The following is a 57671-nucleotide window of genomic DNA, read 5'->3' on the forward strand; positions in this document are numbered from 1 at the left end:
GTTATTCCTAAGAATCCGCAGTGTGATCTCCACTCTACAAAAACAAGCTCGCCCAATTTTCGACTCTCTTTTCCGTGCATTTCGGGGGCAATTTATTTTCAACTAACTGATACCTAAGTAGTTACCACAAAAAACGTCAAAATTCCCATATAACAGCAAAATAACGTACTGTAGTTCCCTCAACCTCCCGAAAATGACACTTTTGCCTAGAATAGCGCACCGTAGTTCCCCGCGCGAGGCAGCTGGAGTAACAGCGGAGCGTTATTGTACCTGTTGAGCATTCAAAATCCTAATCATACTAACCGCCGCTTCTGCGCGGGTGCTGAATGCCTTCGGTTTCAGGGTACCGTCCTCGTAGCCGTTCAGCACACCCTTGACGGTCAAAGCCGTAAGTGGTCCTTGGGACCACGTGGAGACGTCACTCCTGTCCTTATAATCCAGACTGCCGCTGGCCGCAGCCAGGTGTGCGGCACGTGCAAGGATTACGGCCATTTGTTCCCTGGTGATGTTGTCATCCGGGCCGAAGGTTCCGTCCTCATAGCCGACTACAATACCCAGTGCGGATGCTATTGCAATTGCCTCCTTTGCCCAGTGGCTACCGGTATCGGAGAACCCAGCTCCGCCTGTTGCCGTCAGGTGAAAAGCTTTGACGATCATGGATACGAACTCGGATCTTGTTAGGGTTGAATCAGGATGGAATGTGCCGTCCGGGTAGCCGTCGATCACTCCTGCTTTTACAAGTTCTTGTATCCCATCTTCAGCCCAGTGTCCTTGAATATCCGTTAAAGCCGGAACCCGATTAATGGTCGCTCCGTTCTGTTCCACTTTGCCGCCCTTTTGGTCGTCAACTTTAATGGACACCTCCGGTGTAGAGGTCGGAGTAGTGTCGTTCTGAGGCGGTGCAGGCTTTGGCTGAAGCGTCAGAACACCGAATCTCGAAGTGTTCTGATAGGATTGACCTGTCGGGTCATTCCATGAAAAAACGCTGTCCCGGCTTCCACTGTCCTGAGCATTGTTGACTTGGAGGTCGAATCCGATCATGGTTCCTGCAGTTGGAGTGATCGAATCCAGCGATATTGCTGCTTCTACGACGTAGCCTCCGTCCATTCTTTTGGTGGCTGTTGTATAGTTGTTTTGTGTTGCATGGCCGCCGACTGTCTTTACGTTCTTGAAGTTAACTCGGTATTGGCCGTCGTCATCTTGGTAATTCTCCGTTTTTCCGTTGTTCTGGTCAACGAAAATTTCCACTGAATCCTGCTCCCATGTATTGACGTTGGCATCATTCAATACGCTGTCCTTCACAACGGCATAGAAATAAAGGTTATGCTCATCCCACATCGTACGGAATTGCGCTTTAGCGATTGCGTTGTTATGTTGCTCTACCCTTACATCGGTCGTATTAACCGGAGCGTCAGCCCACATGCTGTCCATTTCGCCATCGATAGCGGGGGTTCCATAAAGGGATTTTGCCGCTTTGGTAGCATCGATATAAGTCAAGGCCCCGTAACCGAGGCTGTCGTTGCCCTGGACGTTCCGAGGATCGCTCCAGGAAACGATAACACCGTTGCTGCCATGCTCCGTACCGTCATTAATCCCCATGTCGGTCACTCTTACATCAAACTTCACTTGCTTGCCTAAGGTACCTGCCAACGGGATAGATGCTTGCAGCACATAACCATCAGAACCTTCCGTAATTTGAGAATTATTTCGTGCGAACGTATATTTCTTGATTCCATTGTCATCCACGAAGAGCTCGATTTGATCCGTTGCGGTTTTGGTAATGTCTTTGACCGCTACGCGGGCATAGAGATTATGTTCATCCCACAAGGTTTTCACCTGAGCCTGCAGTGTACCTGACTGCTGAGTCTTTATGGTCTGAATTGTATCCCAAACCGAATCCGAAGCATTCACAGGTGTGCCTTGAGCTGTAAATGCTGTTTGAGCAGTTATAGGAAGATGGGTAGGCGTCAGCGTCTTTACAGCCTCAATCATTCCCCAATAAGCATATTTGGCTTGAAACTGCACATCGAACGGAAGAGGAGCATCTTTACGGGTTATATTATTAATGTTGTCGAGCCAAGTATGATCGTCTGCAATTCCCCATATCGTAACATTGCTGATCCATCCGTCAGGATGATAAGCTGGAGTGTTCGTATTAGCTCTTTTCCCCTCATTGTCCAGCCTAACCAGTTCATGGAACAATTGCTTGTAACGGTAGCCTTGTTTCACAAGCATGGAGTCATCAAAGCTGGTGGCATTGTCCGTATACACTGAAACGTCAAGCTCCGTTATCTGATTGTCAAATCCGGCTTCGCCGAATTTCCGGATGGAATCGGAAATTTGATCGATAGAGGGACCGCCGATGCTAATGTGCGTTTGGTGGCCCACGCCGTCAATCGGAACGCCTTCGCCTTTCAGCTTCGTCACCAGATTAAACAAAAAATCGCGTTTGACCGGATCCTGCGTACTGTAATCGTTGATATACAGTTTTGCGTTCGGCAGCTCTTGACGAGCAACTCTGAAGGCTGTACGGATGAAGTCCAAACCAGTCAAAGTATACCACTCGCTCTTGCGCATGCCGTCTGGCTGACCGGGATCAATGACTTCGTTTACGACGTCGATGGCATCGATCGGCACGTCTATAGCACTGAAGTGACGCGCCACGGTTTGGATATAAGTCGTCAGACGGTCAAGCACCAACTGTTTATTCTCCGGTGTAGCTGCAAGCGGCTGACCCTGGGCATCCTTAAACATCCATTCTGCAGCCTGCGAATGCCAAGCAAGGGTATGCAACCGGAAATTCATATTGTGAGCCTTGGCATATTGTGCGATTTTGTCTGCTTCCGCCCAGTTCCATTGCCCTTCTGTCGGTTCCAGAGAGCCCGGCTTTGTGGCATTCTCAGCTACGAGAGAGCTGTAGTGATAATCCAGAAGGTTGTGAACATCGGAAGTCAGCTGATCTCCCGTTATGGCAGCACCAATTTTGAAGTTGTCCGCATAGATGTCCTTCAAAGGATCAATGTCCGTTTGAATCGGCTTCGGCCCGGATACTTGACCCGAATAGGACAATTCGAAATCGTCCATATAGAAAGATCTTGCATCGCTATACGGGTTGGCTACTTCCACGTATGCATTCAAAACAGTCGGAGTGCTTGTTAATGTAAATGTGCCGGTCAACTTTACCCAAGCGTCGGATGTTACCGTCACGTTAGATGAAACATTGGCATAAGAACTGTCACCGCTCTGTACAGAGAGTCGCAATATAGTGGGAGACTGCCCCGAAGCCAATTTTACCCATGCGGACAAATCGTACTTGTAACCCTTGGACATCTTACCAAGGACGTTCAACAAGGGTCCGTCATATTGCTCTGATACCGTGGTCAGCAAGCTCTTGGAGCCGCCTGTGGTGTGATTGTCAGCCGTCGATATATCGATATTGCCGGACCCGTTTCTGCGTACCCAATTCCCTTGCCCGTCCTCAAAGGAGGATTGAATGCCCGTTTGGTCAACAACTCCCGAATCCGATGGTGCAGCCGGCGTGACGTCCGTTACTTTCACTTCATCGATATAGAGGTCCTCCGTAGTGGTGGAAGCTGGATCCGATTCCACCCATATCTTGAACGCCTTCGTATCGCCCGGAAGCTCGTATCCCTTCAGTTCAAAGGTGGTCCAATCCGTGGAGCTAACCGATTTATTCCCCACCAGCCAAGGATACTTGTTGGTTAGCGAGTCGGCATCGACATTGGAAGCAATATGGAAACTATCGGTTCCTGCTCCGACTTTAAGCTTCAGTGACAAATCGTACGTATGACCGGCTTGCGTATACGAAGTCAAATCCAGGAACGGGCTGCTGTTCCTCGCAGCACGGTTCGTCATTGCCAAGGATTTGGAGCCTTCGGAGGCTGTTGCCGATGTTACGGCAATCGTTCCGTCTCCCATCCAGGATACCTTAACCCAACCGCCAGTTTGGTCGTCTTCAAAGCTTTGGGACAAAACAATCGTATGACTGGCAGCAGATGCCATCAAAGGCACTAGCAGATGGGGAGCGATCATCCCGAACAGCAGAACGATGACCATCCATACATTAAAATTTTTTCTCACAAGCATCCTCCTCTTTCTGCAATCGCTTACAATTTTATTCCAATTTCATTCTACAACTTAGGTCATTGGCATCACATACTCAAACTAAAGAATAACCCCCCCTCAATTATGGCGTATTTACTAATCCGATTACGCGCCAGAATGCTTTTTTAGGCTGAAATTCCCCATCGAATAGGAACGGCCAGTTCTTTCTGCCGCGAACTGGGAAGTTGTCCAACCACGTATAGTTGTCAGCCGCTCCCCAGAAAGTTACCGACGTAATGACTTCTCGATATGCCTTAAATAGCCTGAAGATATCCTCATACCGCTGCTCCTGCAGCTCCACCATCTGCTCAGTGGGTACCAACAGATCGGTCCGCCGGTCCTCAAATTGAAACAGGGATAGATCTAACTCGGTGATGTGAAGCTCCAGATCGAGGGATGCGTAAAGCTCGATCGCTTGCCGTATTTCATCCAAGGAAGGACCATAGATATTCCAATGTCCCTGCATGCCGATTCCGTGGATAGGAACCCCCTTCTGCTTCAATGAACGGACCAGATTATAAATCTTATCCCGTTTGACCGGCTCTGTCTCGTTGTAGTCGTTATAGAATAGAAGCGCATTCGGATCGGCTTCATGTGCTGCCTCGAAGGCATGGGAGATATAATCCTCCCCGAGAATATCCAGCCATTTGGTACTTCGCATCACCAGGTCCGCCTTGTCTTCGATTGCTTCATTAACCACGTCCCACGCATAAACCTTGCCCTTATAACGACTGGCAACCGTACGGATATGCTCCTTCATCCGCAAGAGAACCAGTTCTTTGTCGGCAGGACCGCCAGAGGGGCCTTCAAACACCCAATCGGAGGTTTGATTATGCCAGACCATCGTATGCCCCCGAACGGAAATCCCGTTCTGCAAGGCGAAATCCATTATTTCATCCACTGCCTCAAATGTATATCGATCTTCCTCTGGATGGATCTCCTCGAACTTCATCTGGTTCTCCGCGGTAATGCTGTTGTAATGCCGGGCGATGAAGTCCCCTTCGGAACGGATGGTCTTCGTGCTAACAGCAGCCCCGATTCTGAATATGCCATTATAAGCCTCATGCAAGTTCGGTACCTTGTTGTTCATAGATTGGCAAACCTCCTCATCATCCCCTGTTTAAACAGGCCTTCTATCTTATATCATATAGAATCTGAATACACTTACCATTCACAGATTAAAGATCTCTCCCCCCTATTCCTAAAATCTTTCAAGGTTGTGTGCGATGTTTTCAGTCGCACTCATAGCAAATAGACGTGTATCTCTTAGAAAAGAAATACACGTCCTTCGCAGAAGCAATGCAGACCGTGGGATTCTCTCCCTATTCTGTTAGGTTTTGCTTAATTGTCTATACACGGCTGGCTTGTCAGATACACGTTTCTCAAACTCTTTGAGGAAATGATGATAGTTAGCATATCCAATCTGCTCCGAGATCACGCGAATCGTTTCATCCGATTCACACAGCATTCGCTTCGCCTCATGAATGCGCAGGTCATGAATATACTCAATCATGCCTACGCCGCACCGCTTCATGAACGCTTGGCCTAAGTAAACTGGGTTCATGAAGAACCTTTCTCCGATATCTTTAATTGTTAACGTTTCCCGATAATGTTCTTGAATATAACGCTCAATGACCCGAAGAGGATGGCCTGAGAATTTGTCTTTATGCTGCTTCAACTGGCTCAAGTAATGCTGCATATAAACCTGCAGGGATTCTTCTACTTCTTTTAAGCACCGATGCTCCTTTCTCAAAAAATCGCGAATACGAGGCAGCTCCTCTGAATCGATGCCCATCTCCCGCATGACCGCTGCGCTCTTCAGAATAATGCGGATGACCAACAAATGGACGACCTCCCGAGCCGTTTTATGATCAGATATCATCACAAACATTTGTTTAATCAGCTCCCCAACTCGTTTCTCCTGAAGCGCCTCAATCGCAATGTGAATGTCGTCTACGATAGAAACCGCATGGAAATCGTAGTTGATGCGCTTGTGATGGATCGTTTCGTAATCGAGTGGACCCCCGGATACATGAAAGAAATGATGCACCGAAGTCTCTAAAGAACCTGCATACGAGTCTGCAATATGACGAAGGGCGTCCACCCGCGGACCTATCGACAAGCAGCATTCGATACCTTGCTCGCGCAGGTCTTCGTATACCTGTTGAGCCCATTCCTCGATCCCGGAGAAAGACTCCATGACAAGGCCGTCCTGACTCCCAAACAAGTCAATTGCATAAGCTTTGCGCGAAAGGAAGTAACGGGCATCCAGCTCCTGTGCTGGGCTACCAAGCCATTCGACATGAATATACCTCCAGCCCTGATCTCCTTGTGCCAAGGGATCTAGTATCTCGCCAACGTTCCCGTCTGCTGCCGAAATTTCTCCCCGAAGCATCTGAGCAAGCAGAGTCGGTACTAGACGGTCGGAAACGAGGTCATGGCGTACCCTTTGCTGTTCTCGGTGCTGCAGCTCCCCAATAACTAATTCAATGACAGCCTCCCACTCCCTATCCAAAGCCGGCTTAAGCAAATAATGCTTAACCCCATACCTCAGGGCGGAGCGCGCGTATTCGAAATCATTGTAGCCGCTTAAGATGATGAATACCGGATCGCTGCCAGCCTTTTGCACCCGATCGATCAATTCTAACCCGTCAATTACCGGCATCCGAATATCGGTCACCACGAGATCAGGCTTATAGGCTTCAATGCAGGCTAATGCTTCTTCGCCGTTCTCGCACATTTCCACGATTTCAAAGCCAAGCTCTTCCCATTCAACCATGAGCCTTATTCCTTCCAAGGCGAAAGGCTCGTCATCAGCAAAAATAACCTTATACATGTCCACGGGCCTCCTCCTGATTCTTGATTAAACTCAGAGGAATTTGTATGGTAACACTTGTCTTTTCGAAGGGAACACTTTCAATATGGAAAAGAGAACGTTCCGCGTAAAACAGATTTAAGCGGCGGTACACATTGCGAAGTCCGATGTTCTTGCCGTTATCTTCTCCCTTAAACAGACTCTGAACAATCTCATCCAGCTTCTCACTGTTCATTCCGATTCCGTTATCTTCGACCTTCATGAGCATGTTCAGCTCTGCTCTCTCTACAGATATCCGAATTCTGCGATTTCCTTTGACCGATTGAAGCCCATGCTTGCAAGAGTTCTCAACGAGCGATTGAATACTCATCTTCGGGATTCGATACGACAGAACAGATTCGTCAATGGACAATTCATAATGAAACCGATCCTGGAATCGGAACTTCTCGATTTGGAGGTACATGGCAGTAAAGTTTAACTCTTCTTCTACCGTCACCAAATCCTCTTTCCAGCTTAGCAGTCTTCTCAGAAGCTGAGACAAATTTTGAATAATTTCCGTCACATGCTCATAGCGATGTTTCTTACAGACAACGAGAATGGCGTTTAACGTATTAAACAGGAAGTGAGGATCTACCTGACTTTGCAAATATTTCAGCTCTGCCTGCACCCGTTCGAGCTCCAAATCTTTTTTTTGTATTTCGAGCTTGTAAACGTCATTGATTAAGTTGCGAATTTTCCCTGTCATTAGATTAAAGCTGCGAAGCAGATTGCCAATCTCATCTTTCCCTTCATACATCGTGATGGGTTCAAACCTTTCATTTTTCAACAAATTCATATGCTTGGAGAGCTTTCTTACCCGGAAATTAAAGGAATGCATAATGATATAAATCAATATCGTCGGAATGATCGTAGAGATGAGCGTCAGCCAGGTAAAAAAGTGGATAACCCCCTTCCTCTCCTCCGCGATTCGACTCCCCTCTGGTACCCCGACTAGTCGCCAATTAAACACGTAACTGGCCGTACCAAGTGGAATGATGAAGCTCTTCTCAGGTAAGCCTGTCAACTGAAATTCCTTTGAGACAGGCAGGGTCGGCAGCAGAGGGTCAGCACTTTTAAACTTACCTGCCGATTCCAGAACAAGCCGATTTTCCTCATCCACTAGCTTGATTAGCAAGTAATTGTGTTCTTTATCAAATAGCTCCATCAGCTTATCCATCCGAATATCGATACGCAGATATTTGGAGAATTTCATGAGGTCAGGGAAATTGTCCAGCTTTCGAATGATGCTGACATATACCATTTTCTCCTCGGGATTCATGGGATTCGTATCCAAATAAGAGGTCACTGTGACCTTATCTTTCTTTTCGTTCATCTTCTGATACCATTCACTCTTCAAATCATTGGGCTTAAACATAAAGTAGCTTCCACCATTGGATAGTGTTGGGTTTGAGGTGTATACGCCAATCCAAGAGATGTAGGGATAAATATTCGGATACTGTCCTAATTTGTCTCGGAGGTAACTATCATATTCTTCGTAATAGGCAACATTATCCGAGTACGTATATTCAAGCATTTCATTAAAGATACGGTCAGCGGATACAGCGTTGCCGATCACCACACCTTCGTTCACCATTTGCATAATTTCATTTCCGACACGATCCAAGGAAATTCGTAAGTTGTCCATCACTCTACGTTCCGTATTCCTGCTATCCTGCAGGTAAAATAAACTGTTTATACACAAAATGGGAAGCAGCACACACATCAAGTAAATGATCAAAAACTTGAATTTCAGCGGAATATCATTGACTATACGCAACAGATTCCATCTCCGGCTCATATTCGTTCTCCTTGTCAGTCGTATATTAGCCCTTTTTGTATGATGAGGGTAACAGGCCGGTATGTGCCTTGAATTTGGTTACGAACTGTTCGGAATCTGAGTAACCGACACGATCAGCGACATCGGCTATTTTCAGTTCTTCACGACGAAGTAATTTTTTGGCTTCGTCAATTCGTACGACATGTAAATATTCATTAAAGGTGAGGCCGACTTGTTTCTTGAACCTCTGGCCAAAGTAGGCCGGATTCAGCCGAAAATGCTCTGCAACATGCTGGAGTTGCAGCTTTTCGCTGTAATGCGATTTGACGTAGTCTTCCGCTGCAGATATGACGGCATCTTGCCCTAAACCTTTCTTCAGGCCAATCCACTCTACAGCTTGCAGGAATTCCCGCATGACCTTGCGTTCCAAGAGGCCAATATCCATTGGAACGGTGGGAGCAAACCAAGTGGGAGCCCACACTGGCTCACCGCTGGATTGGGTAATAGCCTTAAGAATTTCAAGCTTAATATTGCCTAAATAAGCTCTCACCCAAGATTCAGAGACAGACTGCCTCGAAAGCGCGACGAATAAGTGGTGCACGTGGGCTCGCACCGTTTCTGAACACCCGCTCCCTACGGCATCTAAGATGGATTTCGTCATTCCAACAAATGCAGGCAGCGTCTCAATTGACTGCTCTCCTTGATAGATGTAAATCCCTTCAGTTCCAGAAGGGAACTTGCACATTTCGGCCATAAGTCCCTCACGAAATGCTTCTTTTAACGCAAGAGGTCCCTTGTGTTCGCCGCTTACTGAAAACGAGAGCGAACTGCCCCAGTTATTTCGGACACTAGCAACTAACTCTATAATGATTGCGGGAGAAAGATCAGGCTCCTCTGTTCCCGAGACTAGCAAGAATCCCTGACGTTCTTTGCCAACGCCAAATGGAAACAATGTCGCTTGAGGAAGCTTGAACATATCCTCAATAACCTGCTTCAGATTCAATTGGACCTGAGCCTGAACGTCAGGTTCAAGTAAGATGCAGCGAATGCTGGAACTTTCATGAAGATTCAACAAGGCGTTCGCCTGATCAATCCATTTCTGCCCGATTTCTCCCTGCATAAGTTTTGAAATCGTTTCCAATCGTAAGCGTTCCAAGGCAGCACTTTCGTATTGCTTGTGAGTTTCACGCGCCTGAATCGTATTTGCGACCGCTTCCACTGCAGCTACAAGCTCCCCTTCATTGAAAGGTTTCATCAAATAATTAGCCACACCATGTCGCATAGCTCTTTTGGCGTATTCGAAATCTGCGTATCCACTCAAGATAATAAACTCCGCCTCAGGGTGTAGATTGGCAGCTAGTTCAATCAGTTCCAATCCATCTATGACAGGCATACGAACATCCGTCAGCACCAAATGAGGCCGTGTCGACGCCATCATGGCTAATGCGTCTTCGCCATCCAACGCTTCCCCGCATACTTCAAAGCCTAACTTATGCCAATCAATCATTAACCGCAGTCCCTCTAGCATGTAGGGCTCGTCATCAGCAAACATGACCCTTAACATGGGAAACACCTCATTTCAGGGAGTCGATATGGCTATTATAAAGGATAGGTTGTGTTTAAATAAAGCAAAAACCGTCCCAGCTCCGAGCTGAAACGGAAAATGATTATCATCATGGTTTATACTACGGCTTACTCTTTGACACTTCCAAGATTCATTCCGACGATGAAATACTTCTGTAGGAAAGGATATACGAATAGAATCGGAACCGCAGCTACAATCGTGATCGCCGCACGTATGGAAGCAGGCGTAACCATGGCCTTTGTTTGATTCGTGTTGGCCCCAGCCATCAAACCGGGATCATTGTTGCTGTTCATCGTAGATCCAAGCAGCTTCATCATTTCGTACTGAAGTGTACTCAGCTTCAATTCGGACGAAGCATAGAGGAACGTATCGAACCACGAATTCCAAGAGCCAACTGCAATAAACAGGGCGATGGTCGCTAGAACAGGCGTGCACAGCGGGAGAACAATTCGTACAAATATGGTAAAATCACCCGCGCCGTCTATCTTCGCAGATTCAACCAATCCCGATGGGAGGGTCCGAATATACGTCCGAATCACAATTAGATTAAACGCACTTACCATCCCTGGGAACACATATACCCAAAAGTTGTTCAACAATCCCAAGCTTTTAATCAGAAAGTAATTAGGAATTAGCCCCGCATTAAAATACATCGTCAACACGAATATTAAACCTATTATTTTACGGAAAATATATTGGGGCTGCGCCAGTGTGTAGGCAAGCATGGAGGTGAGAAACACACCTATTACGGTTGCTGTAATTGTACGTGCTACAGAAATCCAAGCCGCATGATAGATCGTACCGGAAATGAAAATTGCCTTGTAGTTTTGCAATGACCAGGAACGCGGCCATAAATAAACGCCCCCACGAAGCGCATCATTGCCTTCATTGAATGAAATCGTCAAGGTGTGAAGGAAAGGATAAAGCGTAACTACAGCAAGAACGAGCATGAAGATGCCGTTAATTGTATGGAACAGAATCGGCTCGATCCGAGTTCTGCGAACAGTCGTTGTTCCCATCATCATCTCTCCTTTATATCAACCGCTCTTCACCAAGACGCTTGGCGGTAGAATTTGCAATCAGAATAAGGATTATACTAACAACTGTTTTGAAAATACCTGCCGCAGTTGCCAGTGAATAATTTCCTAGAGAAATTCCGTACTTTAGAACGAAAATATCAATCGTTTGTGACCAGTCGACGATCAACCCGTTGCCGAGCAGGTATTGAATCTCAAAGCCTGCATCTAGGATGTGCCCAACGTTCATAATTAATAGAATAATAAAAGTGGACTTGATCCCAGGCAGTGTGACATGCAGGATCTTCTGGTAACGGTTGGCACCGTCGATTCCGGCAGACTCATACAGTGATGGATCAATCGAGGTGATGGCTGCAAGGTAAATGATCGTATTCCACCCTACTTCTTTCCATACATTAGACAAGCCCACAATCCCCCAAAAATACTTCCCCTCGCTAAGCCACATGATAGGTTCTGTGATGATATGCATCTTCAACAGCAACTGATTAACGATTCCATCATCAACGGATAGTGAAGTCGCTACAATACCCGCAGCAATAATCCACGACAGAAAGTGAGGTAGATACGATATCGTTTGGATAGAACGCTTCCAAAAACGAACTTTGATCTCATTCAGCAAAAGAGCTAACAGTATGGCTGTTGCAAAGCCTAGAACCAAATTAATTACACTCATAGCAAGCGTGTTGCGAAGCACCGTCAAGAACGTGTCATCTTGAAATAGAAATTTAAAATGCTTCAGCCCCACCCACTGCTGTTTGGAAAATTTCAAAGCCGGGCGATAATTCTGGAACGCCATCAGCCATCCCCATATCGGCACATAATTGAAGATCAGAATATAAATCACGATGGGAAACGACATCAGAATCAACTGTTTCTGGTTTTTCATCGTTTTCCAACTGAAACCGACGCCGATTTCCGGATCAATTCTTTGCTTTTTCTTTGCTTTTTTAGACAGTATGGTCTCGGCCATCGACATTTCCTCCTTGGAAGTACAGCGGAGAAGACCTAAATCTTCCCCGCTCTACGACACATTCTATCCTTTTATTTACTGCTCCAGTTCTGAATACGCCAATTGATTTGATCATTGATACGATCTTCATAAACTTTGAAATTACTTTTAGAAATCTGATCCACATACTCTTTCCATACACCTTCAAAGTCGTCTTGTTTGGCCATAATGGCTTTCGGCAAATATTTGACGGCAAGGTCATTCAGCTTCGTATTGGCCACTTTGGCTGGTGATCCATCCATCAGGTCAATGCTCCACGCTGGATAATAGACAGGATTCTCTGCTGGTGTTTTGAAGAACTCTGCCCATGTCTTATGGTTGTAAGCTTTCAATACTTCTTGATCCTGCGGCTTCAAGCTATCGTAGAATTCCTGTGGCTGTGTTCCTGGATCGGTTGCATTCCCGTCACTATATGTCCCTTGCATCTTAGGTGAATTAGCGAAGAACGCTTCTGCTTTATTAGCAAGTTTCCAAGTATTATCATCCGCTTTGCTGCGCTGTTCAGGGGTGCGAGCGAACTTGCCATCCTTCACCAAATAGTCTTCGCCTTGAATACCCCATTGGAGTGTCTTCTGCCAATCTTCGGTCATTAGTGAGTCGAGGAATTTGATGATTTGAACCGGATCCTTGGCTTTCGTCGAAATCCCGTATCCACGGTTGATGTTCAAGACTGGACGGTCACGATAGTACTCTTTGGCGCCTGGGTATAAGAGCGGGAACCCCACGTAGGTACTGCCTATTTTGTTTTGTGAAATCAGCGAGCGTTCACCATCACCGAAATTCCAGTGTTGGTCAAACATCCCAATGACACGACCGCTAGCAATTTTCGCCAAGTATTGATCGTAGTTCTGCACGAGAGCTTCCCTATCCATCAGGCCTTGCGCATTGATCTCATTCAGCTTCTTGTAGTATGTCTTGGCGATGTCCTTATCCGCAAAGATTTGCGCTTTCCCGTTCTCGACGATAACTCCGCCGTCATTTGGGTGACCAGCTAAATGCTCAGGTGGATTAAGCAGCGGGAAGTTTCTCCAGTCGAAGTTTAACGTCTCGAACCCAATCATATCCGGATGTTTCGCTTTGTATTTAGCAATGATATCGAAATACTCATCCAACGTTTTAGGTGTTGGATACCCCATTTCCTTCAGGACATCCTTTTGGAGATAAAAGCCTGGGCCTTCATAAGCCGTTTCGTTGAATTGACCACTAAACACGTTGTAGTTTGGAAGCGCAAAAATGTGACCGCTAGCAGGATCCTTCATCTGATTCCACACACTTGCGTAGTGCTTCTTCAAATTCGGTGCGTACTTTTCAATTAAATCCTCGAGAGGTACAAAAGCACCGGCCGCAATTAGCTTATCGTTCCCTGTCATTATATCCGCATAATCGCCTCCGGCAATCATAACGCCCAGCTTCTGCTGCAGGTCACCGACCAAGAACTCCATTTTAAGGCTAACACCTGTCTTATCTTTAATCATCTTGTATATCTTGTTGTCAGGAGTCGGCTGTTGATACGGACTGTCAATGAATAAGGACAAAGTGACTGGTTTAACTGCATTGCTCTGCGTTGCCGCAGGCGTTGTCTGGCTACCGCTTGGCGAAGAGGTGCTGCTTGCCGCATCCTTCGAGTCGCTGCAGCCTGTCAGTGCTAATCCTAGAGCTAGAACAGGTACCATTGCTACTAAAACAGGTCGTTTTATTTTCTTAACCATTTTTCTAATCCTCCCTTATTGTCTCCATGATAATACATATTTGTATAGGTTAATCATTTGTTGCTTACACTATTTATTATACGCATCAAGAATGCGCTTACAATTCACAAAATATAGGTATTACCCCTACGAATTACAGTCACTTCCCCACTCCCCTCAGCAGTGTTCAGGTAATAGCATAAACGCCAATTAGTGCCTTAACTCCCTTCACTAGGCACAATTGCTGCACACATTTAAAAACGTTTGCAATTTTTTAACAATTGCATGCCAAACCCCTTCTATTTCATTGCTTAGTAGTTCCGGTGTCACTTAAAATATAGCAACCGATTAGCGTATGCATTGCGGTAATCGGTTGGTGTAAGGCCTGTGATTTTCTTAAAGCTATGCGTAAATTGTTGACTTTCCGAGTAACCCAAATGGTAAGATATTTCCTTTATACTTTGATTCGTATCCACCAATAGCGTTTTTGCGGCATCCATCTTCTCTTGCAACATAAATTGCTTAATGGAGATTCCCGCAATCTCTGAGAACAAAAAAGATAAATGCTTGGCATTATAGCCGAAATGCTCGGCTAGCTGGTTCACTTTCATATTCTCATTCCGGTTCCACTTTATATAATCCACGATGTCGTTATACAGCTGCTGCTTGCGATTCTTCCCAGATTGGTGGGCAAGAAACAACTGATTAACCAATTCACATAGAATACTTGTCGTCAAATAATTGTTCAGCGTTTGTTCCCTGTAGCTGCGGATGGAATCCTGAAGCTGCTTCATCATCACAATCAGCTTATCGGGATTTCGAAGTGTCCCCTTTTGAGGAATCGTTAATACGGAGGGCTCGTACACCGAGTCGCTATGTAACGTCTCATAGCCTTCTTGAACATTGAAATGAAGCCAGTAGAAGCTGCAGTCCGATTCTTGATAACCGTGTTGCACGGCTTGTGGCGGCATGAGCAGGAAGTCTCCTTCATTCAGGACATACCGTTCCTTGTCCATCTCTATATATAACGTGCCACTGGTTTGAATAAAAAGTTCGAATTCCGACAATACACGGTACATATGCTTCCACTCTGAAGAGGGAGCAACGAATTTGCCGGTCATAACGAGACATACGGGTGTATCAACACGGAAGCTGTAGCAGGTCATAAGCCTTCATCCTTTCTCACTAGTAATCTTAGAATAAAATAAGCAAAAGTTAAAGGATGGGTAAAAAACAACTTCCCTTTTGACACTTAATCAAACCTTATGCTATTTACGTCCATAGCGTACTAGTATTACGCTATTACTACAAGAGCGAGAGGATGATGGTTAATGAAAGCACTCACCAACCCTACCACTTTAAGGCATTTCGGGCTTAATCAAGTCCAATTATCGGATGATATTCTTACTCATGCATTTAAGCAAGAATGGAACTATTTGACCAGCTACGAAGCCGACCGCCTTCTTGCCAGCTTTCGTGAAACAAAGGGCTTGCAGCCGAAAGCAGAAAAATACCCGGGGTGGGAGAACACTGAAATCCGGGGCCATACATTAGGCCACTATTTGACTGCTATCTCACAAGCTTATTCGCAAAAGAAAGATAAGGATATGCTCGCAAGAATCGAATACCTTGTTGCAGAATTAGCCCAATGCCAACAGGAAAGCGGCTATCTATCCGCTTTCCCCGAAACGTTATTTGACAATGTAGAGAATCGCAAACCCGCTTGGGTGCCCTGGTATACCCTGCACAAAATTATTGCAGGCCTGATTGCCGTCTATCATGCTACAAAGCTGCAGCAAGCATTTCATGTCGTGAACCGTCTGGGCGATTGGGTGGCGAACCGGGCCCTCGCATGGACAGCCGAAGTTCAAACTACCGTGCTGGCTGTGGAATATGGCGGCATGAACGATTGCCTGTACGATCTTTACAATCTGACAGGAAACAACCGGCATCTTGAGGCCGCCCACCGGTTCGATGAGATCAGCCTGTTCGATGCGCTTCGGGAGGGAAGAGATGTACTGAAGGGCAAACATGCCAACACGATGATTCCGAAGTTTATCGGAGCATTGAACCGGTATTTGACACTTGGGGAAAGCGAACGCAGCTACTTTGAAGCGGCCGTTAACTTCTGGGATACCGTTGTGTACCACCACAGCTATATCACGGGCGGAAACAGTGAGTGCGAGCATTTCGGCGAACCTGATGAGCTGGACAGCAAACGTTCCGATGTTACCTGCGAGACATGCAATAGCTATAATATGTTGAAACTGACCAAAGAGCTGTTCAAACTTACGCAAGATATCAAATACGCTGATTTTTACGAGCGAACTTATCTGAACGCCATCTTATCATCCCAAAATCCGGACACTGGCATGACGATGTATTTTCAGCCCATGGCAACCGGATATTTCAAACTCTACAGCTCCCCGTTTGAACATTTCTGGTGCTGCACCGGTACCGGTATGGAAAGTTTCACCAAACTAAATGATAGTATTTATTTCTATGCCGATAACCAGCTATATGTTAATCAGTTCGTAAGCTCGAAACTGCTTTGGCAAGAGCAACATGTGACGATTACGCAGTCCACCTCACTCCCTCAAACCGATAGGGTTCATCTAACAGTCGAAACGATGGAGCCAAAGCAGCTTGCCTTGCACATTCGTATCCCTTATTGGGCGGCAGAAGCGATTGAAATGACAGTTAACGGAGAAGGTGTTTCACCTATTGTCGAGCGGGGTTATGCGATTATCAACCGGATTTGGCAGGATGGCGATACAATTGGGCTGCGAATTCCGATGAAGGTTGCCTATTCCCGCCTGCCTGATTCACCTCATGTCATTGGGCTCCAATATGGCCCGGTTGTTCTAAGCGCAGCACTTGGCACCGAAGATATGGTCGAATCGAAAACCGGTATTATCGTCAGCGTTGCGACCAGGCGAATGATCCTCAAAGATTATATCGTCCCGCAAGGCATGCGTGTCGAGGAATGGCTTGGCCGTTTCGATGAGCATGTGATTCGTCTAGGCGAAGATTTGGCGTTTGCTCTTAAGCATACAGACGAAGATGAGCGGCTTGTCTTTACACCTCACTACAAGCAGCATCGTGAAAGATACGGCATTTACTGGAGCCTACTGGACCTAGGGTCTGAAGAGCTCAAGAGGCATGTGGAGAAAGAGGAACGGGAACGGAACATGAGAGAGGCTACCCTTGATGCGATACAAATCGGAAATGACCAATACGAATTAGAGCATCAGGTAAAGGGAGAACGAACATACGGCGGTACGTGGGAAGGATTGAACGGAAGAATGGTTGCAGCCGGTGGATGGTTCAGCTATCAGATGAAGGTTCAGCCAGGAGCTGAGTTAGCCGTGACCTTTAACCAACTTCACACGAATAGAAGCTGTGACATCTTTATTGACGGAGAGCTATTAGCCACCGAGATGTTCACGAAAGAATGGAAGCGGATGTTCTACGAGCGAATCTTCGTCCTTCCTGATTCATTAACTGCAGGTAAGGAAGCCGTAACCATCAAGTTCATGCCGCGCGAAATGGAGAATGGCATCTATGGCGTTCTTCGTACGCTTAAACGTACGACTTAAGAAAACGCTGAAAAAGTCATCATTGCAGTTTTATTTGCAAAGATGACTTTTTTGTGAATAACTTCTCTCTTGATCGATCAAATCATTGCAGCAGTTTTTCTTATGATTTTCCTAAGCATCCTGTAACTGTGAGGCACAATTCGAGTCAGCACTATATCTGATCGGCCGCGATTACAAGGATATTCTCTTGCATACAAGCATACGCAGTAAAAGAGAGCCCGTTTTCCGAGGAAAGCTCGTTTTCACTTATCAGCTTTTCCTTCATCTTGAGAAGAAGCCCTTTCGCGTTACTATTATCAACTCTGACTGATACGGTATATTGATGCTTTTTTTTAATAGTATCCATTTCCAACATATATAAGTCCCTCCCATATTTGCCCTATCCCTTGCTCGGAAGCAATGTTTAAGGGATAGGGCGCAAGATTAGTTTATGTGATCATGATATTAAAGCAGATTTCCGTAACAACTGTTGTACCAACTTAGCAACCTCAGCTCTTGTAATATAAGCTTTCGGTGCAAGATTAGCTTCGTCTCTTCCACTTACAATGCCTGCTTGGATGCTATCAGCCATGCCACTCAGTGCCCAAGGTGCGCTTTCTGTTGCATCTGTGTAAGCACGTAATACATCAGCGGCATTGTGGTTAGTAAGTTTCGCTTGCAAACCGGTGATCGCCATCGCTTTAGCAATAATAACCATGGCCTGCTCCCTGGTAATCTTGTCTCCAGGACGGAAGGTGCCATCCTCGAAACCGTCAATAAGATGGCTGGATTGAGCCGTCATGATTGCACTACTATACCAATCCTCAGCCTTTATATCGGAGAAGTTCGGTGTTCTATTCTCCAACTTCAAGCCCAATCCTCGAACTATGATGGCAGCAAACTCGGCACGAGTAATATCTGCCTCGGGATTGAATAAGCTATTGCCAATCCCACCTATGATCATTCTTGAACCCAAGTCGTTCACAGCATCTTTCGCCCAGTGCGCCGAGACATCAGAGAATAATACTGGATGCCAAATCAGAGAGTACGTACTGTTCGTTAAGCTGCTAACCTCTGCATAATACTTGCCGTCTATAATGACAAGTTTAGTTGGTACATGACGAACAGTTCCATCTGGTTCTATAACAACTGCTGTTGTAATCTTATTCGGATCTACGCCATCCGGAATGCCAATCGTACGTTTCACATAGGCGTTGAATTTAGATAGATCGATGATCTTGTCTCCGTATGCAGCTCCAATTGTAAAGTCGATCGAAGGCACAACAAGCGTAAACTGATCTTTGTCTGCCGCATTCTCCACGACTTTCACCATATCATCTGTTGGCTTCGCGATTTTAATTTGGATCGTAATGTCTTGCAAAGCCACTGAATCGCCGACTTGACCAGAGATCGCGCGAATATCGATCAGCTGTGAAGGCAAGGTATACGTTGCACGATCTGTTTTAATCTCCAGATCAGCTTTATTTTCTTGCAAGCTTTTGACCATCTGAGCGTTCAGTTGCCCAATCACAATATCGGAATTGCCAGTAACTCGCACAGTAATGTTAGCCTTCTCCCCTGCCGCTGCGAGCAATTGAACCAATTTCAACTGGTCGATTGTAATCGTCGTGACCGTTTGGCCATTAACTTGGGTTTCAGCTGTACTTCCTACACTCTCTTCCTTACCATTTACTAGAATGTCTGCCTCTTTACGGCTAGAATCTGGTGTTGTTGTAGTACTGCTACCACCGTTGTTACCGCTGTGATTGTCATCACCACCACTACTTAGAGGACTCACCGTAATCATCGTTGCGGCTGTCTTCTTCGTGCTTCCGGCGCTGACTGTTAATTTAAGCGTTCCCGTACCGGCAGATACTCCTCTAATTGTAACTTTATCTTGGTTGCTTTCGCCTACAATGCTAATACTACCAGTTGCTTCCCATAGATACGTTGCACCCGTTACGCTAGGTGGATTGATCACTGAGTTAAAAGTCAATTGATCATTCACCGTAACCGATTGCGATCCGCCTGTGATAGTGACTGATTGTAAAGGATTGACAGGGTCGACGCTCGATGGAGACACCGTAATCGTCGTTTCAGCAGTCTTTTCTATGCCTCCGGCATTGACTGTTAATTTAAGCGTTCCCCTACCGGCAGAAACTCCTCTGATTGTAACCGTAACTTGGTTGCTTTCACCTACAATGTTAATACCACCACTTGCTTCCCATAGATACGTTGCACCCGTTACACTAGTTGGATTGATCATAGAGTTAAAGGTTAATTGATCATTCACTGTAACCGATTGCGATCCGCCTGTGATCGTGACTGATTGCAAATAATCTACAGGGTCGACGCTCGATGGAGACACCGTAATCGTCGTTTCGGATTTCTTCTCCGTCCCCCCCGCAAGAACTGTTAATTTAAGTGTACCTGTCCCCGCATTGGTTCCTTTGATTGTTACCGAATCCTTGCTGTTGTCTCCTATGATGCTAATACCGCCACTAACTTCCCATAGATAAGTTGCTCCCGTTACGCTAGATGGATTGATCATGGCGTTAAAAGTCAATTGATCATTCACCGTAACCGATTGGGCTCCCCCTGTGATATGGACTGATTCTAACGGAATGACCACAGGCCCTGGTGCCTTCACGTTGAATTTCCAATAGTCCATATTAAATAACTTACTTCCCGATCCAGAGAACATGAAGAAGATATTATGAATACCTTTAACATTCTCCACATCCGCTTTCAGCAGCTGCCACACTTGATCTCCACCTGTTGGAGCGACATCAAGGGTACCAATCACTTCACCAATCGGACTATCCAGACGTATTTCTACTTTGCCGCCTACGGTCGATGCCATGTTCGCTTCGAATGAAGCTGCTCCTTTGTCACCGAAGTCTGCGTTCGACACAGCAAGCCAGTCTCCATTATTGATATCTGTAACATCAAGGTTAAGGCTTGCTAGCGGGTTGCCTGGCGCTGTGCTCACCTCAGTAAGAATACCTGCGTTCCAAGCAATTGTTTCAGCTTCAACTCTAGTATAAGGATCAAGATTCGCTATCTGGGATACACCTTTCATATCCCCCTTAATATCTTTAATTAATCCGTTATCGTAATACTCGACCTTATTAATATGAGGAGAACGATATCCTTTGCCATCTCCTACGACAGCTTTACTGACCGTTTGAGCATGGTAAACCACATACCACTGATCATTAAATTCGAAAATCGCATGATGGTTATTACCGCCAACGCCAAAGAATACAGATGGGTTTTTCAAGATTGGTGAAACGTAAGTAAACGGACCCATCGGACTGTCACTTACCATGTAAGCAATTTCTCCAGGGGGAGGTGTTCCATCCGGGTGTGTACCAGAAAAATTAGAGCAATACGAGTAATAATATTTGCCATTGTATTTGTGAATACCTGAATCCTCAAACATATAAGGCGCATCAATTGTAACAGCTGCCCCTGCCATATGAATCATATCATCAGCTAACTTCACTACTCTAGCCGTTTTCGGATGTGCAATTTGCTCTGGGGTTGGATTCGGATCTCCAGGTATACCCCCACCAAAATAGAGATAACCAGTTCCATCATCATCAACCAATACGGCTGGGTCAAACAGCCATGCTACACCCGGAACTCCAGGGCTGCTGCTCGTGATCAAAGCTTGGCCCAGAGGATCAGTCCACGGACCAATCGGACTATCCGCAGTGAGCACACCAATTCCACTAGCACCATTTGCGAAATAAAGGAAGAATTTATCTACACCATTAATTTTCTTATGTGCGGCTGCTGGCGCCCAAGATAGATCTGCCCATTTGGCAACACCTGCGCCATTATTCACATTATTCTTTCCAGCTACCGGGATTGCACCATGATCTGTCCAGTTGACCATATCAGCAGATGATATCACAAATATTCGATTCAAATTGCTAAATGAATTATCTTTGATTTTTCCATTTGCATCATACTCATAATCGTCACTTGACATATAAATGTACACTCTGCCGTCATAAACCATCGCAAACGGATCTGCTCCTAATTTATGACTCATAAGCGGGTTCGCATACCCTGGAATCTTGGCATATGCTTTTGTAGGCAGTTGCTTTAATCCAATGTTTGATACGGCATTGTTAACATTGTATCGAACATTTCCACCATCAACTTTGATGTAATCCGTCTTCATTTGAACGGTTTGATCAGCAGGGACAAAACCATTCACCTTTAGCTTAATCGTAGCGAACACATCAGAAGATTGATTGTTGGCAAAGTTTACGGTATTTCCAGTCACATGTAAAAGCAACTGATTGTTGGCAAACGTATAGGAAGTATCTCCAACAATATTAGCCGCATTAAAGTCTACACCCGTTACTGTAAGCTCCTTCGGTATATTGAAGGAAGCTGAGATTGCTGAATAATTCCCATTCGGTAAGGCATTCATTTGGACCGGAACTTGCAGCTCGATATTCTGAACTCCGATCACATTCGGTACATTGGCTAAATTTGCTTGAAGTACTGTTGCAGGCGAATTCGCTCCTGTCAATTTATCATCTATTCTAAAATAGTCAAAATCAACAATACCGCCTGTTGTTTTCGTTGCATAGTTGAATAAACCGAAACGATAGCCCATAAAATGAGGCAATGTATAATGCATTTGCAGCGTATTCCCTATCGCAGTCCACGTAAAGCCGTTAAGGCTGTAATAGAAATAAGCCTTATCTGTCTGATTTTTATAATCAAAATCAATTTTGAAATATACGTTATCCTGAGTTACAGGAATACTAGCTTTTTCAACTGGCGTTCCAGTACTGCCATCCATCATAACAATGGACTTCGAAGTCCCGGACATTTTCACTCCAACGAATCCATACTCTTTTTGGAATGCAGCTAGTCCTGCATAATCGCCATCTTTCATCTTGCTGATATCCAGTGCAACATTTCCTGAGCTTTCTGGACCAAATGTTCTCTGAGTCAGTGTATTTCTGGCATTAAGAATACTTGTACTCTTTCTTCCGGTAGTAAGTCTTAGATAGCCAGGACGCTCCGTAAGGGACCAGTGGTTATTATCGGGATTATGATTCCATTGCCACGCGAATCCAAGATTTGATCCATTGTAATCGTATTCCCCGTTCTTCGCTTTATCCAAACCGCCAGCGGGCGTTGCGTCTATTAAGGAAATATCATCGACATAGAAATCCATTAAATCATTCGTCAGATCTTGCGCTGCTGTCCAGGAAGTTTCAATAAATATACGCGGTTGATTAAACACAGCATTGTCAGGAACTGTATAGGTTCCTTCAATTGTGCCCCACACACCCTTGGTCATAACGCCAGATCCAAGAACCTTAATCGTCTGCCAATCTCCATCTTGGATATCGAAATTAAATGTTCTCGCAGCAGGACCTGAGTTATATTTCACTTTGGCAGAAAACTTATATTTACTGCCAGCCGTTACTTTTCCGGTAACAAACTGCTGCACACCCGCTCCAGTTGCTGTCCTTCCACTAATAAATAAACTATTGGTTCCGCTAAAATGCTCATTCGTTGACACCGCAACCGTTGCCGTATCATGTTTTTCCCAAGGAGTTATCCCCTTTTCCATCTTACCATTTGTCAAAAGATTCCCGTCAGGTGTAACATCAACGAAAGAAATATCATCGACATAGAAATTCATTAAATCATTCGTGGGATCTTGCGCTGATGTCCAGACCGTTTCAATAAATATACGCGGTAGTGTGAAAGTTGCATCAGTCGGCACTGTATAGGTGCCTTCAATTGTGCCCCATACACCTTTGGTTATGACGCCAGATCCAAGATTCTTGATCGTCTGCCAATCTCCATCTTGGATATCGAAAATGAATTGCTTCGTAGCAGGACCTGAGTTATATTTCACTTTTGCGGAAAATTTATAGGTAGCCCCCGCTTTTATTTTTCCAGTAATAAATTGTTGCACACCAGCACCAGTAGCTCCCCTGCCGCTAATATATAAACTATTGGTTCCACTAAAATGCTCATCCGTTGTTACCGCAACCGTTGCAGTATCATGCTTCTCCCACGGTGTTAACCCGTTCTCCATCCCACCGTTTATCAAAAGTTCGGTTCCTTCATTTACAGGCAGTGGTGTCACAGGTGTTGGCACTGTCGGTGATGTGGTTGAAGGCGTAGAGGTATTGATAACGGTATGCGAAGCCCCGATTTTTTGGGAGCTTTGATAGAATTCATCAGAAGCTACCAAATTGTTCTTAGATGCTACACCACGAACGGGAATCGCCATACTTGGTGGAACCGTACCGTTAATGCCAAATACGGGCCAACTATCATTCCATGTAACTGGCACTAGGTAAGGTATCCGTCCGACTGAGCCACGGTCTCCAAACAACATGGCATACCATTTGCCATCAACGGTATCAATCAAACCGCCTTGTGCAATACCAGCATTGTTTAAGGCAACTTTACCTTCATATACACCATCAATACGGTCTGCTCGATGCATGATTTCAACACGACCAGAATTCTTAGGCCATGTTATATTGAATACGTAATATTTACCGTTAATTTTTTGAATATGCGTGCCTTCAGCTTGAAGACTGACATTCTCCGCTGTACTTGCAACTAGGCTTGCATTAGGAATAATGACTTTATTAAGGCCGCCTGCTTTGATGGCGGTTGCATCTGGAGTCAGTTCAATTGCTTTAATATCGCCGCCGCCATAAACCATATAGACTCGTCCATCATCATCAAACAGCAATGACAAGTCATGATAAACGCCATCAAGCTCTGAATGGGTCCATGGACCCTTTTCTATATCTGTTGTTTGATAGATATAGGTTTTGCCAGTATCATAAGAAGGAAATGCCACGTAATATTTGCCATTATGGTATCTTAAGCTGCTTGCCCATGAACCTTTCCCATAATTGTCTTTTCCATTTCTAAGTGCTTGTTCATCATTATCAGCAAGCATATCGTAAACATAATTGACGATTTCCCAATTTTTGAGATCATATGATTTCATAATAGGAACACCAGGGTTCATATGCATGGTTGTGCTACTCATATAATAAGCATCACCTACTCTGATGACATCGAGATCTGGAACGTCAGCCCATATAAATGGGTTCTCTAGGGTGTCTTCATTGGATTGTGCATATATCGAAGCACTTGGTACAATACTTAGTAATAATGTAAGCGCTAATAAAAATACGGTTAGCTTCTTGCTCATATGCATAAGACCCCTCTCATGTTTCATCTTTACTGCCATTTGTTACACTCCTTCTCAGTAATTTGTAGGCAACAAATTACTATGATGTGATATTTACTGTTTACAGTTTAACTTAAACGTAATCATTTCAGAATGTAATTTCTTATTCGAAAAGTGAAGATTTCTATGAATTGACTTCGTAAATTCCAATAAAAATCGACAAATACGAACAGGCCCTATCCCTATGAAGATTTCTATCGGGATAGGGCCTAACTAGCATTCAGTTTTTATTGGGGGATCTTGGATGCCACATACGCAAGATCACTAATATCGATCTTATTATCGTTGTTCATATCTGCAATCTTGGCTGCCGCCCAGTCTGTGTCGGTGGAATTCTTACCGTAATAGTAAGCAACCATCGCAAGGTCACCTACATTGATGCTTCCATCCTTGTTGAGATCTGCAGACTTCATAACTGCTGTTTTGAAGGCATCTACTGCACTGCCAAGTAGCGTTACGCTATTATCAACCTGGGACTGTGTTGCACTTTGGTTGTCTTTTACAGCATTCGCTGCATGGATAGCTGCACCGAATGCCTCCTTGGCTGCCTGCGGATATTGACCCTCCGCTGTACCAACGACCGCTGCGCCATAAAGGCTCTGTGCTTTCGTAATGGCTGATGTCAACGCAGTCTTATCTACAACCACCTCAATATTGCCGACTGAAATGCTCTTACTGCCAAGAGCCGCCTCAATCACGGTTCCTTCCGGAGCCACACCAAGCTTTGCCTGGGTAGCTGCAATGGTTCCGCTGGTATTCTGAACACCGGCTTTTACCTTGAAGGTTAGATTCAGCACTGGCGTACTGGCTCCAGATATCCCCACTCCGGTACTGGCGGTTATGAGTCTAACTTTCCCGGCAGTGGCTTTGTCCTCTGCCGCGATCTGGATGTTGTTATTGGCACCTGCCGCACTCACATAATCAAATAAGGTGGAATCATAAGACAGGGTGATATCCTGGGCATAAACACTTTGTGTCACATTGTTCAGGCTAACTGCCACTGTAAAGCTGCTTCCAGGTTTCACACTGCTGTCTGCTGAAATGGCAGCTGTAGGTACTAGTGGCTGCGGCCAAACAGGATCTGTGGTTGCATCGCTTGTGGTGACATATATCCGGTCTATGATTAAGCCAGATTCCCTTCCCCATAGGTTCAATTCATGCACACCAGCGGTAATATTCAATGGCGTGCCACCAGTTACAAGTGTACCCCCGTTGCTGAGATTGACCCATTTAAACTGACTGTTACTCACGTTCTGAATACCGTTAGAAGTGAATTTATATGTATTATCCAATCCAACGTGGACGGAGTCCGTTTGGAAACTATGACTCTTGGCAAGTATCCAGACATAGTAGGTTCCTGCAGTCGTAAAGTTGATCTTGTAATTCAGTCGGGAACCCGCAGCGAGGCTGGCAGCATCAGTACCTGATGTGACGGCAGTACCATCATCTGGACTAAATTGCATAGCTTTCGTGGACAATCCGTCAACAAGCGACCAAGTATGGCCATTTGCGGTGCCAAATACATAGGCATTAGCTGAGTTTGCTGCTGCAGTTTCTGCCTCAACGGCCACGATGGCTGGTGTATTAAAATTAATGGTATATACCGTAGCTTGTAAGCCTTCCCTGCTCACAGTCACCGTGGCCTTTCCAGGTACTGCCGATGCTTGTGTAAGCGTAACACTCGCGCCAGGATCATTTGAAGCCGCAGTAACTTGCGGCGGAACCGATCCTGCAGGAACATCTAGAGAATAGGTGTATGTACTTGGACTAAACCCATTCACTTGTATATCGTTTACCTGGAGTGACTTCAAATTCGTGTCAAAGTTTGAACCAACCAACTTGTCATCTAATTTGAAATCGTCGAAGTCAACGTAACCACCTGTTGTCTTTGTTGAATAATTGAATAAGGCAAAACGGTAGCCCATAAAATGCGGTAGTGTATATGACATTTGAAGTGTATTTCCTATGGATGCCCACCGCTCACCCTCAAGACTGTAATAGAACTTTGCTTTATCTGTCCTATTCTTAAAGTCCAACTCACTCCTTAAATAAACGGTGTTCTGAGTGAGAGGGACACTTGCTATTTCCACTGCTGATCCTGAACTTCCATTCACCATAACAACAGATTTGGTAGTACCGGACATTTTAACACCGACAAACCCGTAGTTCTGTTGGAATGCGGCAATTCCTGCATAATCCCCGTCTTTCATATGGCTAACATCGATAGCAATGGTTCCTGAACTTTCCGGTCCGAAGGTTCTTTGTGTAAGCGTATTTCTGGCATCAAGAATACTAGTGCTCGTTCTTCCGGTAGTGAGTCTTAGATACCCTGACCGATCGGTAAGAGACCAGAATCTATGATCAGGATTATGGTTCCATTGCCATACGAATGCCAGATTGGATCCATTGTAGTCATTTTCTCCACTAGCTACTTCTGTATGATAAGCGCCAACTTTCTGATTTCTCTGATCGAAGTTATCTGATGAAACCCAGGATTTTGAGAGTACGGCAGGAATTCCCGTATCATTGACATCCCCGAATACTGGCCATCCATCCTGACTCCATGTCATCGGCATAATGTAAGGTATACGTCCTACGGACCCATAATCCTGGAACAACATGCCGTACCATTTTCCGTCAGCCGCTTGAACAATTCCCCCCTGTGCTACACCAGCACTGTTGGAAGTACTACCCGATCTTAAAGCAATCTTCCCTTCATAAGTGCCATCTATTGTATCAGCCCTGTGTACTAGTTCTGTACGAATGCTCCCAGATGGCCATGATATATTGAAGATGTAATATTTGCCACTAATTTTATGAATGTGCGAGCCTTCAGCTCCAAGCCCACCGGAGCCTCCGGGAGCGCTTGCATTTTGAATGATTGTTTTATTCATTCCGCCTGCTTTGATCGCTGTGGCATCTGAAGTAAGTTCAATAATCTTAATGGCTCCGCCGCCATATACCAGATATACACGTCCGTCATCATCAAACAGCAATGACATATCATGATAAACACCACCGGCAAGCTCATACTTCTCCCATGTGCCCTTCTCTATGTCGGTGGTTTGAAAGATATACGTTTTACCCGTATCATTGGAAGCAAATACCACATAAAACTTGCCATTATTGTATCTTATGCTGCTTGCCCATGAGCCTTGCCCGTATATGTTCTGCCCATTCGAAAGCGTTTGTTTATCCGTAGACGCAAGAATATCATACACATAATTGACGATTTCCCAATTTACGAGATCCTTGGATTTCATAACAGGAACACCAGGATTCACGTGCATGGTAGTACTGGTCATATAATAAGTATCCTTTACTCTGATCACATCAACATCCGGTACATCCGCCCATATGATTGGGTTCTTGGCAATCGGTGTATCAACGTCTGCATAGAAAGTTGTAACACTTTTCCCCTTAAGCGTGGTTTGAAGTGAGCTTCCATTTACAGTGGTATCGCCTATATTTGCAATATTCTCACTAGACGAAGTTCTATAAGTAGTAAACGATTTTACAGCTTTACCATTTACGTTGAACGTTAATGCAGTGTCAGTGTCGTTGTCATTTATAGCTGTAATAACTAACTTTCCATTGGTAGGGTCTTTATACGCTGTTGTATATACACCCGTTGCTGGGCTTACATCCGAATTGACTCTTTTATAACCCGGCCTGATAAATCTGCTGTATTGACCAAGAGTAAACAATCTTTTATTCAAATCGTAACTTTTGACAGCACCATTATCATCCGTATGAAATGTAATCAGTGCGCCTTTATCCCCAACAGAATTTACACTGTCTTTTGTGTTATTCCAGAGCCACCAGTAGTTAAACGCATTGACTTCTGCTACCGTCATATCCTTATGGATCATTTTCGCCCAATAGATACCGTCATTTATGGTTGGATCATTGGGTTCACCAATAGATGCTTCTGTCACCCACAATTTTTTATTATAAAGCTTTGTTTGCGTCAGCCACTTCGCGCCAAGATTAGGGTCCTGCTGAGTTACGGCATATTGGTGTACACCAACAATGTCTACGCGATCCCTGCTATCGGCATCATTCAATGTTGGAACAGCCAGCTCTTCACTGAAATTCAACCCCTCTGGCATAATCAGCTTCGCAGTCACACCTTTTTGTGCAAAAGTAGGTTTGAGATAGCTCTTTACGAAATTATGGAAATCATCCGCTGTCCAACTGCTAGATTCATAATTCGGCGCCCAGTTTGGCTCATTTTGTATAGATACGGCTGAGATATCGATTCCCTTATTGGTCTTAAATCCAGTCACATAGTCAGCTAGGAAATCAGCATATGCCTGATATTTATCAGTTCTGAGCTTCCCACCGATTTCTCCGTATGTTCCTGTGCTGCCAGTCTTCATAAACGGCGGAGGCGTCCAGGGAGTAGTGAAAAATTTGGTTACGTTATAATCCGTTTTTATTTTATTAAACAGCCAGGTTGTACCAATAATATCCCAATTATTCCAATTCCATGTGCCTGATTCCGAAACGATGTCATAAGGAAGCCTATTTCTTACCATACTAAGTCCTGCGCCATTCGAAGTACTAAAAAGCGCATCCAGTATTTCCTTCTGTGGTGGGTTTGCGAGATTCTGTACAATCCCTGTCGACCAAGCGTTGGATGCACCAAAGCCGTCGATTTCCTGCTTTTCAATATTATAATCAATATTAACCGTTGGGATGGAGGCGGCATGAGTACTCTTATGAAAACTAAGCATGGTTGTTAAAATAAGACTAAGACAAAGTGAAATTTGTAAACCAGCTCTTGATCCAACTCTTTCTTTCTCCATTTTTCTCTTCCCTTCTTTAAAATGATTCTTGATAGAGTCTGTAGATGACTGCAGCTGCTTGTGCCCTCGTCGATTTCCCTTTTGGTTCAAAATAGCCCTCTGCCACTCCGTCCATTAAGCCTGCCTGTGTGGCAGCCCAAACAGCATCCTTGGCGTATGTAGAGATTTGATCCCCATCAAGGAAATTTGAAGTTGCACCATTTGCTTGTACAGTCATAGAACTCATAATCTTGGAAGCCCGATAAATAAGCACCGCCATATCTTCACGACTAATCTGGTCGTTCACACCGAAGCTGCCGTCATCTTTGCCTTGAACGAGGCCGATCTTCTGTGCTGAGGCTATGGAATTGTAGTACCATGCACCCGCGTCAACATCTGTGAAGGCTGCAGTTGCTGAAGAATCTGCTAGATCGAAGAGTTGAATCAACATCTTAACGAACTCTGCTCTTGTTACCTCCCCAGCCGGCATATAATGGCCCTTACTTCTACCGTTCACTACTTCACGAGCTGCCAAGCCAAGAACACCCTCGTTTGCCCATGTATACCCATTCATGTCACTAAAGGAAACCTGAACATGGTTAGCCGTGTACTTGCTGAAGTGCGTAGGTAGAAATTGTACGCTACCTGTATCGGTGTTGTATCTACCATTCCTCACTACTTCCAGTTTGCCATCTTCTGTAATATAGTAGATGACCACCTGATAAGGATTTTCATTAGGTCCCAATTTATAAGGTAATTCTACGATGACACTGTTCTTGATAAAGGTTGTGATTTTGCTGCCATCTAAACTCAGATTAAAATCGTACACAACAGAATTTCCGATTTGGTCTCTTATATCCTGCGAAAGGTTAGCAGGGTCTGCCTTTGCAATACTTAATTGCAAATTAGATGTATCCGACAGGGTCCTTGTATCAAGAACAGCTCGATGAATGGAAACTGTAGCAAGCGCTGTCTCAACCCTTAGCGTCTTGACGTCACCCGATTCTGAACGGAGCTGCTGAAAATGCATTGCCGGCAGATTCAATTGGAGTTCCTTAACGTCAGAACCTGAGTTGACTTTAATCGTTACCGATTCATCTTTGGAATTTTTGCCCGCTTCAAGAAGAGCTTTTGACCCTACATGAATAGAAGCAACACCATTGGTAGCATTCCATGCGTCAATTAACAAAATAGATGTACCTGAGGTACTCGGCGTTGACGAAATCCCCCCCTGTTGGGAACCGGAATTGGAGCCAGAGTTTGAATTATTACTGACCGATAACGTCATTCCGTTACCCATCTTCCCATTCGTTTTTTCCAACTGACTATTGATAGTTGTCAAAGAACTGAAGGAAACGGAAGCTGCCCCTGCTTTGGAAGCTTTAAACGAAAGCGCAAATAAATCCTTATTCCCTATCAGTCCATCCCTGGTTCCTGTTAACGTAAACACCAGCAATATTTTGTTACCTTGTACTTTAGGTTCAAGCACGTATGCTTGATTACCAAGGCTGCTTGTGTAGCCCGTATACGCCAGTTGCTGTTCATCATACGTTAATTCCATCTCGGCAGCATATAAGTCTGTAAGGGCTTCACCTGCAACGACAATCGTTACGTTGTTTCCAAACTCGACACTTGTAGCCGAAGAGCGCAATACAACTTCATCAGTTGATTGTGCTGCCACCGTCAAAGGGAGTTGCATGGCAATGAACAGAATAGCTAGGAAGAAAAATTGAAATTTGAGTTTCATGTTCACGATCCCTCATTATAAGAAACGAGCGATGGGGACAAGCGTCTCCCATCGCTCGTTTCTTGGATTTAGTCATTTTGAGCGATTACGATCTACTACGAATGTGCGGGTCACTTATTGAAGTATCTTGGATGCCACATACGCAAGATCACTAATATCGATCTTATTATCGTTGTTCATATCAGCATTCTTGGCTTTTGTCCATTCTGTGCTGTTGGAATCCTTACCGTAATAATAAGCTACTATAGCAAGGTCACCTACATCGATGCTTCCATCATTATTGAGATCTGCAGATTTAATTACGGCTGCCTTGAAGGCAGCAACAGCACTGCCAAGTAGCGTTACGCTATTATCAACCTGGGACTGCGTCGCACTTTGGTTGCCATTCACGGCTTTTGCTGCAGTGAGGGCTGCACCGAATGCATCCTTGGCTGCTTGCGGGTATTGACCGGTCGCTGTCCCTACAACTGCACTGTCATACATACTCTGTGCACTCGCAATAGCTGTTGCCAAAGCCGTCTTATCTATTACCACTACAATAGCGCCTACTGAAATGGTCTTACTGCCCAGAGCCGCCTCAATCACGGTTCCTTCCGGAGCCACACCGAACTTTGCCTGCGTAGCTGCAATCGTTCCGCTGGTATTTTGAACACCGGTTTTTACCTTGAAGGTTAGATTCAGCACCGGTGTACTGACTCCAGATATCCCAACTCCGGTACTGGCGGTTATGAGTCTAACTTTTCCGGCAGCAGCTTTGTCCTCTGTCACGATCTGGATGTTGCTATTGGCACCTGCCGCGTTCACATAGTCAAATACGTTGGAATCATAAGACAAGGTGATGTCCTGGGCATAAACACTTTGTGTCACGTTGTCCACACTAACTCCCACTGTAAAGCTGCTTCCAGGCTGCACAGTGCTGTCTGCTGAAAGTGCAGCTGTAGGAACAAGCAGCTGAGGCCACACAGGATCTGTCGCTGCATTGCTTGTGGTTAGATAGATTCTGTCAATTGCAAGTCCATCTTCCCTTCCCCAGAAGTTCAATTCATGTACGCCAGCGGTTACATTCAATGTTGCTCCACCAAACATACCGCCGCTAGTACCACTGATATTCGCCCATTTATACTGACCAAGGGTTACTCCCTCAATTCCATTGGTAGTGAATTTATACTGATTATCTAATCCAACGTGGACGGAGTCCGAATCGTAACCAAGCGTCTTGACAAGTATCCAAACATTGTAAGCTCCTGCAGTCGTAAAATTAATTTTATACCCAAGTCTCGAATTGGCAGCGAGAGAGGCTGCATCCGTACCTGACGCAGTAAACCCATTGTTAGGCCCAAAAAACATAGCTTTCGTGGTCTGTCCGTCAACAAGCGACCAGGTATGACCACTTATGGTGCCATTTACATAGGCATTGGCTGTGTTTTCTGCTGCTGTCTCGGCCTCTATGGCCACTACGGCAGGGGTATTGACAAGTACACTAATTTGCGATGTTGCAGCAGCGCCTAATGCTCCCTTAAAACTTACAGTAACATTGGCTGTTCCGCTTGCTTTAGCCGTTATTGTACCGCCCGCAACTTCGGCAATAGCAGGACTTGGATTGGTATACGTTGCTGTTTTTGTTACATCTTCCGTGTGTCCGTCAACATATTCTGCTGTTACTTTAAATGTTGCCGTTTTGCCAGAATCCAGCGCAACTGAACCATTGTCAATGGTAATCTTCTTCACCGTCAGTTCGCTGTTCAAGTCTTTTACAAGCATATGAAGTGTATCTGTTTTTCCGCCATAGCTTATATCAATGCTTGCGGAGCCATAGCCCACCCCAGTGACAACTCCGTTGTTAGCGCTTACAATACCGCTTTGTGCCAGTGTTGCAACGGCCTGAGCAGTAACATCTGCACTTGTTCCATCGGCATATATGGCTGAAACCTTCATGTTAGCCTGATTGGTTCCGGAAACAATATCAATCTTTTGTTTATCAATGGATGCGTTGATTGCAACTAGATCATGAGCAGCTGTCTTTTGTTCGAATTGCCAAGAATCTACCTTGAAGAGATTACCTGCTGATGCTCCCGTGTATACCATATATACATTATGGACTCCTGTAGCACCAGAAACACTTGTTGTTTTTGTCTTCCAAACATTGTCTCCACCTGTGTTGGAAATGGGAAGTGTCCCGATTAATGTGCCAGTAGCACTGTCAAGATGAAGTTCAATGTTTCCGCCGCCCGAACCACTCGCAACATTAGCTTTGAAAGTTCCGGCGCCTGCAGCACCAAAATCAACTTTGGATACTGCAGTCCAGTCCCCATCATTGATGTCGCTGACAGCAAGGTTAATACTGCTTACCATGCCTCCTGGCTGAGTAGTGGTTTCAGTGGATATTCCGCCATTCCAACCAATGGTTTCGGCCTCAACCCTTGTATAGGGATTCAAATTTTTCAGTTGCGGTACACCTGCGTAATCGCCAGTAATAGGCTGGATAACTCCGTCTGCACCAAAACTTACCTTATTGATGTTTGTATTCCGGTATCCATGCGGTTGCCCACCCATTTGTGGATACATACCGCTTTCAGCCATTGCCTTTGCAACGGTCTGTGCGTGGTAGGTAACATACCACTGGTTGTTGAATTCAAAGATCGCATGGTGGTTGTTGCCTCCAACGCCGAAGAACGTAGCAGGGTTGGGCAGTATTGTTTTGACAAAGGTAAATGGCCCCATCGGGTTGTCACTTACCATATAACCAATCGCCCCTGTAGGTATATCCGACGGATGCCCGCTAGAGAAGTTCGTACAATAGGAGTAATAATACTTCCCGTTGTATTTGTGGATACCTGAATCCTCAAACAACCACGGCGGATTGATGCGTCCAAGCGTTCCGCCACTAGCAGTCAGATCCAAACTAATCATATCCGCCCCAAGCTTTGCAACACGTGCGGTTCCCGGGTCAGCATCTTTCCCCGTCGGAATACCGCCGCCGAAATACAAGTAACCGCTTCCATCATCGTCAACCAGTACCGCTGGGTCAAACAGCCACGTGACATCACTAGCCCCTGGAGTACTTCTACTTACTAATTGTTTGCCAATTGGATCTGTAAATGGGCCGATCGGACTATCCGCTGTAAGCACACCAATGCCGCTTCCATTATCCGCAAAATAAAGGAAGAACTTCTCCTTGCCATCTATCGTTTTATGTGCAGCCGCCGGCGCCCAGGAGTTGTTGGCCCATTTTGCCGCACCTTGCGCCCCTGCTGCAAGGATTTCCCCGTGGTCTGTCCAGTTCACCATATCATCGGACGAAACAACCGTAATCTTATTAATCTTACCGTATCCGTTATCCTTAACTGTCCCGTCAGCATTGTACTCCAATACATCATTGGTCATGTAGACATAAACTCTGCCATTATAAACCATAGCATAGGGATCGGCACCAAACTTTTGCGTGAATAGCGGATTGTTATTACCAGGTGTTTTGGCCAGCGCTGGAGTGAGCGTCGAAGCTGCTGCTTGCTTCTCCATAACTGGGCTTAATGTGAATGCAAGAGTTAAAGCCATCGTCATTCCTAGCATTTTCTTCAATTTCTTCATAGAACAACCTCCGCTTTATTATTTGAATTTTCAATTAATTCTAGATTTGACTCGACTCCGGATGCCCCCATCTTAATCTACATGTTCAATACCCTATGTATAATAACGGCTGCTTCCGCTCTTATCGCCGTATCATTTGGCTTGATCATGCCATTGTAGCCCTGAATGATTCCTTCCTTGAGCAATTGAGCCAAAGGGCCTGCTGCATAAGCTGCTACCTCACTCGAATCACTAAAGCTGCTTAAGTCTGAAACTGACTCGTCCAGCATTTTTCCGGCTATTTTCATTGCTCGTTCAGCCACCACCATCATATCCTGCCTGGATATACTTAGTCTCGGCTCGAACAGGGTGTCGCCCGTTCCCTGAGCAATGCCAAGTTTCCTGGCTACCCCTACCTCTTGGTAATAATAGTCGGACGGTTCTACATCATTGAAATTGCCATCTACTTCTGCATTAAGATGTAGAGCTCTGACCAACAAGCAAATAAAGTCTGCCCTGGTAATATTGTCCCCTGGACTAAAGGTAGTAGCCGAAGTTCCTTTGATGATTCCCGAAGATGCTAACGCCTCTATCTCCGTATTTGCCCACTCATAGCCTTGGAGATCGACGAAGGCAGTTCCATAACTGTATACAGTTGCTGCAAGACTCGAATCCAGAGCCTTCACGGATACCAGCTTAATATTGGCATTTCCCTGGGCCTTTTCTTTGAAGATGATGGTACTCAGGGCTAATTTCCCTTGCACTCCGGCCTTCTTCCCAACTTGTGTAAAGGCTATCGTCATTTTCCCGTTATCTACCTTTGGAGGTATGTAAAAACCCTCCAGCTTCGACTCCCCTTTAACCAACTCAACGATATCAGGATCGAATGTAATCAGCACTTCATAGGCATAAAGGTCTTTTAAGTTGTTTCCATTCACCGTAACTTCCAGCTCTTGATCAAGTAAAGCGCTTTCAACACTTTTGCTCAGCGTGAAGGCGGTCCCCCCTTCTGCATATCCTGCTCGGGGGAAGCAAGCAACTATCATCACTGCAATAACACATACTACGAAAGTTAATTTCCCTTTTCTCATGTTAATCTCCTTAGAATGCATAATATCCCTTCCCCGGACCCACAAATAGCGGCATTCCCCACACACTCCTTTCAGTCATTTGTAATTATCCAATTTACTGTACTGTGATAATTACTGTGTGATTAGTTTAACTTAAACGCAAGCACTTCAGAATGTAATTTCTTATTAGAAAAGTGAAGATTTCTATGAATTGAACGTGCTAGATTTTCCCCCTATTTCATCGTTGAAAAGTATACATTTACTATAAAAAAACAACACAAAATTAATGTAATCATTCCTTTTTTACTCTAATAACTTCTAGCAGCAATCTCACCCGCCGCAGTTACCTGTGTAAACACATTTTCTGGCGTAACAATTCGTTTAGGCAGTGTGCTGCCTTTCACAACTTCCTTCACAGCTTGAATAAGATTAGGGCCCAGCAACGGATTACACTCAACGACTAGATTAATTTTACCCTCATTCATCTTCTCAAGCGCTTTCCGAGTTCCATCGACGGTGATGACTACAATATCTTTGCCCGGAACTAACCCGTATTCTTCAATCGCCTCTAGGGCACCAAACGTCATATCATCGTTATGGGAATATAAGACGCGAATGTCCCTTCCTGTTTCTTTCAGAAACTTCTTCATCACTTCTTTACCTTTCGCAACGGTGAAATCCGCGTTCTCACTCTTCAAAAATTGTAAATCAGTGCGTGAAGAGATAACGTCACGGAATCCCTTCCCCCGCGCAATGGATGGCGTTGATCCCTCCGTACCTTTTAATTCAACAATGCCTATAGGTTTATTCGATTTGGGAAGTTTATCTAATAAGTACTTCCCTGCTTTCCGACCTTCCTCATAAAAATCCGAACCAATGTGTGTCACATACAGCGATGGATCCGTGACATCGACAAGCCGATCAATAATAATGACTGGAATTCCTGCTTGTTTAACTTCTTTTAATATATACTCCCATCCCGTTTCGACAACAGGAGCAATAGCGATGACATCGACTTTCTGTTTGACAAACTCTCGAATGGCCTCAATTTGCTTCTCTTGCGATTGCTCTGCATTTTGAAATATGAGTTTAACATCTGATTCGATGGCGGAATTTTTAATGGAGGACGAATTGGCAATACGCCACTCACTTTCTGAACCTAGTTGTGAAAATCCTAAGACGGGTTCCTTACGGATGGGAGTCGCAATGGAAACAACATGACTATCTTCCGCCACATGATTAGTAGACTCCTTCACTTGAACTTGCTCACAGCCAAAGAACAGCCCTACAATGCTCATTGTCATGATAAGCTTCGCAAGCGCTGATAACGTCGTTTTCAGTTTACTGAAATGCATAAATTCATGTTCCCCCTACAAAATTATTCCGTCTGAAAGTACGACATTTGTCTCTCTAATTGGCCAGATATCAGATTCAGCCTGGCGGAGAGTTCCAACAATTGATCACCAATTGTTAACTGCGTTGAACAAAGTGAAGCGACTTGCTCTGTTGAAGCTGATGATTGTTGCGATACGGCAGATACTTCGAATATAGCTTGACCAAGCATCGTTTGTACATCGTTTAATTTATTCAGGGAAACTGTAACATCCAATGAACGAGTTATTAACAGATTCATTTCTTCTTGAATTCTTGCAAATAATTTGTATACATCATATACCTCTTGATTCATATCTTGAAAAAATGGAAGTGTATTCGATATCGCTCCTACTGTGGATTCTACCTCTTGTAGTATACTATCCGTAAATTGCCCCACTTCACCTATGGAGGCATTTGATCGTTCTGCCAGCTGACGTATTTCGTTCGAAATGACTTTGAAACTTGCACCTGCGGCTCCCGCTCTGGTTGCCTCTATCGATGCATTTAGCGACAATACTTTGGTGGAGTTTGTAATCTCTTTCAATAATTTCAGAATGGAGCGAACGGAACTTGCCGATTCCTGAAGACTGGTAACTTTCCGTGCTACGTTACGAAAACTTGCTTCGGTATCCTCAGCTTTACGTAAAAGAACAGTTACCGTGCTTCCTCCCGCACTGCAAACATGATCTACCTCTTGCGCTGAACTTGCCATTTTATGTTGAAGCGACAATACATCCGATAAGGAACTACCCATTTGTTCCATACGTGAAGTACCTTCCTCCGCGTTGGAAGCCAAGTCAATGGCGCCATTCGCAATTTGATCTGCAGCTGCATGTATCTCTCTTGCTGACGTTACAGTTACCTCTGCTGCATGGGTCATACGTCGACTAAATTCGGCTACTTCGTTTACACTTTCTCTGGATTTATGGATGAGAACACCGATATTCTCCATCATCTGGTCGTATGCCATTTCTACTTGTCCAATTTCATCCTTTCTCTTATGGACGGATATTCTTCCAGTTAAATTGCCGCTGGCAGCAAGCCTCATAAGCCGCATCATATGTGATAAGGGCTTACCCACCATAAACACAATCCAAAACCCAATCATCAATGCGACGAGAATGTTCAACCCAATAAATAAGTAAGTCATATTGCGAATTTTACTAACAGAATGGGTTAACTCACCTAACGGTGCAATCGCTATGAAGGTCCAATTACTGACTGCAGATTGGCGATAAGCAAGCAAATTATTCGACCCGCTGGTGCTTTTATCTATGAAACTACCTGAAGCTGTTGAATTCGCAGGTAAAGAAACAGTATGCAGGTTCGACACATTGTTATTGCTCAAGATCATCTTGCCAGATTGCGTTGTAATAAGGGTTTCAGCACCTTCACTAAGTTTAAAGCCGTTTACCATCGATTGTAAAACGTTAGCTTCTATTTGAACAAGTAAGATGAAATCGTCGGAGCCAACATTATTTTTCCCCAGCAATCTCCCATAAGCAAAGAGGGGTTTGGGCGAATCGCCTAAATACCCTTTTTCTTCAATGGGCATCCAGACAGGCTTACCGTTCGCACTACGAATAGTTTGAATCCAATTAACCGTTCTTAGCTCTGGATTCAACAATTCTCGTTCCGTACTAATGATTTCAAGTGAATTATGAATGGGTAAGAGTGTGATATCCCGAATACTCTGATCAGATAACGCTAACTGGTCGAATAGATCTCTCATTTCGGAAGTTCTTCGTTGCAACTCAGCCTTACTAATCCCTGCATTAGAAATTTGAAATAAATGTTTAGTAAACGTGCTGTCACTTATGAGTTGATTCGACAAATCTATGTAAAACTGTTGCTTCATATCTAATTTTTCACCAGCTGTTGTGACTAAATCCTGTGAACTTTTTTTCATTAAATCTATGATTGCGTTTTCAGCGATACTTGAAGAAAACACGCCCATACCTGCAACAGAGATACCTAGGGAACAAAAAAAGATGAGGAATAGTTTTGTGCCTATAGATCGACTTGGCAGTTGAAAGAGCATACGCCCCATGATTTTTAATTTTTGCATGTAAGTTCCTCCAAATCATTGCGTTTCAATAGATATCAGGTTAAAACTAAGAGTAACGGCTTCGCCGCCCTGATAAATCAGCCTCTTCTTAGCAGCAAAACCTAGTAAGGGAACTAGAGGACGCTAATTAGGCGAAAAGCAGGGAAGTGAGGGTCATAGCGGAACTACAGGGTCTTATTTTCACAAAAAGCGTAAAAATTCCCATAAAAAAGCAAAATAGCGTACTGTAGTTCCCTTTAGCCCATGATAATGACACTTTTGGCTAGAATAGCACACCGTAGTTCCCTCCCGCCGCGCGAGGCAGCTGGAGTAACTCCGCGTTCACTCGAATACATATAAACTCTTATATGTGAACAAAAAAAAGGGCATTACTCGACAAAACTTGTCAATTAATGCCCTTCCCTCAACTTTTATCTACGTTGCGCCCAGCCTCGTTGACTGAGTAAACGTTGTAAGATAATAAACATAAACAATAAAACGCCAATCACAATCTTCGTCCACCAGGAACTTAAAGTTCCTTCAAAGCTAATGATCGTTTGAATGACACCTTGAATCATAACACCGAAGAAAGTTCCTACAATGTATCCAACGCCTCCTGTGAGAAGTGTGCCACCGATGACAACCGCTGCGATCGCATCCAATTCCATCCCCATTGCGTGCAAGCCATAGCCGGAGAGCATGTAGAAGGTAAAGACCACACCCGCTAGCGCTGAGCAGAAACCACTGAAAGCATAGATTAACATTTTGGTACGCCCGACGGGTAATCCCATCAATAAGGAAGATTGCTCACTTCCACCTAATGCATACGTATTTCTGCCAAAGCGCGTGTAATGTGCAATATAAAACCCTAGAAACACAACCAATAAAGCAATAATGACACTAATGGAAGCAAAGTTACCCCCTGGTAATCTTATCTTCGTTTGAGCCACACTTGTATAGAAGGCATTATCGATCGTAATTGTATTAATGCTAATGATGTAACACAATCCCCTTGCAAGGAACATCCCTGATAATGTCACGATGAAGGGTTCAATCTTGAAATAATGAATGATGGCCCCCATTCCCCAACCAAATAAAGCTCCTATTAACAATACCATTGGTATGACAAGGCCAGGCGGCCAACCGGCTTGGACTAAACTAGCTGAGATCATCGTGGTTAAAGCAATGACGGAGCCGACCGATAAATCAATGCCTCCAGATACGATAACAAATGTCATTCCAACGGCAGTTATTAATAAAAAAGCATTATCAATTAGTAGATTCATCAGCACTTGTAAGGAAAAGAATCCTGTATATCTGAAAGAACCGATAGCGAACATGAGAACGAATAATCCAATGGTCACTAGAATGGGAATATGCTGTTTCTTAAGCATGCTGTTTGACCTCCCTCTCAGCAGGATAATGGCGCGTTTTCCAACGGAAAGCGATCGATTTTCGGAAAGATTCTGATTGAATTAGACATACAATTAGAACAACGAATGCTTTTACAACTAAAGTTATTTCTGGAGGCACACCAATCATATAAATCGTCGTAGTCAGCGTCTGAATGATCAACGCCCCAACTAGTGTTCCTGCTAGGTAGAAGCGTCCGCCTGTTAGTGCTGTTCCGCCAATAACTACAGCTAGGATCGCATCTAATTCGTACCATAATCCAGCATTATTTCCATCCGCGCTTGATACATTCGAGCTTAGAATCAGACCCGCGATTGCGGCGCATAAGCTACAGAACATGTATACGAAGAACATAACCGTTTTCGATTTCACGCCAGCAAGCTTACTTGCCGTTGGTTTACAACCAACGGATTCAATGAATAAACCGAGTGCAGTTTTTCTAGTTAAGAGATAAGCAATGAGGAATACGATAGCCACGATGAATATGGAGAAAGGAAGAGTCAGCAAGGAACCTGCACCAATGAACTTATAGTGCGGGTTGGAAATGGTAATAATTTGTCCACTCGTAATTAACTGAGACACACCGCGACCAGAAACCATTAATATAAGCGTCGCGATAATCGGCTGCATCCCAATATTAGCAACTAAGAAGCCATTCCAAACCCCTAATACAATCGAAGTCAGTAATGCGGTACCAACTGCAATGACCACACTTACTAAGCTGCCATCACCATGACTGATCATAAGACATGCAATGGCTCCTGAAATCGCTACTACTGAACCTACGGAGAGATCAACTCCTTTGGTAGCTGCAATAACTAACGTCATGCCAATAGATACAATCATTAGTGGTGATCCAAAGTTTAAAATATCAATTAGACTTCCATATAGGTGTCCATCCCTCATTTTTATTGCAAAGAAATCAGGGGAGTAGATTAGATTAAATACTAATAACGCACATAAAAAAGTTAGTGGCCAAAACAAATGATGCTTCACCATATTTATTAACCTCCCGCAATTGCCTTCATGACATTTTTCTGGCTAATCTCGTCGCCAACCATTTCCTTAACCTTATGACGATCTCGTAGTACGACGATTTTATGACTGACCCGTAAAACTTCCTCTAGTTCAGAAGAAATAAATAGGACTGACATCCCTTTTTGGGCTAATGACAACACTAATTTCTGTATTTCAGCCTTAGCCCCAATGTCAATTCCTCTTGTTGGTTCATCTAAAATTAATAAATTAGGATCCGTAAGCAACCAGCGAGCTAGCAATACCTTTTGTTGATTCCCGCCGCTTAAGTTCTTAATTAGATGTTCTGGGTTAGGTGGATTAATGTTTAATGCGCGAATATATTCATCTGCCATTTCGTCTTGACGTTTTCTTGAGATGGTTTTAAACCACCCTTGCGACGCCTGAAGGGCTAAAATAATATTTTCTCGAACCGTTAAATCATCGATAATACCTTCCAATTTACGATTTTCGGAACAAAATGCGATGCCTTGATCAATCGCTTGTCTTGGTGAATGAATCGCATCACTTGAACCGGCCATTGTCATTTCACCAGAATCGGCCTTATCTGCAGCAAAAAATAATCTAGCCAATTCGGTTCTTCCAGAACCTAATAAGCCCGCTAAACCTACAATCTCTCCTTTATGAATCGTGAGATCAACAGGCTCAATGGAACCTTTCTTCCCAAAATCAGTTGCTTGAATTAATACTTCATTATGAACTTGAGCAGCCGCATCACCTTTAGGCAGCTCTTCCAGCAGCTCAAGGTCTTTCCCAATCATCTTGGAAACCAGCTCTATACGAGGAATCTCTTTGGCTAAATATTCCCCAATAAATTCTCCATTGCGGAGTATGGTTATTCGATCTGAAATATCGTAAACCTGATCCAAGAAATGAGTGACAAATAGGATCGCAAGCCCTTCATTTTTCAATCTGGTCATGACGGAAAATAGTTGTACAACCTCGCCTCTATCTAAGCTGGAGGTTGGTTCATCGAGAATTAACACTTTGGCTGAAATGCTTAAGGCTCTGGCAATAGCTACAAGCTGTTGAACAGCTACCGAATACACATGCAGGGGTTGCGTAACGTCGATTTCAAGATTCATTCTCTTTTTCAATAATTGCGCAGCATCTTCATTCATTTTCTTCCATAAAATACGACCTAAGCGGCGTGGTTCACGCCCAATATAAATATTTTCAGCTACGGACAGGTTTGAACAGAGGTTAACCTCTTGATAAACCGTACTTATACCTGCATTTTGTGCATCAAGCGGGCTAAGAATTTTAATCGGCTTTGTATCCATCTCGACGACACCTTGATCGATAGAGTGAACACCTGTAAGCACTTTAATTAATGTGGATTTACCTGCTCCATTCTCACCCATTAATGCGTGAACTTCTCCTGGGAACAATCTAAAATTAACGTCTGTCAACGCCTTAACACCCGGAAACTGCTTATGAATTCCGGTCATCTGCAGTACTGGACCACCCTGTTTCATAGAGTCACTCCTCTCCTATATGAACTAGAGCTGCCTCATACTCGCAAGATGGAGCAGCTCTGCTCTATTTATTTATGATAACAATGAGGTAGACAAACGCTTAGTATTGACGGTTCGGCAATTCACGTTTCGCATCTTCGGAAGTAAATACGCCTTCCTTCGTAACGATTCGTTTCGGCAGCTCTTTACCGCTAAGTACATCTTTAGCAGCTTGCATCAGCTGCCCACCAAGAAGTGGGTTACATTCTACGATGAAGTTAATTTTCCCTTCGCTTGCCGCTACAAAGCCGTCTTTCACACCATCAACGGAGATGATGATGATATCTTTACCTGGTTTAAGACCTGCTTCTTCAATAGCTTGGATAGCGCCAAGTGCCATATCATCGTTATGTGCATAGAGAACATTAATGTTCTTATTGGCTTTCAAGAAGGCTTGCATAACCTCTTTACCTTTGGCACGTGTGAAATCACCTGTTTGCGAAGCAATAACTTTGAGATTGGGATTCGATTTAATGATTTCATCAAATCCAGCTTTACGATCATTCGCAGGAGCAGAACCTGTTGTTCCTTGAAGCTCTACGATATTAACGGCTTCTTTCGTATCTTTATATTTGTCAACCAACCATTTCCCTGCGCTGCGGCCTTCTTCTACGAAATCCGAACCAATGAACGTTCTGTACAGCGAAGTATCCTTGGAATCTACGGCTCTATCCGTTAAGATAACTGGAATGTTAGCATCTTTTGCTTCTTTTAATACCGTATCCCAACCGGATTCAACAACCGGAGAGAAAGCGATGACGTCAACTTTTTGCTGGATATATGTACGAATGGCTTTAATTTGGTTTTCTTGTTTTTGTTGAGCATCGGAGAATTTCAATTCAATGCCTGCTTCTTTCGCAGAGTCTTGAACGGATTTCGTATTCGCTGAACGCCAGCCGCTCTCAGCACCTACTTGAGCAAACCCCATTGTGATTTTCTTGTCCGCTTTAGCTGTAGCTGCTGCTGCTGTGCTTGGGCTTACAGCCGCTGCCGCACTAGTGCTGCTCGCTGTCTTACTATCTCCTGAACTACCACACGCTGCTGTAAACATCATCATTGCTGAAGCTACTAAAACTACCCCTAGAGACTTTTTCATTTATTTTTCCTCCCTTATTTCACCTGTTTGCTTCGGTGTGACTAAATTATAGGATACGAATCGTGGGAGGGTATACGGAGTTTCATGAACACTTCTTATAAATTATTATTCATTTTTTGATCAACACGATTTAAAACTTAAATTTTCTATGCCAAAAGTGTAGTTTTTTGTTTGATGATTGCGTTTTCAAAACGATTGATTCATAATTTGTACTAAGAATTCGACAAAACGGAACCAATGAAAGGTTATCTTGCTATGGGCTTATATCGGAAAATAACTTCTAGCCTTCGAGCCAAACTTTTAACGATGTTTGTTATACTCACATGTCTTCCATTAATAGTTGTTGGTCTCATTTCATATAATAAATCTTACAATACCGTATTTAATAACAACAAAGCCGCGACGATGATGCTTGCTACACAGCTCGCGACAGACATGGATAATGTATTTACAGATACAAAGAAACTCCTCGAGCTCGAGAAAAACCCCAATGTTTTGCATTTTTTATTTTCACAAACAGATTCGAATTTAGATGCACGAGAAATTTTACAAACCATGTCCTCTTATAGACAGACATATCAATATGATAGTGTGCTGAACATAACGATGATTAATCTGTATGGCCGGGGGATTAGTGAGAGGAAGGGTGTGTTTCAACTTAATAAAAACGCATTGCGTAATCCGCATTTTGAATATCTGATTCAGAACCCCGAGGCTGTCTTGAATATACCGCCTGATGATTCATCTTCATTAGATCCATTGGACGGATTCCTATACAAAAATCATAATATTATCTCGATTGTTTCCACAGTGAAACAGCGGGTTACCCACGAAGTCATCGGATTCATCATTATAGATGTTGATGACAGTATCGTGAAACAGTTTTGTGATAACGTCATTATAGGAAAAAGCGGCTTTTTCTATGTCGCAGACAACAAAGGAAATGCCATTTTCTTACCATCTAAAACCGCTCACAATACGAAGTGGATTCAGAATAAAACGATTTCTTCTATTATCGAAAACAAAAACAAAGAATATGTTGATTCTTCCGAAGGTAAACCTGAATTTATTGTGACATCCCCTTCCATGTCCACGGGTTGGAATATCGTTGGTGTGGTACCACTGCAAGAGATTGTTGAGGAAGCCAATTCCATTCGTCAGCTCATCATCATTAGCGTTATGCTCAGCATCATTTTTGCTATAACCTTGCATTTCTTTGTCTCTAATCGCTTGACTCGACCGGTTCGAATACTCAAAAATAAAATGCAACTCGCTGCATCTGGCTTTCTTGAAGCTAAAGTCGTACTGGCTGGTACAGATGAAATTTCAGATTTGGGAAACAGCTTCAATATTATGCTGGGGAAAATTCGGATGCTGCTTGACCAGAGTATTAATGAACAGCAAGAAATCAAAAAATCGGAGCTCAGAGCTTTACAGGCACAAATTAACCCGCATTTTTTATACAATACATTGGATTCCATTCTATGGCTGGCGCAATCTGAAAAAAAAGAGCAAGTCGTCCAGATGGTCATGGCTTTATCCAAACTGTTTCGTATTAGCTTGAGCAAAGGAAAGGATTCGATCACATTTGAGAAAGAAATCGAGCATCTTCAGAGCTATTTAACCATTCAACAGATGAGATATCGCGATATTTTGGATTATGAAATTGCCATAGATTCAAGTCTATATTCCTTACTTATCCTCAAAATGACATTACAACCGATTGTTGAAAATGCTCTTTATCATGGGCTTAAAAACAAGCGTGGCAAAGGACTCATTCGAATTACTGCAAGGATTGAGGATGAAGATAATTTTCTTATTGTGATAGAGGATAATGGTAAGGGCATTTCTGAAGATCGGCTTGGGCAGCTGCGGAAAGATTTGTTGGAACCACATACGCCCAAGGAAACTGGGAATGAAGTATCCGGAGGGTTCGGATTGCACAATGTTCATCGACGGATTTGCTTATATTATGGAGAATCTTACGGCGTACAGGTAGACAGCATTGAAAGTGAAGGAACCATTGTTAGCATTCGAATACCGTGTGATTGGGGATGATGTTGCGTGAAAAAAATACTGCTTGTCGATGATGAAATATTAATTAGGGAAATCATACGTGATAGTATTGATTGGGAAAAGGAAGGGTTTATTTACAGTGGCGATGCATCAGATGGAGAGGTTGCACTTCCTATTATTGAAAGAGTCCAGCCTGACATCTTAATTACGGATATTTTGATGCCTTTCATGAACGGTCTTGAGCTGAGCAGCATTATGAGTAAGCAGTTTCCGGATATGAAGATTATTATTATTAGCGGCCATGCCGAGTTTGAGTACGCGAGATCAGCTATGCAAATTGGTGTGCAAGAATACTGCTTGAAACCAATTAGCCCCGCTGAGCTCCTGAAGGTGCTCCATAAAGTTAGCGCTGAAATTGACAAAGAACGAGAAATAAAGATGCAACTCCAACTGCTCAAAGCGAAAGAACATGAAAGTAGTACAATTTCACAAGACAAGCTATTGAATGATCTATGCAGTGGTTTCATGACCACTTCAGAAGCCATGCATCATAGTGCCTCCATTCAATTGAACATTATTGCTCATTATTATGTAGTTGCCGTGCTAGATTTACGTGAAGCAGAAGCAAACAAGCATGAAGAGATGAATGCTAAGCATGACAATGAGCGCTTACTTTTGGACAAATGCAATCTACTAAAGGAGAACCATAAACAGTTGATGTTTCAGCGCAGCCGCTCTGAAAGTGTTTGGATTATTAAAGGCGATACCTTAGAGAATTTAAAGCTGGAATTACAACTATTTCAGGATTTGCAAAAAGCAATCTCAGAAGAAGCCCATTCACTCCCTATCTCTATTGGCATTGGCAGTGTACAAGATCGTCTTCAAAAAGTACATATCTCCTTTCTTGATGCCATGGAAGATGTTCATTGGAGAAGGTTATCCCGTCAGAATCGGAATGTGCTAAGTGAGATGAACACAGCAACCTTAGATCCCACTCTTTTTTTAGATCGTGGTGCTTTTATGGATTTCTTGAAAATTGGGTCACACAACAAATTAGGTTCGTTTGTCGCAGATTATGCCGCTGCGTTAGTCGATATAAATTGGCATACATCTTCAATCGGTTTCTACATTTTAAATGATGTGACCATCGAAGCTTTTCGTTCGAATAAAGATATGTATCGTCACCTTACAGAGCCTGAAAAATCGCTTCAACAATTCCAGCAAATGATAGGTAATATCCGTACTTGGGAGGAAACCTGTTCTTATTTAATCCATTTAATTGAACAGTTCTGGACATGGCGTTCTCGTATTTACGATAAATATAGCGATATGATTGCAAAAGTCAAAGAATACATCCAATTGAATTTTGAAAAAGATAACTTCTCTTTACAAGATTCAGCCGAGTATGTAAATTTGAGTCCAAACTACTTGAGCCGAGTATTCAGTCAGGAAACAAGCCAAACCTTTATTGAATATTTAACACAAGTACGTATTCGAAAAGCGATGGATCTGCTTAAGAGTACATCAGCAAAATCATATGAAGTCGCTTTTCTAGTGGGCTATAATGACCCCCATTATTTCTCGAATTTATTCAAACGATTGACAGGAATGACACCAAAAGAATTTAGAAAAAATGGAACTGCCGATGAAACACTCAATATCCTGAAGGGAGATACTCTTCATGAGGATGATTAAATGGCTGACGATCGGCAGTATCCTGATGCTTATTTTATCTGGATGTAAGGGATCAACGCGTTCCACACCGGAATTATCTTTTTCTACGTCAAGCACGCCAAAATCAACGATGTCCAACACAAAACATTCCGATCAACTCATTTTTGGTATCATTTATCCGATGACACACCCCTTCTATGAGATGATTACCGATTCCATAGAAAAAGCAAGCAAACCTTATTCCATTCAGTTAATTGTCAAGGCACCTGATGAAATTAATCTGGAACAGCAAATGAGAATGATGGAAACCATGATTACGCAGAAGGTAAACGGAATTGCCATTGATCCTATCGATCCGGTTGCTTTGGCACCTTTAATTAATAAAGCCGTACAATCTGGTATTCCCGTTATTTGTTTCGATTCCGATGTTCCTGACAGTAAACGATATACCTTTATAGGAAGTGATCCGCTGAAAGAAGGTACTCTCATGGGACAAATTATTGAAAGAAATCTGAAAGGTAGAGGCATGATCATGATTGAGGGGAGCTTATCCAAATCTCCTCAGATCATCCACCGACTTGAGGGTTTACTGCAATATTTAAAAAAGAATACTGAAATACAAGTTCTCGAAATGAGATATCATGATGGTGATAACGAGAAAGCAATTGCGGACCTAGAAGCAATGATTAATGAGCATCCTCATTTTGACGCACTGGTGCCTTTGGATATTGTTTCCAGTTCGAATGCAATCCTCGTTTGGAAATCCCAAGGCTTAAAGCGTTATGCCATAACATTCGGCATGACTCCTGATGTCAAAGAAGCCTTATTAAATGGTCAAATAAACTCCGTGATTTCTGAGAATGAACATCTATGGGGAGATGAAATAATTAATCAATTACTCGCAGCTTCTACAAATGCACCTGCCTCTACATGGGTCGACACTGGTTTTCGAGAAATTAAACAAAGCGAAATGGTTGATGAATATTAACCAACGAGCCGAGCTTATTTTAAAGCTGAGCCCACGCCGAGCCGCAAAACGCATCCACAGGCGAGGTGCCTAAGAAGGGCTGATTACCTAGCAAACAGTTTAGAATCTCCCTTTGAACGATGGCCGAGGCATTATAACCATTAATCATGGTTGGCATGGTCGGCATTTCATATAAGGTATAAGGGTTACCTAACGAAATGAACATCGTTGGCACGTAAGTAGGATACCAAGTGAAGATCCCGCCTGCTTCTTCTGGAGACAAACGAAGGGAATTTTGCATAAAGCCCGGCGATCGCTGCGTCAAGTAAATGACCAAATCAATGTCATTCTCATCCTGTTTGAGATGGTAATTTCTAACCACTTCAAACCCTTCCTCCACCAGCATTTTCTCAAATCCGCTGCCTCCTGCACCGTTCTCTGTGAATAAAGAGCCTTCACTTCCTAAGGCGATGAGAAGAACTCTTTTATGCTTCTCAGGTGAAATAGGTAACAAGTTTTGCGTGTCCTTCACTAACGTCACAGAATTTCGTGCTAATTCTTGGGCTAATGTCACATGCTCAATTGAGCCTACGCTAGCCAAATCTTGCAGAGCTGTTCTTTCCAAATGCAGCCCCAAAGAAGCTTTCAGAGCAAGCACTCTCGTAACAGCATCATTCAGGCGCTCCTCCGTAATAATGCCTGCCTTAACACCTTGAAGCATCGCTTCATAGTCGTATTTGAGATCTTCCGTAAAAAGAAACATATCGACACCGGACGCGATACACGCTGGAACGATTTCGTTGCGCGGCCCCCAACTGGTCATGCCTACCATGGATGACGCATCGGAAATGATCAACCCATTGAAGCCCAGTTCTTCTCTTAGAAGCTTCACGTTCAGCTCATAGGAAAGCGATCCCGGCGTATGCTGTTTTCTAATATCGTCAATCCCAAGCTCTTTATAATATGCAGGAAGCGCGATATGCGCGCTCATTACACTTTTCACGCCGGCATCGAAAGCTGAACGATAAACGCGGCCGTAGGTTTCGCGCCATTGCTGCATCGGCATGGCGTTCACTGTCAGCACTTTATGCTGATCACGGTCATCCATCCCGTCACCTGGCCAATGCTTAACGCACGCTGCCATTCGCCTGCCGTCCTGTACACCCTCCATTACGGGAATCGCGTACGATTCCACGACCTCAGGTGTATCTCCAAACGCGCGTGTATTTACAATCGGATTTTGATAATTATAGTTAATATCCAGTACTGGGCCGAATACCCAGTTAAATCCAATTGCAGAGCCCTCTGCTTCAATGCCTTTACCGAATGCTAGCGCTAGCTCTGGCCTGCATGTAGCTGCAACTTGCATATTCATGCCGAGATTCGTGCCGTCAATTGCCCCGCCAAATCCGCCAGATTCTAAATCTCCACTCACCAATAAGGGCAGCTTGCTGCAACTTTGCATTTCCACAATTTTCGCCTGTTGATTTACCTTCGTGGCATCAGGACTAAAAGCAAAGAGATGTATCCCACCTGGCTTAATGCTCAATAAATCCTCCGGCTCCGGTGAAAATGGTTTTTGAACCACAACGAACAACTGTCCGACTTTTTCTTCCAAGCTGAGTCCATCTCGCGTTTCCTTCACCCAAGAAACATCTGACTCTGATAAATAAAATGGTTTTTGTCTAAGTTGATCCTCTTTCATTTCGTGTACGCCCTCCCGTTATAGCAAATACTTACGAATAAAGTACGTAGGCGTGCAGCTCCATGCATGACAATAACTATTAATTAAATTGCTGCCATAAGGAGACAGCTTCTTATCGTTGGGGTTGTAGATTTCCCAGAAGCAATCCGCTCCGTCTTTGACCATTTCTCCCCAGTACGCTCTCATTTGCTCCAAGGCTTTCTCGGGTCTGCCGCTTTCAAATAAAGCTTCAATTAAATGATGGTACATGTACGGCGTTGTCATCCCGATTTCTGGCGAAGAGTCGAATAGCCGATCCATCAATTGACCATTTTGCTCTTCGTTCAACACACCTGCCAAAGCCATCCACACCTGAGACGCCCATGAAACCTGCTTATTCGCGCCACTCACGAAGAAGCTTAGCTCATCATCCCATAAATGGTGGCGTGCCGCTCTCGTCACACGATCAATTTGTTCAGAAATGAAAGTTGCCTCTTGTTTTCTCTCTAGCACTTCAGCCAGTCCAAGACCCCTTTTGAGACAATACAACAGTATCGCATGCGCAGATGCTTGTTTATTCAGCTCCGGATGCCAATCCGTGAAGCACCACCAGGTTTCATCATCACGAACTACACCGTATTCATCCAACCGCGCTAAGCCGATGTGGATTTGTTCAAGGGCAATAGGCCATAGATCTACCAGTGCTTCGCGATCCGCGGAAGCCTCATAATAATCGAATAACGTCGCAACGAAGAAGAGTGAATAATCATAAAGCCTCGTATCATCAACGACCGGATTGGGTTTTTCAAAAACACAGGCTCCAACTGCACCATCAGCTAGCGTCATGCCGCCAAACAAATATAAGCAGCGCTTCACCAAATCATGATGATGAAAGGTCTGATAGTTCGCCAGCGCTTGGAGCCTTAAATCCCCGATCCACAGTCTGCGATCCCGCTTCGGTCCGTCTTCAAACACCGTTTGCATGCAGTCCTGAAGCGTCTTGATGCTAATGGCATCCATCACTTGTAAATCTTCCTGAACATTAGCAGGAAGCGGTGTTAGATCCCTCACATCAGCGGAGGTAACTGCCGTGCAATGAATATCGGTGAACGAGACCGTATACTTACGGGATGTATCGATAATTACTACCTTCAAATAGCGGAAGCAATATCGTCGGGGCAGCTGTAAAACCGTAGGAAGCACATCTACGAAGATCGTTTCTTCCTGCAGCCAGGATTTGCTCAACCAGCCCTCATAACTGTCGAAAGGTTCAGCCACCTCACAAGGCATCTCCCCAAAGATTAGCTTCAGCCCCAGCGGGGCATCTTGAGGACTACCCACAGACTTGATCGAAAGGGAGATATAACCAACGAGATGATCGCCAAAATCCAGAATGAAGCTGTCATCCTTGCCGAAGGATTGCGTTTGTAATGCTGCGATACTACCCGTTTGTCGCGTTCTCCATCCCTGGAAAGCTTCTTCATCCGCTACGACCTCAATGACGGATCTTGGCAGAACAATAGACTCATACAGATCAGGGGTCAATTTCTCCGCTAATTCCACGAAGTTTTGATGAATTCCCATTACAACTACACACTCCTTTTCAAATGGCCACATGCCTTATATGAGAATCAATTCTTCAAGCAGCCCTTCGATTTGTTGCTTCGTTACGCCTGTCATCGTATTCTCACCCAGCTGCTTAATCGTTGATTTGCGAACGAAGTTAAGAAAGGGGCCTTCGAATAAGGATGACATATGCTTCTGGAAAATCGCCGTCGCCACTTCATGATCCAGCACATCATCGATTCTCGAATGCTCATTAAATGTAACGCGGAAGAGATCACTATTCCCATATGTGAATGTGTAGTCTCCAGATCCTAGAAGGACGCGCACACCTTGTGCAACTTCACTTATGGCTTGAATGCCAGGGATCAAGGTGTCGAGGGAATTCCCCCCTTCTTTCACGCTGCCAACTGCAGCTCCTGCAAGAATGACATCTGCGGTTGTGTTTGCTGGGATACGTACCGTCACTTGAATTTGTCCCTGATCCACCTGCCAACCGGACTCGATTCGTCCATATAGGGAGGTATGCGCTGCTTTGGCATAAGAGAGACGATTCAATCCAAACATCGGCTCGATATGAATACGCTTGAAGGCCGGTACTGTAACGTCCATATCCAGGCCGGCTATTTTGCGGTACATCCAGTCTCCGATGGCTCCATAAGCATAGTGGTTAAAAGAGTTCATATCATCGCTCCAGAAGGAACCGTCCGATTTAATGCTGTCCCAATGCTCCCAGATGGTTGTCGCTCCCTTGGAAACGGAATACAGCCATCCTGGATAGCTTTCTTGCAGCAGCAGCTTAACCGCTGTTTCGTGATAGCCGTTATTCGAAAGCGCGAAGCACAAGTAAGGTGTGCCCACGAAGCCTGTTGATAAATGATAATCATTATCCAGAATCAGTTCATTGAGATCTTTCGCCACTCTTGCACGTACCTCGTCATCGACTAGATCGAAGACAAGCGCAAGGATATGCGCAGTTTGCGTTGGGGCCGCGACGCGCCCATTTTTCGTCATAAATTCATCGCGGAAAGCTTGAATAACGCCTTGATAAAGCTCCTCGAAAGCAAGTGCTTCTTCTTCATGCCCAAGAACTCTTGCAGCATCACGAACAATACGCGTCGAATACGCATAATACGCCGTTGCAATCAAAGCGACAGGTGTCGCACCAATGTAGCTGTTTTCCTTCGCATCCAGCGCAAGCCAATCTCCGAAATGAAAGCCTGTGTTCCATAGGAATTCTTGATCGCCTTGGGAGCGGATGTAGGAAATCCATCCTTTCATGCTTTCATATTGTTCAGCAAGCAGACGCTTATCCCCATAGTATTGATAAACGGTCCACGGGCAGATTACCGCAGCATCTCCCCATGCAGCTGAGTTCTCTCCGCCTACAACGTCCGGAACAACAAAAGGAATGCCGCCATTCGGTCTTTGTTCAGCCTTCATATCATGCAGCCACTTCGTGAAGAAGGGTCCGCCTTGGTAATTAAATAACGCCGTGGAGATGAAAACCTGAGCATCCCCCGTCCACCCTAACCGTTCGTCACGCTGTGGACAATCTGTCGGTACGTCTAGGAAATTGCCACGTTGGCCCCAGCGAATGTTGCTTTGCAATTGATTCACTCTAGTATCCGAACATTCGAACTCACCTGTCGGCTCCATATCGGTATGCATGACTTCACCGAGGAAAGCATCCAGCGGAAGGCCATTCTCTTGGCCGGGAAAGCCCTCGACCCTTACATAGCGAAAGCCCATGAAGCTGAAATAAGGTGCATAGGTTTCGGGACCACTCCCTTTCACGATATAGGTCACGACCTGCTTCGCCGGACGCAGGTTACCAAAATATATATTCCCATCCTTATCCAAGACCTCGGCATGTTTAAGCTCAATCCGCGTACCTGCAGGGGCAGATACTGTGAAGCGCATGCGGCCTACCATATTTTGTCCCATATCCAGTACATGATCGCCGGCAGGCGTTACGAAATAAGCAATCGGACGTATTACCTCAGTTACACGAGTCGATGCGTTTTCTTGAGGCACCAAAACATCAAAGCTTACATCTGTACAAACCTGAGTGGCACACCACTTGTCATCTCGGAAATTGGCCGAGCTCCAGCCTGAATGCTCTAAACGCGCATCATACGTTTCACCATGGTAAATCGTTGCATATTGAATCGCTCCCGTAGAAGCCTTCCAGGTCGTATCTGTGGCCACTACTTCTTCTGTGCCATCTTTATATTGAATATGCAGCTGTGCGAGGGCAGCCCGGCGTTCACCGTATTTAAAGTTTTTATTTTCAAATCCCATCCCGCTCCTGTACCAACCATCCCCGAGCAGAATACCTATCCCGTTACCATCACGTTGAAGCATATCCGTTACATCATAGGTTTGAACCTGCAGCCGAGTTGGATAACTCGTCCAGCCTGGCGCCAGCAGCTCATCGGAAACACGAGTTCCATTTACATACAGCTCATAGACGCCTGCAGCCGTCGCATAAATACGTGCAGACAGGACATCCCCTCCAACCTCAAACTGCTTGCGAAGCAGAAATGCAGGCTCGGACTGCGGATCCATTTCACTTTCATCAGGTGTGATCCACTCAGCTTGCCATTCCCCTTGATCCATCAAGCCCATCTCCCACCAAGCGACTTCACTCCATGCGGATTCACGGCCAAGGTTATCCCAGACTTTCACTTTATAGTGGTAACGAGCTCTGGATAGCAGCTCAGGTCCCCCATAAACAAGTTGAATAGACTGATCGGATTCCATATAGCCTGTATCCCACACTGGTTTTGTAAAATCACCCACTTCGTTAGCTACGATGATCTGATACCCTCGCTGCAGCGTGCCGCGGCGATCGGACTCAATTTGCCAGCTTAGTTGTGGATGCTTCGCTCCAATGCCAAGCGGATTCGTTCTATATTCACATTTCAACGCTGTAACCTGTAAATTCCCCATAGTTATCCTCCTCATTAACGACCCCATGATTAGCCTTTAACCGAACCTGCTGTCATCCCTGCTACAATTTTTTTGTTAAAAACAATGAATAATACAAGAGGCGGTAAGGTGATCAATAAAATGTTCATAAATAGCAGATTCCATTGCGTCACGAACTGGCTTTGGAAATTATAAAGCGTTAATTGCACTGTCGCATTCTTAGCTCCTGGGAAGAAATACAAGGGGTTCGTAAAGTCATTAAATATCCCTACGGACGATGTGACAATAATGGTTGCTGTTACAGGTTGCAGTAGTGGCAGAATGATTCTATAGAACAATCCCAATCCGCTGGAACCATCCACCACAGCAGCTTCATCTACTTCACGCGGAATGCCTGCCATAAACCCTTTGTACAGCAAGACCCCGAAAGGAAATCCGAGTGCCACCTCGACGAGAACGAGACCTGGCAGCGTTTTGAACAAACCAATACCATTCAAGACCCAGATCGTGGGTACGATAGCTGGCGGTATAATTAATCCAGACAGGACAAGGAAGTTGAGCCATGGCGTCGCACGATCATTTCTGCGCTGCATCACAAACCCTGCCATCGCACAAACAAGAATCAACACGGTAATGGATATGACCGTCAGCAAAGTACTGTTGTAAAATGCCCGCAATAACATGTAATCCCGGGCAGTGATTACTTCCTTCAGATTGTCCCAAAGATGAATCGTTGAAGGCCAAGCTAAGTTCAACAAGGAAGATTCTTTCTTGTCCTTGAGTGCATTGACAATAACAAAGTAGAATGGAATCCAGAAGATAACAATGGTCAGAAGAATGGCAATGACTTCAATGCCTAAGCCTTTTATTTTCCTGCTCATAGTTCCGCCTCTTTTCTGTTCAGGTAAGAATACAGCGGAAGGGCAAGCGCCGTTACCACAATAAATAAAATCACGTTTCCTGCTGTAGCCAGACCATAATAACCACCTTGGTACTGCTTATAGATGATGGAGGCGATAAGGTCAGTCGTAAATCCAGGCCCCCCCTTGGTCATTGCCCAAACGAGGTCGAAGGATCGCAATCCACCGATAAACGATAAAATGATAACGGAATTCGTTGCCGGACGGCTTAACGGGAGAATAATATGCCAGAACTTACGGAATGCTCCTCCTCCATCCATCTCTAGGGCTTCATAATACTCTTGAGGAATAGAGAGAATTCCAGCGATATAGATGACGGTTGCGAAGCCAACGCCTTTCCATACATCAACGAGGGCAACGGACAGCAGTGCTATGCGTGTATCACCTAACCAGTCAGGGCCAGCAATACCGATTGCCGCTAATGCCGTATTGATTAATCCTTGTGTTGGATGCATCATCATGCTAAAGGTAATGCCAACTGCAATGGTACTAAGCAAGGTTGGAAAAAATATGACAGACCGCAGATAACCCTTGGCTCTTATTTTTGAAGTTAGAAATACGCCTAGCAACAAGCCCAAAACAACTTTTAAAACGCAAGTGACTAAAGCATAAATGAGTGTATTCTTAAATCCGATTAGGAGTGAAGCTTCTTGGAAAAACATTGTAAAGTTATCCAAACCGATAAACGTCCAGCTCGTTAAATTCCATCTTGTCAAACTGAAGAAAAAAGACATAATGGTTGGAAAAATGAAAATCAATAAGTAAATAATGGCTGCAGGAATAAGAAAAGCATATGAGTACGTACGTTTGAACACCTTGGCCACCGAGATCACCCCTAAGTTTAAGAAAAGAGCCGGTCCTGCATGAATTTCGCATCGCCGACTCCTCTCTGATTAATCTTTAATTACTACCATCCTTGAAGACCAAGTTGCTTGGCTTGTTTCTCTACATCTTTGTCATACACTTCAGCGCCTTGTTTACCTGTTTTGATAGCGGCTCCGACTTCGGTTGTAATTTGCGGTAAGCTGGAACCTTTAATTGGGGAAACAAATTCCAAAGCTGGTGCTGTTTTATTGCCGTCAAAATATGGCGTCATATCTTTCACTGCTTGTGCAACATTATCCGGCAGTTTGGCACCTTTAATTGCATAAGGGCCTGATGGCATGGACGCTGCCGACTGTGCGGCTACACCTTCCAAGGAAGCGATGAATTCGACAAATTTCTTCGCTTGCTCCGCATGCTTAGTCGCTTTGTAAATGTAGGCACCGCTTGGCATCCACACCGTTAACCCATTCGTTGCCGCACTGTCCCCCGGCTGTGCAAAGAAGCCGATATCC

Annotated in this window: 31 protein-coding genes (1 of these 31 running past the window's edge); 4 read left to right on the top strand and 27 right to left on the bottom strand. The window is 44.3% G+C overall.

The features are described 5' to 3' along the window. Nucleotides 1-261: 261 nt before the first annotated feature. The 9 genes from IEY34_RS10210 to IEY34_RS10250 all read right to left on the bottom strand — a co-directional run bounded on the left by IEY34_RS10210 (nucleotide 262) and on the right by IEY34_RS10250 (nucleotide 15241). Entirely contained in the window at nucleotides 262-4101 is a 3840-nt protein-coding gene (locus IEY34_RS10210; RefSeq protein ID WP_189011019.1) for an endo-1,4-beta-xylanase, read from the bottom strand. Between the two features lie 106 nt (nucleotides 4102-4207). Then, nucleotides 4208-5215: an endo-1,4-beta-xylanase gene (locus IEY34_RS10215; RefSeq protein WP_189011021.1), complete on the bottom strand. Its 1008-nt coding sequence runs from the start codon at nucleotides 5213-5215 to the stop codon at nucleotides 4208-4210. A gap of 240 nt (nucleotides 5216-5455) precedes the next feature. Continuing rightward, entirely contained in the window at nucleotides 5456-6961 is a 1506-nt protein-coding gene (locus IEY34_RS10220; protein ID WP_189011023.1) for a response regulator transcription factor, read from the bottom strand. Then, nucleotides 6954-8777, bottom strand: coding sequence for a sensor histidine kinase (locus IEY34_RS10225; RefSeq protein ID WP_189011026.1), 1824 nt, complete (start codon nucleotides 8775-8777; stop codon nucleotides 6954-6956). Before IEY34_RS10225 ends, IEY34_RS10220 begins: the two co-directional genes overlap by 8 nt. Nucleotides 8778-8802: 25 nt before the next feature. Further along, a complete protein-coding gene (locus IEY34_RS10230; RefSeq protein WP_189011028.1) occupies nucleotides 8803-10320 on the bottom strand; it encodes a response regulator transcription factor in 1518 nt (505 codons plus the stop codon). Nucleotides 10321-10448: 128 nt separating this feature from the next. Continuing rightward, entirely contained in the window at nucleotides 10449-11360 is a 912-nt protein-coding gene (locus tag IEY34_RS10235; protein WP_189011030.1) for a carbohydrate ABC transporter permease, read from the bottom strand. 13 nt (nucleotides 11361-11373) lie between these two features. Next, complete coding sequence (locus tag IEY34_RS10240) at nucleotides 11374-12348, bottom strand: ABC transporter permease (RefSeq protein WP_189011032.1); 975 nt, start codon at nucleotides 12346-12348, stop codon at nucleotides 11374-11376. A 71-nt stretch (nucleotides 12349-12419) separates the two neighbouring features. After that, the gene (locus tag IEY34_RS10245; protein ID WP_189011034.1) at nucleotides 12420-14096 is read right to left on the bottom strand and encodes a type 2 periplasmic-binding domain-containing protein; all 1677 of its coding nucleotides are present in this window, start codon (nucleotides 14094-14096) and stop codon (nucleotides 12420-12422) included. A gap of 305 nt (nucleotides 14097-14401) precedes the next feature. Then, a complete protein-coding gene (locus IEY34_RS10250) occupies nucleotides 14402-15241 on the bottom strand; it encodes a helix-turn-helix domain-containing protein (RefSeq protein WP_189011036.1) in 840 nt (279 codons plus the stop codon). Between the two features lie 165 nt (nucleotides 15242-15406). Between IEY34_RS10250 and IEY34_RS10255 the strand changes: the two genes are divergently transcribed. Next, nucleotides 15407-17674 carry a glycoside hydrolase family 127 protein gene (locus IEY34_RS10255; RefSeq protein WP_189011038.1) on the top strand — a complete coding sequence of 756 codons (2268 nt, stop codon included), beginning with the start codon at nucleotides 15407-15409 and terminating at the stop codon, nucleotides 17672-17674. Nucleotides 17675-17825: 151 nt separating this feature from the next. Here the strand turns inward: IEY34_RS10255 and IEY34_RS10260 are convergent, their stop codons facing one another. The 12 genes from IEY34_RS10260 to IEY34_RS10330 form a co-directional block, all read right to left on the bottom strand. Further along, nucleotides 17826-18029 (bottom strand): hypothetical protein, encoded by a 204-nt coding sequence (locus IEY34_RS10260; RefSeq protein WP_189011041.1) that lies wholly within the window; start codon nucleotides 18027-18029, stop codon nucleotides 17826-17828. Nucleotides 18030-18110: 81 nt separating this feature from the next. Next, nucleotides 18111-24881 carry a family 43 glycosylhydrolase gene (locus IEY34_RS37505; RefSeq protein ID WP_308422995.1) on the bottom strand — a complete coding sequence of 2257 codons (6771 nt, stop codon included), beginning with the start codon at nucleotides 24879-24881 and terminating at the stop codon, nucleotides 18111-18113. Between the two features lie 266 nt (nucleotides 24882-25147). Further along, nucleotides 25148-29731: a family 43 glycosylhydrolase gene (locus IEY34_RS10285; protein ID WP_189011043.1), complete on the bottom strand. Its 4584-nt coding sequence runs from the start codon at nucleotides 29729-29731 to the stop codon at nucleotides 25148-25150. 16 nt (nucleotides 29732-29747) lie between these two features. Further along, the gene (locus IEY34_RS10290; protein ID WP_189011045.1) at nucleotides 29748-31457 is read right to left on the bottom strand and encodes an S-layer homology domain-containing protein; all 1710 of its coding nucleotides are present in this window, start codon (nucleotides 31455-31457) and stop codon (nucleotides 29748-29750) included. 114 nt (nucleotides 31458-31571) lie between these two features. Next, nucleotides 31572-35045 carry a carbohydrate-binding protein gene (locus tag IEY34_RS37510; protein ID WP_189011047.1) on the bottom strand — a complete coding sequence of 1158 codons (3474 nt, stop codon included), beginning with the start codon at nucleotides 35043-35045 and terminating at the stop codon, nucleotides 31572-31574. Between the two features lie 77 nt (nucleotides 35046-35122). Next, entirely contained in the window at nucleotides 35123-36115 is a 993-nt protein-coding gene (locus IEY34_RS10300) for an S-layer homology domain-containing protein (protein ID WP_189011049.1), read from the bottom strand. Between the two features lie 287 nt (nucleotides 36116-36402). Then, on the bottom strand, nucleotides 36403-37449 hold the full coding sequence (locus tag IEY34_RS10305) for an ABC transporter substrate-binding protein (RefSeq protein ID WP_189011051.1): 1047 nt from the start codon (nucleotides 37447-37449) through the stop codon (nucleotides 36403-36405). Between the two features lie 23 nt (nucleotides 37450-37472). Then, nucleotides 37473-39536: a methyl-accepting chemotaxis protein gene (locus IEY34_RS10310; protein WP_189011053.1), complete on the bottom strand. Its 2064-nt coding sequence runs from the start codon at nucleotides 39534-39536 to the stop codon at nucleotides 37473-37475. Nucleotides 39537-39946: 410 nt separating this feature from the next. Further along, nucleotides 39947-40909 (bottom strand): galactofuranose ABC transporter, permease protein YjfF, encoded by a 963-nt coding sequence (gene yjfF / locus IEY34_RS10315; RefSeq protein ID WP_189011055.1) that lies wholly within the window; start codon nucleotides 40907-40909, stop codon nucleotides 39947-39949. Then, nucleotides 40902-41927, bottom strand: a complete 1026-nt coding sequence (locus tag IEY34_RS10320; RefSeq protein ID WP_189011057.1) for an ABC transporter permease — start codon at nucleotides 41925-41927, stop codon at nucleotides 40902-40904. The genes yjfF and IEY34_RS10320 overlap by 8 nt, the downstream gene beginning before the upstream one ends. Nucleotides 41928-41932: 5 nt before the next feature. Next, nucleotides 41933-43441 (bottom strand): sugar ABC transporter ATP-binding protein, encoded by a 1509-nt coding sequence (locus IEY34_RS10325; protein ID WP_189011059.1) that lies wholly within the window; start codon nucleotides 43439-43441, stop codon nucleotides 41933-41935. Between the two features lie 100 nt (nucleotides 43442-43541). Continuing rightward, nucleotides 43542-44576 carry an ABC transporter substrate-binding protein gene (locus IEY34_RS10330; RefSeq protein WP_189011061.1) on the bottom strand — a complete coding sequence of 345 codons (1035 nt, stop codon included), beginning with the start codon at nucleotides 44574-44576 and terminating at the stop codon, nucleotides 43542-43544. Between the two features lie 306 nt (nucleotides 44577-44882). Between IEY34_RS10330 and IEY34_RS10335 the strand changes: the two genes are divergently transcribed. Genes IEY34_RS10335 through IEY34_RS10345 form a run of 3 tightly spaced genes read left to right on the top strand, consistent with a single transcriptional unit; the run spans nucleotide 44883 to nucleotide 49254 of the window. After that, nucleotides 44883-46634, top strand: coding sequence for a cache domain-containing sensor histidine kinase (locus tag IEY34_RS10335; protein WP_229757562.1), 1752 nt, complete (start codon nucleotides 44883-44885; stop codon nucleotides 46632-46634). A 6-nt stretch (nucleotides 46635-46640) separates the two neighbouring features. Beyond that, a complete protein-coding gene (locus IEY34_RS10340) occupies nucleotides 46641-48287 on the top strand; it encodes a response regulator (RefSeq protein WP_189011065.1) in 1647 nt (548 codons plus the stop codon). Further along, nucleotides 48274-49254, top strand: a complete 981-nt coding sequence (locus tag IEY34_RS10345; RefSeq protein WP_189011067.1) for a sugar ABC transporter substrate-binding protein — start codon at nucleotides 48274-48276, stop codon at nucleotides 49252-49254. The genes IEY34_RS10340 and IEY34_RS10345 overlap by 14 nt, the downstream gene beginning before the upstream one ends. A gap of 19 nt (nucleotides 49255-49273) precedes the next feature. Here the strand turns inward: IEY34_RS10345 and IEY34_RS10350 are convergent, their stop codons facing one another. The 6 genes from IEY34_RS10350 to IEY34_RS10375 form a co-directional block, all read right to left on the bottom strand. Beyond that, nucleotides 49274-50938, bottom strand: a complete 1665-nt coding sequence (locus IEY34_RS10350; protein WP_189011069.1) for a glycoside hydrolase family 3 protein — start codon at nucleotides 50936-50938, stop codon at nucleotides 49274-49276. An 18-nt stretch (nucleotides 50939-50956) separates the two neighbouring features. Then, nucleotides 50957-52501 carry an alpha-L-rhamnosidase-related protein gene (locus IEY34_RS10355; protein WP_189011071.1) on the bottom strand — a complete coding sequence of 515 codons (1545 nt, stop codon included), beginning with the start codon at nucleotides 52499-52501 and terminating at the stop codon, nucleotides 50957-50959. Nucleotides 52502-52537: 36 nt separating this feature from the next. Continuing rightward, nucleotides 52538-55435, bottom strand: a complete 2898-nt coding sequence (locus tag IEY34_RS10360) for a family 78 glycoside hydrolase catalytic domain (RefSeq protein ID WP_189011073.1) — start codon at nucleotides 55433-55435, stop codon at nucleotides 52538-52540. 29 nt (nucleotides 55436-55464) lie between these two features. After that, entirely contained in the window at nucleotides 55465-56295 is an 831-nt protein-coding gene (locus IEY34_RS10365) for a carbohydrate ABC transporter permease (RefSeq protein WP_079412473.1), read from the bottom strand. Then, nucleotides 56292-57158 carry a carbohydrate ABC transporter permease gene (locus IEY34_RS10370; RefSeq protein WP_189011075.1) on the bottom strand — a complete coding sequence of 289 codons (867 nt, stop codon included), beginning with the start codon at nucleotides 57156-57158 and terminating at the stop codon, nucleotides 56292-56294. Before IEY34_RS10370 ends, IEY34_RS10365 begins: the two co-directional genes overlap by 4 nt. 83 nt (nucleotides 57159-57241) lie before the next feature. Continuing rightward, nucleotides 57242-57671, bottom strand: the 3' end of a protein-coding gene (locus IEY34_RS10375) for an ABC transporter substrate-binding protein (RefSeq protein ID WP_189011085.1). Its footprint extends 920 nt past the window's final position; 430 of the gene's 1350 nt are visible here — the last part of the coding sequence; the start codon falls outside the window, past its right edge; its stop codon occupies nucleotides 57242-57244.

Origin of the sequence: Paenibacillus marchantiophytorum (assembly GCF_014640555.1) — a bacterium.
GTDB classification, from domain to species: Bacteria; Bacillota; Bacilli; order Paenibacillales; family NBRC-103111; genus Paenibacillus_E; species Paenibacillus_E marchantiophytorum.

Bases quoted from the DNA above. Each gene is read 5' to 3' on its own strand.
- IEY34_RS10300 (WP_189011049.1), bottom strand. From the start codon at position 36,115: ATGAGAAAAGGGAAATTAACTTTCGTAGTATGTGTTATTGCAGTGATG.
- IEY34_RS10260 (WP_189011041.1), bottom strand. From the start codon at position 18,029: ATGTTGGAAATGGATACTATTAAAAAAAAGCATCAATATACCGTATCA.
- IEY34_RS10350 (WP_189011069.1), bottom strand. From the start codon at position 50,938: ATGAAAGAGGATCAACTTAGACAAAAACCATTTTATTTATCAGAGTCA.
- IEY34_RS10235 (WP_189011030.1), bottom strand. From the start codon at position 11,360: ATGGGAACAACGACTGTTCGCAGAACTCGGATCGAGCCGATTCTGTTC.
- IEY34_RS10255 (WP_189011038.1), top strand. From the start codon at position 15,407: ATGAAAGCACTCACCAACCCTACCACTTTAAGGCATTTCGGGCTTAAT.
- IEY34_RS10215 (WP_189011021.1), bottom strand. From the start codon at position 5,215: ATGAACAACAAGGTACCGAACTTGCATGAGGCTTATAATGGCATATTC.
- IEY34_RS10245 (WP_189011034.1), bottom strand. From the start codon at position 14,096: ATGGTTAAGAAAATAAAACGACCTGTTTTAGTAGCAATGGTACCTGTT.
- IEY34_RS10355 (WP_189011071.1), bottom strand. From the start codon at position 52,501: ATGGGAATTCATCAAAACTTCGTGGAATTAGCGGAGAAATTGACCCCT.
- yjfF (WP_189011055.1), bottom strand. From the start codon at position 40,909: ATGCTTAAGAAACAGCATATTCCCATTCTAGTGACCATTGGATTATTC.
- IEY34_RS10310 (WP_189011053.1), bottom strand. From the start codon at position 39,536: ATGCAAAAATTAAAAATCATGGGGCGTATGCTCTTTCAACTGCCAAGT.
- IEY34_RS10230 (WP_189011028.1), bottom strand. From the start codon at position 10,320: ATGTTAAGGGTCATGTTTGCTGATGACGAGCCCTACATGCTAGAGGGA.
- IEY34_RS10365 (WP_079412473.1), bottom strand. From the start codon at position 56,295: ATGAGCAGGAAAATAAAAGGCTTAGGCATTGAAGTCATTGCCATTCTT.
- IEY34_RS10220 (WP_189011023.1), bottom strand. From the start codon at position 6,961: ATGTATAAGGTTATTTTTGCTGATGACGAGCCTTTCGCCTTGGAAGGA.
- IEY34_RS37505 (WP_308422995.1), bottom strand. From the start codon at position 24,881: ATGAGCAAGAAGCTAACCGTATTTTTATTAGCGCTTACATTATTACTA.
- IEY34_RS10325 (WP_189011059.1), bottom strand. From the start codon at position 43,441: ATGAAACAGGGTGGTCCAGTACTGCAGATGACCGGAATTCATAAGCAG.
- IEY34_RS37510 (WP_189011047.1), bottom strand. From the start codon at position 35,045: ATGAAGAAATTGAAGAAAATGCTAGGAATGACGATGGCTTTAACTCTT.
- IEY34_RS10250 (WP_189011036.1), bottom strand. From the start codon at position 15,241: ATGACCTGCTACAGCTTCCGTGTTGATACACCCGTATGTCTCGTTATG.
- IEY34_RS10285 (WP_189011043.1), bottom strand. From the start codon at position 29,731: ATGGAGAAAGAAAGAGTTGGATCAAGAGCTGGTTTACAAATTTCACTT.
- IEY34_RS10225 (WP_189011026.1), bottom strand. From the start codon at position 8,777: ATGAGCCGGAGATGGAATCTGTTGCGTATAGTCAATGATATTCCGCTG.
- IEY34_RS10360 (WP_189011073.1), bottom strand. From the start codon at position 55,435: ATGGGGAATTTACAGGTTACAGCGTTGAAATGTGAATATAGAACGAAT.
- IEY34_RS10345 (WP_189011067.1), top strand. From the start codon at position 48,274: ATGAGGATGATTAAATGGCTGACGATCGGCAGTATCCTGATGCTTATT.
- IEY34_RS10335 (WP_229757562.1), top strand. From the start codon at position 44,883: ATGTTTGTTATACTCACATGTCTTCCATTAATAGTTGTTGGTCTCATT.
- IEY34_RS10330 (WP_189011061.1), bottom strand. From the start codon at position 44,576: ATGAAAAAGTCTCTAGGGGTAGTTTTAGTAGCTTCAGCAATGATGATG.
- IEY34_RS10290 (WP_189011045.1), bottom strand. From the start codon at position 31,457: ATGAAACTCAAATTTCAATTTTTCTTCCTAGCTATTCTGTTCATTGCC.
- IEY34_RS10240 (WP_189011032.1), bottom strand. From the start codon at position 12,348: ATGGCCGAGACCATACTGTCTAAAAAAGCAAAGAAAAAGCAAAGAATT.
- IEY34_RS10305 (WP_189011051.1), bottom strand. From the start codon at position 37,449: ATGCATTTCAGTAAACTGAAAACGACGTTATCAGCGCTTGCGAAGCTT.
- IEY34_RS10320 (WP_189011057.1), bottom strand. From the start codon at position 41,927: ATGGTGAAGCATCATTTGTTTTGGCCACTAACTTTTTTATGTGCGTTA.